Source organism: Tenacibaculum sp. 1B UA (assembly GCF_033978845.1).
Lineage (GTDB): Bacteria > Bacteroidota > Bacteroidia > Flavobacteriales > Flavobacteriaceae > Polaribacter.
Window position 1 is genome coordinate 1 of the sequence record NZ_JAKVUA010000022.1, and the last position, 48,750, is coordinate 48,750.

The 48,750-nt window shown below is 31.4% G+C and carries 44 protein-coding genes and 2 tRNA genes; 25 read left to right on the plus strand and 21 right to left on the minus strand.

The window, feature by feature from the left end; all coding sequences use genetic code 11:
• The 5 genes from MK851_RS13795 to MK851_RS13815 form a co-directional block, all read left to right on the plus strand.
• Positions 1-455 (plus strand): DDE-type integrase/transposase/recombinase (locus MK851_RS13795; RefSeq protein WP_320244409.1); only part of this gene is annotated, 455 nt, incomplete at its 5' end.
• 87 nt (positions 456-542) lie between these two features.
• Positions 543-758 carry an integrase core domain-containing protein gene (locus tag MK851_RS13800; RefSeq protein ID WP_320244453.1) on the plus strand — a complete coding sequence of 72 codons (216 nt, stop codon included), beginning with the start codon at positions 543-545 and terminating at the stop codon, positions 756-758.
• Positions 759-950: 192 nt separating this feature from the next.
• On the plus strand, positions 951-1,361 hold the full coding sequence (locus tag MK851_RS13805; RefSeq protein WP_026811287.1) for a Fur family transcriptional regulator: 411 nt from the start codon (positions 951-953) through the stop codon (positions 1,359-1,361).
• A 67-nt stretch (positions 1,362-1,428) separates the two neighbouring features.
• On the plus strand, positions 1,429-3,612 hold the full coding sequence (locus MK851_RS13810; protein ID WP_320244410.1) for a TonB-dependent receptor: 2,184 nt from the start codon (positions 1,429-1,431) through the stop codon (positions 3,610-3,612).
• Position 3,613: 1 nt separating this feature from the next.
• The gene (locus MK851_RS13815) at positions 3,614-4,408 is read left to right on the plus strand and encodes a cation transporter (protein ID WP_047788692.1); all 795 of its coding nucleotides are present in this window, start codon (positions 3,614-3,616) and stop codon (positions 4,406-4,408) included.
• Positions 4,409-4,603: 195 nt separating this feature from the next.
• Here MK851_RS13815 and MK851_RS13820 read toward each other — a convergent pair whose 3' ends face one another.
• A complete protein-coding gene (locus MK851_RS13820) occupies positions 4,604-5,569 on the minus strand; it encodes an IS110 family transposase (RefSeq protein ID WP_320244411.1) in 966 nt (321 codons plus the stop codon).
• Between the two features lie 365 nt (positions 5,570-5,934).
• Here MK851_RS13820 and MK851_RS13825 point away from each other — a divergent pair, with 365 nt between their 5' ends.
• The 6 genes from MK851_RS13825 (at position 5,935) to MK851_RS13850 (ending at position 9,586) form a co-directional block, all read left to right on the plus strand.
• Positions 5,935-6,501 carry a hypothetical protein gene (locus MK851_RS13825; protein WP_320244412.1) on the plus strand — a complete coding sequence of 189 codons (567 nt, stop codon included), beginning with the start codon at positions 5,935-5,937 and terminating at the stop codon, positions 6,499-6,501.
• A gap of 81 nt (positions 6,502-6,582) precedes the next feature.
• Complete coding sequence (locus MK851_RS13830) at positions 6,583-6,813, plus strand: hypothetical protein (protein WP_320244413.1); 231 nt, start codon at positions 6,583-6,585, stop codon at positions 6,811-6,813.
• Positions 6,806-8,029: a hypothetical protein gene (locus tag MK851_RS13835; protein WP_320244414.1), complete on the plus strand. Its 1,224-nt coding sequence runs from the start codon at positions 6,806-6,808 to the stop codon at positions 8,027-8,029. Before MK851_RS13830 ends, MK851_RS13835 begins: the two co-directional genes overlap by 8 nt.
• Positions 8,010-8,543 (plus strand): condensin complex protein MksE, encoded by a 534-nt coding sequence (locus MK851_RS13840; protein WP_320244415.1) that lies wholly within the window; start codon positions 8,010-8,012, stop codon positions 8,541-8,543. The genes MK851_RS13835 and MK851_RS13840 overlap by 20 nt, the downstream gene beginning before the upstream one ends.
• A 253-nt stretch (positions 8,544-8,796) precedes the next feature.
• The gene (locus MK851_RS13845) at positions 8,797-9,096 is read left to right on the plus strand and encodes a hypothetical protein (protein ID WP_320244416.1); all 300 of its coding nucleotides are present in this window, start codon (positions 8,797-8,799) and stop codon (positions 9,094-9,096) included.
• 16 nt (positions 9,097-9,112) lie between these two features.
• Positions 9,113-9,586, plus strand: a complete 474-nt coding sequence (locus MK851_RS13850; protein ID WP_320244417.1) for a hypothetical protein — start codon at positions 9,113-9,115, stop codon at positions 9,584-9,586.
• 129 nt (positions 9,587-9,715) lie between these two features.
• Here the strand turns inward: MK851_RS13850 and MK851_RS13855 are convergent, their stop codons facing one another.
• The 11 genes from MK851_RS13855 to MK851_RS13905 form a co-directional block, all read right to left on the minus strand.
• Entirely contained in the window at positions 9,716-10,357 is a 642-nt protein-coding gene (locus MK851_RS13855) for a hypothetical protein (RefSeq protein ID WP_320244418.1), read from the minus strand.
• Between the two features lie 96 nt (positions 10,358-10,453).
• Positions 10,454-11,011, minus strand: a complete 558-nt coding sequence (locus MK851_RS13860) for a hypothetical protein (protein WP_320244419.1) — start codon at positions 11,009-11,011, stop codon at positions 10,454-10,456.
• A gap of 71 nt (positions 11,012-11,082) precedes the next feature.
• Complete coding sequence (locus tag MK851_RS13865; protein WP_239178191.1) at positions 11,083-11,244, minus strand: hypothetical protein; 162 nt, start codon at positions 11,242-11,244, stop codon at positions 11,083-11,085.
• Between the two features lie 60 nt (positions 11,245-11,304).
• Positions 11,305-11,868: a hypothetical protein gene (locus MK851_RS13870; protein WP_239178192.1), complete on the minus strand. Its 564-nt coding sequence runs from the start codon at positions 11,866-11,868 to the stop codon at positions 11,305-11,307.
• A gap of 72 nt (positions 11,869-11,940) precedes the next feature.
• Positions 11,941-14,052, minus strand: a complete 2,112-nt coding sequence (tssD, locus tag MK851_RS13875; RefSeq protein WP_320244420.1) for a type VI secretion system tube protein TssD — start codon at positions 14,050-14,052, stop codon at positions 11,941-11,943.
• Positions 14,053-14,371: 319 nt separating this feature from the next.
• Positions 14,372-14,995, minus strand: coding sequence for a JAB domain-containing protein (locus tag MK851_RS13880; protein WP_073181498.1), 624 nt, complete (start codon positions 14,993-14,995; stop codon positions 14,372-14,374).
• A 244-nt stretch (positions 14,996-15,239) separates the two neighbouring features.
• A complete protein-coding gene (locus tag MK851_RS13885; protein WP_320244421.1) occupies positions 15,240-15,677 on the minus strand; it encodes a hypothetical protein in 438 nt (145 codons plus the stop codon).
• A gap of 107 nt (positions 15,678-15,784) precedes the next feature.
• The gene (locus MK851_RS13890) at positions 15,785-15,970 is read right to left on the minus strand and encodes a hypothetical protein (protein ID WP_115900030.1); all 186 of its coding nucleotides are present in this window, start codon (positions 15,968-15,970) and stop codon (positions 15,785-15,787) included.
• Between the two features lie 144 nt (positions 15,971-16,114).
• Positions 16,115-17,398 carry a site-specific integrase gene (locus MK851_RS13895; protein WP_320244422.1) on the minus strand — a complete coding sequence of 428 codons (1,284 nt, stop codon included), beginning with the start codon at positions 17,396-17,398 and terminating at the stop codon, positions 16,115-16,117.
• A 109-nt stretch (positions 17,399-17,507) separates the two neighbouring features.
• Positions 17,508-17,580, minus strand: a tRNA-Met gene (locus tag MK851_RS13900).
• A 510-nt stretch (positions 17,581-18,090) separates the two neighbouring features.
• Positions 18,091-18,163 (minus strand) — tRNA-Met (locus MK851_RS13905).
• Positions 18,164-18,302: 139 nt separating this feature from the next.
• Between MK851_RS13905 and era the strand changes: the two genes are divergently transcribed.
• Positions 18,303-19,184 (plus strand): GTPase Era, encoded by an 882-nt coding sequence (gene era, locus MK851_RS13910; RefSeq protein WP_320244423.1) that lies wholly within the window; start codon positions 18,303-18,305, stop codon positions 19,182-19,184.
• Here era and MK851_RS13915 read toward each other — a convergent pair.
• Positions 19,181-19,693 (minus strand): GTP-binding protein, encoded by a 513-nt coding sequence (locus tag MK851_RS13915; protein ID WP_320244424.1) that lies wholly within the window; start codon positions 19,691-19,693, stop codon positions 19,181-19,183. The two genes, era and MK851_RS13915, sit on opposite strands and share 4 nt — an antisense overlap.
• 106 nt (positions 19,694-19,799) lie before the next feature.
• On the opposite strand from MK851_RS13915, the gene der reads away from it, so the two are divergent.
• The 3 genes from der (at position 19,800) to MK851_RS13930 (ending at position 26,604) form a co-directional block, all read left to right on the plus strand.
• A complete protein-coding gene (gene der, locus MK851_RS13920; RefSeq protein ID WP_320244425.1) occupies positions 19,800-21,107 on the plus strand; it encodes a ribosome biogenesis GTPase Der in 1,308 nt (435 codons plus the stop codon).
• Positions 21,108-21,185: 78 nt separating this feature from the next.
• On the plus strand, positions 21,186-23,960 hold the full coding sequence (locus tag MK851_RS13925) for an outer membrane beta-barrel protein (protein ID WP_320244426.1): 2,775 nt from the start codon (positions 21,186-21,188) through the stop codon (positions 23,958-23,960).
• A gap of 259 nt (positions 23,961-24,219) precedes the next feature.
• Positions 24,220-26,604 (plus strand): GAF domain-containing protein, encoded by a 2,385-nt coding sequence (locus MK851_RS13930; RefSeq protein WP_320244427.1) that lies wholly within the window; start codon positions 24,220-24,222, stop codon positions 26,602-26,604.
• A gap of 7 nt (positions 26,605-26,611) precedes the next feature.
• On the opposite strand, the gene MK851_RS13935 is transcribed toward MK851_RS13930, so the two are convergent.
• Entirely contained in the window at positions 26,612-27,838 is a 1,227-nt protein-coding gene (locus MK851_RS13935) for a Pycsar system effector family protein (protein WP_320244428.1), read from the minus strand.
• Positions 27,839-27,935: 97 nt separating this feature from the next.
• On the opposite strand from MK851_RS13935, the gene MK851_RS13940 reads away from it, so the two are divergent.
• The 4 genes from MK851_RS13940 (at position 27,936) to MK851_RS13955 (ending at position 33,645) form a co-directional block, all read left to right on the plus strand.
• A complete protein-coding gene (locus MK851_RS13940; RefSeq protein WP_320244429.1) occupies positions 27,936-28,955 on the plus strand; it encodes an XdhC/CoxI family protein in 1,020 nt (339 codons plus the stop codon).
• 4 nt (positions 28,956-28,959) lie between these two features.
• On the plus strand, positions 28,960-29,544 hold the full coding sequence (locus tag MK851_RS13945) for a nucleotidyltransferase family protein (RefSeq protein WP_303507846.1): 585 nt from the start codon (positions 28,960-28,962) through the stop codon (positions 29,542-29,544).
• Positions 29,545-29,610: 66 nt separating this feature from the next.
• Positions 29,611-33,249, plus strand: coding sequence for a ShlB/FhaC/HecB family hemolysin secretion/activation protein (locus tag MK851_RS13950; RefSeq protein ID WP_320244430.1), 3,639 nt, complete (start codon positions 29,611-29,613; stop codon positions 33,247-33,249).
• Between the two features lie 12 nt (positions 33,250-33,261).
• Positions 33,262-33,645 carry a DUF423 domain-containing protein gene (locus MK851_RS13955; protein ID WP_303507848.1) on the plus strand — a complete coding sequence of 128 codons (384 nt, stop codon included), beginning with the start codon at positions 33,262-33,264 and terminating at the stop codon, positions 33,643-33,645.
• 42 nt (positions 33,646-33,687) lie between these two features.
• Here the strand turns inward: MK851_RS13955 and MK851_RS13960 are convergent, their stop codons facing one another.
• The 6 genes from MK851_RS13960 to MK851_RS13985 form a co-directional block, all read right to left on the minus strand.
• Complete coding sequence (locus MK851_RS13960; protein WP_303507849.1) at positions 33,688-35,178, minus strand: M48 family metallopeptidase; 1,491 nt, start codon at positions 35,176-35,178, stop codon at positions 33,688-33,690.
• 11 nt (positions 35,179-35,189) lie between these two features.
• Complete coding sequence (locus MK851_RS13965; protein ID WP_303507850.1) at positions 35,190-36,350, minus strand: DUF6882 domain-containing protein; 1,161 nt, start codon at positions 36,348-36,350, stop codon at positions 35,190-35,192.
• 19 nt (positions 36,351-36,369) lie between these two features.
• Positions 36,370-37,011 carry a hypothetical protein gene (locus MK851_RS13970; RefSeq protein ID WP_320244433.1) on the minus strand — a complete coding sequence of 214 codons (642 nt, stop codon included), beginning with the start codon at positions 37,009-37,011 and terminating at the stop codon, positions 36,370-36,372.
• A gap of 28 nt (positions 37,012-37,039) precedes the next feature.
• Entirely contained in the window at positions 37,040-37,450 is a 411-nt protein-coding gene (locus tag MK851_RS13975; protein WP_303507852.1) for a hypothetical protein, read from the minus strand.
• A gap of 91 nt (positions 37,451-37,541) precedes the next feature.
• Positions 37,542-38,291 (minus strand): LytTR family DNA-binding domain-containing protein, encoded by a 750-nt coding sequence (locus MK851_RS13980; RefSeq protein ID WP_320244435.1) that lies wholly within the window; start codon positions 38,289-38,291, stop codon positions 37,542-37,544.
• A gap of 1 nt (position 38,292) precedes the next feature.
• Positions 38,293-40,149, minus strand: a complete 1,857-nt coding sequence (locus MK851_RS13985; protein WP_320244437.1) for a histidine kinase — start codon at positions 40,147-40,149, stop codon at positions 38,293-38,295.
• 141 nt (positions 40,150-40,290) lie between these two features.
• Here MK851_RS13985 and MK851_RS13990 point away from each other — a divergent pair, with 141 nt between their 5' ends.
• The gene (locus tag MK851_RS13990) at positions 40,291-40,743 is read left to right on the plus strand and encodes a hypothetical protein (RefSeq protein ID WP_320244439.1); all 453 of its coding nucleotides are present in this window, start codon (positions 40,291-40,293) and stop codon (positions 40,741-40,743) included.
• Positions 40,744-40,816: 73 nt separating this feature from the next.
• Here MK851_RS13990 and MK851_RS13995 read toward each other — a convergent pair whose 3' ends face one another.
• Complete coding sequence (locus MK851_RS13995) at positions 40,817-41,671, minus strand: hypothetical protein (RefSeq protein ID WP_320244441.1); 855 nt, start codon at positions 41,669-41,671, stop codon at positions 40,817-40,819.
• Between the two features lie 325 nt (positions 41,672-41,996).
• Between MK851_RS13995 and MK851_RS14000 the strand changes: the two genes are divergently transcribed.
• From MK851_RS14000 to MK851_RS14020, 5 genes are all read left to right on the plus strand, one after another.
• Positions 41,997-45,404 carry a toxin VasX gene (locus MK851_RS14000; protein ID WP_320244442.1) on the plus strand — a complete coding sequence of 1,136 codons (3,408 nt, stop codon included), beginning with the start codon at positions 41,997-41,999 and terminating at the stop codon, positions 45,402-45,404.
• A 9-nt stretch (positions 45,405-45,413) separates the two neighbouring features.
• Positions 45,414-46,136, plus strand: a complete 723-nt coding sequence (locus tag MK851_RS14005) for a hypothetical protein (RefSeq protein WP_320244443.1) — start codon at positions 45,414-45,416, stop codon at positions 46,134-46,136.
• A 76-nt stretch (positions 46,137-46,212) separates the two neighbouring features.
• On the plus strand, positions 46,213-46,944 hold the full coding sequence (locus MK851_RS14010; protein ID WP_320244445.1) for a hypothetical protein: 732 nt from the start codon (positions 46,213-46,215) through the stop codon (positions 46,942-46,944).
• A gap of 76 nt (positions 46,945-47,020) precedes the next feature.
• Complete coding sequence (locus MK851_RS14015; protein WP_320244447.1) at positions 47,021-47,752, plus strand: hypothetical protein; 732 nt, start codon at positions 47,021-47,023, stop codon at positions 47,750-47,752.
• Between the two features lie 76 nt (positions 47,753-47,828).
• A complete protein-coding gene (locus tag MK851_RS14020; protein ID WP_320244450.1) occupies positions 47,829-48,560 on the plus strand; it encodes a hypothetical protein in 732 nt (243 codons plus the stop codon).
• Positions 48,561-48,750: the final 190 nt, after the last annotated feature.

Below are 48,750 nucleotides of genomic sequence, written 5' to 3' on the forward strand. Positions count from 1 at the left end.
CTAGAGCTGATAAGCGTTTAAAAACAGAACAACAGATTATTCAAATTGTTAGAAAAAGACGCAAATCCCTTCCTAGAGAAGGTGTGCGAAAACTTACTAAATCTTTAAATGTAGATTTTACTAAAGCCAATATTAAAGTTGGTAGAGATACTTTGTTTAGAGTACTTAGAAAACACCAAATGCTGACACATAGAAAGAAAACCAGTGCTAGAACAACCAATTCTTATCATCGCTTTTATAAATATAATAACATCATAAAGGACTTAGAAATCAATAGAGCAAACCAAGTATGGGTAAGTGACATAACTTATATTAGAACCATAAAAGGCTTTTGTTACTTGGCTTTAATAACAGATATGCACTCTCGTAAAATTGTTGGTTACGACCTTAGTGATAGCTTGGAATTAAAAGGTTGTGTAAGAGCATTAAATAAAGCTATTTATCAAGCTAAATAAATTAAACAACTTATTCATCATTCGGATAGAGGAATACAATATTGTAGCAATGTTTACACACAAATACTCAAAAGAAAAAAGATAAATATTAGTATGACCGAAGAAAATCATTGTTACGAAAATGCCATGGCAGAACGTGTAAATGGCATCTTAAAAGATGAGTTTTATCTCGATCAAACCTTTGATAACATGGCTCACGCAAAACGAGCTGCAAAAAATGCAATTAATTTATACAACGAAGTAAGATTACACTTATCTTTAGATTATAAAACACCAAATATGGTATATAAATTATCAGCGTAAATTCAATTTTAACCTGTAGCCATATTTCAGGACGAGACATGCAAAAAATCGTTCTAAAATTCAACATTTGAACTAAAAAAGCCAACCGCACAAACAGCACATTTATTTTTTTTGCCAACGCGAAATACCAACGCTAAAAAAATAAAAGAGCTGTTTTTCGCCAACGCTCGAAAAAAATGATACATTAGGAAAATGCAAACCGAAGAAGAAATCCTAAAAATAAAAAAAGTGAAAAACACCGCAGTCAGAACTGTGGTTTTACGTCATCTTTTGAGCCAAGAAAAAGCACAATCGTTGAAAGATATTGAAAACGCATTGGCATATACGGACAGAAGTTCGATTTTCAGAACGCTGAAAAAATTTGAGGAAAACAAAGTTATCCACAGCATTGAAGATGGTTCTGGAATGACCAAATATGCGGTTTGTGCCAAAGGTTGTAACTGCGACCCAAAGGATTTGCACTATCATTTTTATTGCACAAACTGCGATAAAACATTCTGCCTTTTTGATGTTCCTATTCCCAAAATTCAACTTCCCGAAAACTTCAAACTACAACAAGCAAATATGGTCGTAAAAGGTCTATGCGATAACTGTAACAAGTAATCTTTGCAATCGAGTTGCAGTAAATCCTAAATACATTTGCATTATTCTTTTAAACCAGAATAAGCAGATGAAAAACATATTTTTAAACACATTATTTTTATTCGTATCAATTATATCTTTCGCACAGACGAGTGATATTTCCATTTCTGTTAGAGATGCAGAAACTAACGAACCACTATTGGGAGCGACCGTCTATTTTGAAGAATTAGAGAAAGGAGCAGTAACCGATTTTGACGGAATTGCAAGGTTCACAGAAATCCCAAACGGAAACCCTATTATAAAAATTTCTTACATAGGCTTTGAAACCATAGAAACTACTATTGATGTTGGAACAAAAACAGCGTTCGATTTCAAGCTCGAATCGGGAGGAAATGAACTTGACGAAGTAGTCATACAATCTTCAAGAAGTACAAGAACTGTTAGAAAAATACCGACGAGAATAGAATTTATCGGAGCGGAGGAATTAAGCGAAAAAGCAGTAATGAACCCAACGAATATTTCAATGGTACTTCGGGAAAGTACAGGCATACAGATGCAACAAACTTCGTTAAGTAGCGGAAATACCAACATTAGAATTCAAGGTCTCGATGGACGCTATACACAACTTTTGAGAGATGGATTTCCACTTTATGGCGGTTTTTCCAGCGGTTTGAGTATTTTACAAATTCCGCCATTAGACTTAAAACAATTTGAAATAATAAAAGGAAGTTCATCAACGCTTTATGGTGGTGGTGCAATTGCAGGTTTGATAAATATGGTTTCCAAAACACCAGACGAAGAACCTGCTTTGGATATTATGTTGACACAAACCCAAGCTCTGGGAAGTACAGCAAATGTGTTTTACAGCAAACGGAATGAAAAATTTGGTGTTTCACTTTATGGTTCAGGTCATTATCAAAAAGCGTATGACCCAGAAGATGATGACTTTAGTAACTTGCCAAAAACAACTTCGATTTCATTCAACCCAAAGTTCTTTTATTATCCATCGGAAAAAACAACATTTTGGTTTGGCTTAAACGGAACGTATGACGACAGAATTGGTGGCGACATCACAAAAATTGAAAGTGGCGAAAATGGCGTCCATCAATATACCGAAGAAAACGTATCGAAAAGATTGAGCAGTCAAGCGGTTTACGAAACTCAAATAGATTCCGTCAGTTCATTAACTATCAAAAATAGTATCTCGTTCTTCGACAGAGAACTGACCATTCCCGATTTTACATTTGACGGTAAACAAACCAATACATTTACGGAAATAAACTATCAAAAGTCAGCCAATAAAACTGATTGGATTTTTGGTGCAAACCTATATACTTCTGATTTTGATGAAAATGATAATGCAACTTTGCAACGCGACCAAACGGATATAACTTATGGAGCATTTGTAAATAACATTTATGACATTTCGGATAATTGGATTTTGGAAACAGGATTCAGAACAGATTACAATACCGATTTTGGCTTTTTCCCGCTTCCACGAGTTTCATTGCTATACAAAAACGATAGCGGATTTTCCAGCAGAATTGGTGGTGGTTTAGGTTACAAAATTCCAGATATTTTTACAGAAGAGGCGGAATTTATCAATTTTGAAAATGTACTTGGTATTGATAAATCTTCACTAAATGCGGAACGTTCTTACGGTGTAAATCTTGACTTCAACTATCAAACACGTTTATTTGAAACCATTGGTTTTTCTATTAATCAACTGTTTTATGTAACTGCGATTAATGATGCATTACTGTTAAATTCAACTGATAATGGATTTTTCCAATTTGAGAATGCAACAGATGAAATTTTGAGCAAAGGTGCTGAAACAAACATCAAGTTTACCTATAAAGATTTTCGTTGGTTCTTGAATTATGCACTCATTGACACAAAATTGAATTATTTGGCTGGAAATCCACAAAAACCGCTAACTGCAAAACACAACGCAGGAAGTGTTTTGATGTACGAATCTGAAAAATGGCGAATCGGTTACGAAACGTTTTACACAGGAAAACAATTTTTGTCTAATGGAACAGAAACAACCGACTTCATAACAATGGGTTTTGTGGCAATGCGAAATTTTAAATGGGGAACAACGTTTGTGAATTTTGAAAACTTTACGGACAGAAGACAAAGCAGGTTTTCGCCATTGGTTTTGCCACCACACGACAATCCAGAATTTTCCGAAATTTATGCACCAACAGACGGTTTTATATTTAGCGTTGGAGTAATAATCAAACCTTTTGGAAACGAAGATGACGACTAAAATGAACAAAACGATATTTGAAATCAGTAAGATGGATTGTCCTTCCGAGGAAAATCTTATACGAATGAAATTGGATGGAATCCAAGAAATCAAAAATCTCGATTTTGACATTCCCAACCGAAAATTGACCATTTTTCACGATGGTCATAACGACCAAATTGAAAAGTCAATTATCGAATTAAAATTAGGCGGAAAGAAAATCTCGACCGAAGAAACCAACAAAAAAGATTTTGTAGAAAACACCAACCAAAAAAAGCTACTTTGGATTGTACTGGCGATAAATTTTGTCTTCTTCATTATCGAAATGACCACAGGGCTCATCTCGAAATCAATGGGATTGGTTGCCGATAGTTTGGATATGCTTGCCGACAGTTTTGTTTACGGAATTAGCTTGTTTGCGGTTGGCGGAACGTTGATTAAGAAAAAACGGATTGCAAAAATTGCAGGCTATTTTCAGATAACACTTGCGATTATCGGATTTGTGGAAGTGTTGAGAAGATTTTTTGGAGCCGAGAAACTTCCCGATTTTTCAACGATGATTATCGTTTCGATTTTAGCACTTATCGCAAACGGAATTTGTCTTTACATTTTGCAAAAGTCAAAGAGCAAAGAAGAGGCACATATGAAAGCGAGTATGATTTTTACTTCCAATGACGTGATTATCAATTTGGGAGTAATAATCGCAGGAATTTTAGTGAATTGGCTAAATTCCAACAAACCTGATTTGATTATCGGAACAATCGTTTTTATAGTGGTAATACAAGGTGCATTTCGGATTTTGAAATTAAGTAAGTAATCGGAATTGCCAACGCTGAAAGCCATACACATTTACAGTCGCTCAAGCCATCGCACCACCAAAACTGTAAAAGAATATGTCTTGCCAACGCTCAATTTAGAACTAAATAACAAACATCGGAAAACCAAGCAAAACGTGAAAAGCACTATGCACAACAAAGAACTGAGGTAAAAAACAAGTTAACTTTATACTTTTTTAAACCAACGTACTTTTATAATTTGCGTCATAAGGCAAACCACTTTTTACAATAGCAAAAGCTTGTTTTAGTAGCTTATTACATACCGCTATTAAAACTAGTTTTTTACTCTTACCTTTAGCAACTATTCGGTCATAAAGTTCTCTACATGCTTTGTTGTATTTACAAGCATTAAAGCTACACATAAATAATAAATTTCTAAGCTTTGGATTCCCCATTTTACTTATTCGAGGGCGTCCTTTTATACTACTTCCTGATTCTCTAATAGTGGGAGTAATACCTGCGTAACTGCACAGCTCTTTTGCTGAAGTAAAACGATTAAACCCATCGGTAAAAACTAATAACATCAGTGCTGTCTTGCTTCCTATTCCGGGTATAGACTTTAGTAATGTCACTTCATTTTGGTAGCTCTTTTTTACCTTCTCTGACAACAACTCCTCTAATTTAAACATCTCTTTTTGTATGTTTTTTAGCTGTCTTTTTAATGAATTAACTACAGCTTTTGATGGATTTCCTAAGACAGATTCGCCATGAAGCTTATTCTTTAATTGAGTAGATTGTTTCGTGTAAACTCCCAATAAACGTACTATTTGTAAACATTCTTGTTGTTCCTTACTCTCTCCTTTCCATAAAGATGGGGATTGACTTACGCCATAATTATATAACTGCTTTGCATCACTCTTATCTGTCTTTACTTTTGATAAATTCATTTGAATAAATCGTTTTACCTTCAACGGGTTTTCTACCGATACCAAAATTCCTTTTTCTAATAAAAAATAGGCTAATCGTACATGATAATATCCTGTAGCTTCCATTATACAATGAGTTAAATCATTTGTGATTAACAACAGCTCTTTAAAGCCTGATGCATCATTTTCAAACTGATACCAATTACCTTGATAATCATATACATCTAAAACATCTTTACTTACATCGATTCCTAAAAATTGTTTATTTTTACTCATAAGAAAAAAGGATTGGAAAGAAAACACTACCAACAATTCAACAACTTGAAAACGAGATCTTGGTCTCATAGAACTGAACGAATTCGAAGTAGTAAAAGCGTAGGGATTATCAATGTTGACGAAATCTAGGTTTCAACGTATATCATAACCTTACTCTACGCTTTTTTCTTTCTGATTTATATTTCTAAATTTAATGAATTGCTAACTTAAGACGTATATAAAAAATAGCGGTTTGAGTGCAAACTCGAACCGCTATTTTGTGTTAATTTAAGTATATTGCATATCGAAAAGTAAGTGAGTATAATCCGCCACTGCGCTTATACAAAACCGTTGGCAACAAGCTGAAATTACTCAACAGCAATCGAATGAAAAAATTTTTAATCTCAATACCAATCATAATTTTAATAATGGGATTTTCACTATTTAACAGACAATCGAAAGAAGAAAAATTTTGGAATTGGGTTTCTAAAAATAAAGTAGAACTTGAAAACTTCATAAACTCTGACCAAGAGGATTATACAATATATAATCAACTGACAAGAGAAATGAAAAAATACAATTCAGTTCTTTTCCCAGAAATGACCTTAACTGAAAAAGATGAAGTCGTTTTAATAATAACACCAGATGGAATGCCTGAAGGTGTTTTACCAACCGAAAAACTATATGACTCAAAACCTGAATTAAACAATTGGATAATCAAAAAATTCAGACAGGCAACAGACGAAATTGGACTGAATTATGACGGAATTGAATATCCGAGTTCTGATATTGAAATTATACCTGAATTGGACAAAGAAAGAGGAAAAATAAATATCAGAGTCTTCATAAGAAATATGAATTCGGACACAAAAAGACATCAAGCTCTGTCATTTCTTTATCTTGACCATATTCTTGGAGAGTATAATACAATTGTAGGCTTCCCCTTTTTGTAGGCTTCCCAAAAAATGTAGGCTTCCCAAAAAAACGTATTGATTTTCCCTGATTATGATTTTAAAGGTTTACAAAATTACTTAATGGTTAAAAAAGTGTTTCCTAATGCAAAACTGTTCGTTCCATCAAACTATGAAGAACTATTTAAAATGTACTCTAGAACTATTAGAACTAAACAAGGAAGAGAACAAAACCCAACTAAAAAAGTAAAAGAATCCGTTGATGAAAATGTTATAAAGATTAGAACAGATATTTATAAAACTAGACGCTTTTTAGAGCAACAAGCACTATTCGTAAAATTTCAAAATGATTAAATTATCAGGAAAATACATACTTAAGTTTTTGCAAAATCATTACGAGTTTGTGCAAGATGCATTTAATTATAGCAAACCTGACTTTATTATCGATATTGACATTTTAGAAAAGTTAATTGAAGAATACAACATTAGTAATGAACCAAAAATATCTTTATCTAAACTAATAGATGTCAAGTTTTGCAGACAGTTACCAACTAAAGATTTTAAAATAAGCAGAAGTTACGCAGATTTCTTGCAGTTTCTTTTTGATGATTTTACGCTTGATTTACCACAAACTTTAAAAGAAAGGTATAAAACTATTTTTGAATTATTTTCGGCTTTAAAGATAGAGACTAAAACAAGCAAGACAACTATTTTAATTCAAAACATTATAAACGTAATAGATGTTTTCTTAAACGATATTCATAGACAAACTCAAAGACTTTTAAGTGATACAGAATCTTTAAAAGTCAATGCAAATGAATATTCAGATTTATCAAAACGGTTAGAAAAAGCAGTTTTTTGGATTGATGAGTATATCGAGCCGTTAAATAAAATTCTAGAAAAAGGGCATCCAGAATCCTTCTATTCTGCTTTAGTTGAAATTCAAAAATACACAAGCGAAAAACAGTATATAGTAAGCAGTTTTAAACTTAAAAGAGAATATAAAAAACTATATGGAGCCGTTGTTTATGCTCGTGCTGAATTAGACCAGAACTTACAAAAACTAACAAGAGAATTAAGACCTTTGCTAGATAGAATCAAAAGTGATTCAATTATTTTAAGTGGATTTTATCATTTTGTAGAAAATGTAGATTACCCTGAAAGCTATGTTGTTCCTATTCCTAGTCCTATTAAAAAGACTAAAGGAAGTGCCCTTTTCAAAGAATTTCATAGCGAAGCAGAATTTTTTGTTGACCAATTTAATTACAAAACTTCTGATGTATATTATGAAGAACAAATTGAAGAGATAGAATGGCTTCCTGATTCTACATATTTTAAAGAACAGCTACTAAATGAAGATAAAGTTGACGATTTTTATTTGTGGTGCTTTAATGCTTTAAAAAAGCACACAGATGAAATCACTTTATCTAAATTTTTCTCTCTAACTAACCTTTTGTTAGAAGATGATTTAGTGGCAGAATACAAAACTGACGAGAGAAAAATAATTGATTTAAAAGATGCTTCAATTAAGATACCTAAAGTGAAAGTATATGAGAGAATACCCAAGTGAGCATAATAAAATAGTAAGTGAATTATTAGATGGTAAGTTCATTACTTCACCAAGTCCTTTGTTTTATAAAATTCAAGAGTTAGAAGATGACTATTCTGAATTTTTTATGAAATTGTTTAACTATATCCTGAACATAGAAGCGGAGTTTGCCTATTTATCTTCCGATGAAGTGAACGAAAAAAGAACTAGAGATTTTACGTTGTTTTTAGCAATTCTGTCAAGAGAACTTGATTATTCAGGAAAAAACTTTAGAGATAAAATTGAATTAGGATCATTTGACATAAACGAAACAGAGGAGCTATTAAGACAATCAAGTAAATGGGAAATATTGGAAAAAACTACTGTTTCCGAATTTGAAAAGTTTTTAAAAACTTGGCGTGGCAAAAATTTAATTGTTTTGGATGGCAACAAATTTAAGTTTACCAAAGCTGTAAAACTATTTTTCACTTTTGCAATGGAAATCGCAGAAGAGAAATTAAAAGAAAAAACAAATGAGGAAAATGTCAACGCTTAAAGTCATACACATTTGCAATTCGCTAAAGTCCACACAAGCCAAAAATTGCAAAAGAATATGTCTTTGCCAACGCTGAAAACAAAGCTGAACGAAAAAAGCCAGTGTACAACAAGACATATATAAAAATAGCGATTTAATCGCTTAATCGAAACAAAATAAATAGATTAGATATAAGCTGAAATTCAATTTTAACCTGTAGCCGTATTTCAGGACTAGACATTGTACTCACTGTTATGGAGAAAAAAGAAATTAAATGACACATCATATAAAAGCATATCATAATAAGAACCTTATAGCATCATTTTTTAGAGACTCAGCTGACATAAATTTAGATGTAATTTATCGTCTTTTAAGTTTAGAAAAGTTCTTCGACAACAAATTGGATTCTGAAAACAAAACCGAAGTTGGGGAAAGTGAGATTTATGAAGCACTTTCCTTATTAGAACATCATCAGCATCTAAAAGAAATTGATTTTTTAAAACCTTGCTTATATTATTTAAGAAAGCAGTCGAATAACGAAAAAATTGAATTGATTTTTAGTAAATCGGAATAATTAAAAACGGAACGAATTGAGCAACTCTAACGAATTAATCCCAATCCTTTCTCTAATAATTGCGGGAATAGCTGTTTTTTTTGGACCACTAATTTCAATTTATGTTACAAGAAAAACATTAGAAACAAATTCAAAAATTGCTACCAAAAATCTCATTTCGCCAATTAGACAAGAATGGATAAATGATTTGAGAAACACACTTATTGAGTTGACTTCAAAATCTGTTCATTATATGGTTGCAGGAACTGAAGGCAGGAAAGACTCGGAATACTACAGAATTACCGAATTGGAACACAAAATAAAACTATTAATAAATCCATTAGAAGATGACCACACAAAACTTGTCGAATCAATAAGCGAATTGACTACGAGTCTTTACAGAGGTGGTTTAGAGAATGAAATGCTCTTTTGGGAAAAACACAGGGAAATTATATCTATTAGTCAAAAGATTTTAAAACGAGAATGGGAACGAGTTAAGAATGAAATTTAAAAAACAACGAAATGGAACAATTTATAACGGTAATTACAGCGGATAAGACAATAGAACAACCAAAACACTAATAGACAAAGTTAATCAAAAAGGGAAAGTTATGTCGTATATAAAAAAAACAGGATTAAACTATAAATAATTTAACCCTCGATATTTTTTAACTTTACACACTTGGTAGGATACTACCAAAAATAAGCTGTTGAATCTTCCAAACTTTTTTCTTTTTTTATTATAACTATGTAAGATTAAAAAAACTTTTTCTTTTTCTGTAATGTAGTGTCGTTTAATATCTTTTGAGTCTTTTCCTATAAAATCATAATAATCTTCTTGTGTCAATTCGCTTATAGGCACATACAATACAATAGAACCTCTACAGATGCTCTGTTTGCTTGTTCCTATATTTTCATTAGCTAAATAATAAAGTGTCGTATCATTATTACTACCTTCCTGATAAAAGTATTCAAACATACTTACAGTATATGGATTTGGAACTGATATATTAAGATGTTTTGTAGTTTCTACAACTTCATTGATACCTTTATATAATTCTATCTCTAATTCATCATTAAAATGTATAATATTACCTACTTTGTTCTTTATACAATACGATGGGTTTAAAATATTCATAGAAATACTATTCCATATACAATTTCGCAAAGTATTTAGGATATGAAAGTCATATTTTGGTTTAGACTTATCCAACCCTTTTACATTTACCATTATCGTTGGCTCAAGTATTCTTTCTATAGTTTTATCTATATTCTTTTTCATAGAGACACATTATATTTTAGCTTAAAATCCTAATAAAGGATACATTAAAGTATTACATTTTATCTTCATTGCAATAATTTTTACTATTAATATTGCTTAATTACCTATAAACTCTAAATCTCTTCGTTTAATTTCTTTTCCTGTGTTTCCATCAAGTGTAACTTCTATATACTCATCTGTTTTAGGCTTGTAATAGCTTATTGTCCATACCTTTTTACCTTCTTCTTCATTCTTGTAAATTTCAGTTTTAATACCACCTCGTTTAGGATACCCCTTTTCTAATTGAATATCTTTTTTATGGCAATATTTTATAACATCTAACCAACCAAAATCGTAACCTTCATCTATATTTTCTTCTTCAGTTAAATTTCCTTTTTCATCGTAATGATACCATGTTCCATATTCTGAACCATTATTAAATCGAACCCCTTTAATTTCAATATTACCATTTAAGTAGTAATTATTCACCACACTAAATGCGCTTTTGTCATAATACACTGATTTACTATAACCATTTGAATAATCAAGAAGAATTATTAATTTATCATCTTCTTTTTTACGAACTTCTTCATTTAGTTTTTTGGTATTAAATTCTTTAATATCAAAAGTTTCAAACTCTTTAGTTATTTCTGGTATAATAATTTCTTGTTCCATTTTTAAGTTTTTTTGAGCTATACAGCTAGTGAAGCTTAGTATTATAAATATAAATACGAGTTTTTTCATTTTTAAATAGAATTATTAGCTTTAATCCATTGCCAATGAAATAGGCTACAACGATTATTGTTATTTCTTGGATTATGATGTGAATAGTCTAACAGATTATCTGTTTTACTATATTGATAGGTAAATTCTGCATTAGTAGAAATACTATTTGTAAAAGTATGCACTAAATTTAATGAATGTGAAAATTCAAAATAAGACTCAGTTGATAGCAGAAAACATATTACTTAATTGCCTATAAACTCTAAATCTCTTCGCTTAACTTCTTTTCCTGTTTTTCCATCAAGTGTAACTTCCATATACTCATCTGTTTTAGGTTTGTAATAGCTTATTATCCAAACCTTTTTACCTTCTTCTTCATTCTTGTAAATTTCGGTTTTAATACCACCTCGTTTAGGATAACCCTTTTCTAACTGAATATCGTTTTTATGGCAATATTTTATAATATCTAACCAACCAAAATCATAGCCTTCATCGGTATTAATTTCATTAATTAGTTTTCCTTTTTTGTTAAACTTATAAATAAAACCTATAGGGTAACCATTATTAAATGAAATCCCTTTTTGTTTAATATTTCCATTTTCAAAGTATTTTTTAGAAACCATAAAATAAGAGTTATTTAAATAAATTCTACGTATGTAACCATAACTTTGAGATTCTTCTTCTAAGTATTCTTTTTTAGTTACAATAATTCTTTTACCTGAAATACTATCTAATTCTCTATTAAAAAGATTTATATTGAAAGTTTCTGACTTTTTAGTTATTTCAGGTATGATAATTTCTTGTTCCATTTTAAAAGTTTTTTGAGCTATACAGCTAGTGAGGCTTAATATTGAAAATATAAATACGAGTTTTTTCATTTTTTAAATTGAATTATTGGCTTTTATCCATTGCCAATGAAATAGGCTACAACGATTATTGTTATTTCTTGGATTATGGTGTGAATAGTCTAACAGGTTATCTGTTTTACTATATTGATAGGTAAATTCTGCATTAGCAGAAGCTTCTATATTCGTGAAAGTATGCGCTAAATTTAATGAATGTAAAAACTCATGTGCTGCTGTTTGGTCGTTAGCCGATTTAAACACCACTACATAATCTGCATTTGGAGCAGAAAAACCACTTAAATTACCATTAGGGTGGTAACCATGCTCAGCAAAATAAAAAGCTTTAAAAAAGTCTGGACTGTCATATTTGGCATCTATACTTTTTAGTTTCTTTTTTAAATAACTAACAATACTTTCTCTAGGAATTGCAGGTTTAGCAGAAGTGGTAGCAGTTGCTGGTATTGCAGCTACAGGAGTACTTACTTTTTGAATTTTATTATTTTTAACAAATCTAGAAAAATCAGCATCAGTTGTTAAATCTAAACTAACAATTACTGAATCTGGGTGTAATTGTATATAGGCTTGTTCTAAATACTTATTAATTCTTGTTTTTTCCAATGATGCGTTACTTTTTCTTTCTCCCTTATTTATAACAACTTCTGGGGTTTTAATTTGTACAAATACTACTTTTTTCTGTTTGTGTTTAGACGCATCGTTCTCCCATACATTAATTTTACCTGCCACAACACCCTCTTGCTGGTTTTCTTTATACGCTTTTATAATTATTTCTTGGCTGGTTGTAAACTCCTTATCGCATTTTATGGTAACAATATCGCTTAGTTTTTTCTTTCCGCCTTTATTTTTAATATCTACTTTTTTAGGTGTAATGGTAAAATGTTCATTGTCTTCAAATAGCAAATAATCTCCTTTTTCGGTAACATCTATATGAATTTTAACCTTGGCTTCATTACCTTTTTTTAAACTCATCCATTCTGTATAGTGTGTATAGTCAACTTGCTTACCACTAGCATCAGTAACCTTCTTCCATGGTACTTTGACAGAACCATAATTTTTCTCTTTTAATTTTTTAAACTGATTGGGGTCTTTTTTAAAATATCCCTTGTATTGGTTTGGATTTTTCTCTAAAATAGTGTGTGCACTATCCTTATATTGTTTAGATATAATATCTTCAAATTTAGTATCTCTAAATAAACTAGTATCATTTTTTCTAATCCAATCAAATCCAAACTCTCCTTTCCAATTATCATTTGGTCTAAAGCTTACTAATATTTTAGGTTTTGGTTCTATCTTTAATTGTGTACTTTCTTTAGTACTATTAAAATAGGTTGCAGTAGCAACCAGTTCATCTATCTCTACATTTTTAAAATCTTCCCACTCTTTCTTTATTTTAAAGTCGGTTATAGTTACTTTATTACCAGTAACATGTTCTTCTAAAACTATTTCTTTAGTATTATTATCAAAATTGGTATTATCTTTTTTTGCAATACTAATTTTTACCTTTCCTCCATTAGGATTATTTAAATCTATTTCAAGACCCAAGTTTTCTTCGTAATGACTGTTATTTACAATTTCATTGCTCTTATTAATCCAGTTTACTTTTACAACACGAGGTGTTGTATCTTCTTTCGCTTTATAAGGTGTTTCTTCTATAGGTGGTATAAAACTCTCTTGCCATGGTTTTATATAACGAGTTCGACTTTTTCTACGCCAATCGGTACTATTGTTAAAAAAACGATAGTCTTGCATTGCAGGCGATATAGTTAAGGTAACCTGCATACCTTTTTGATTATCAAAAACCTCATGGTAGTTTATAAGCACACCATCTTGAAAGTTGTATTGGAATAGCTCTACACCATCAAAATCATCTTCATAAAAAACTACTTTCCCATCCCTTAATAAATAAAGATTAAAAGGATGACGTATTTTTTTATTGTCCTTTCTATCGGCTATAATCCATTCAATAAAGGTATCATCGTACATTTCTGGTTTAAAAGTAACGGTAAAAGCACCTCCCATTAGGGCTGATGTAGGTTTGCCGTTCCAGTCAGTAAGTCGAATGTAATTTAAACTGGTAGAGATTAATTCTCGCTCCTCTCCACATACAAAGAGCTTCGCTTTTATGTTCATAGATATATTTTTGAAGGGTTAACAATTTTTGACCCTAAATATATAAAAACATTTAGAAAAATAAGCAGATAGTTTTCTGACTTTTAAGCTATTTGCTATAAGACATTGTATTTTAAGGGCAACTAATCATATTTGTACGAAATTTGTGCGTACATAAATAATATTGTGTACTTAACAAGTTACTAAGTAGTACTTGTCTTTTTGCTTCTTTAATTCAATTTTTGAGTACTTGAGTAGTTCTATCAGGAAAAATAAGAGTATTAACGAATTAATTTTGTTGCCTTTTGATTAGAATTTGTTCGTTAAAATATGTATGCTTTTAAGACCTTTTTACACGCAACTTCTTCACTTCTTCTTCCGTTAAGCCTGTAGCATCTGCAATAGTAATTATATCAAGACCTTTTCTTTTTAAATTTTTAGCTATTTCTATTTTCTCACTACGTTTTGCTATTTCAGATGCCTCCTTTTTTAAACGCTGTTCTAACACATATTTAGGAACATATTTAGTGCTTTTTGCCAGCTCCTGCAAAAGACCATTATCAGCAAAACTCAAATAACTTTTATCAGAAATAATTAAATGGTCTATTACATGGGTATTTACTATAATACCAACTTGTATCAACCTATCTGTTAGGTTTTTGTCATTGTCTGACGGAGTTAATTCACCACTTGGATGGTTATGACATAATATTATTTTTACAGCTCTCTTTTGTAGCGCAAAGCTAAATACCTCCATAGGCTCTACCAAGGTTGCATTGACAGTTCCTAAACTTATTAGTTCAATAAAAAGAATACGGTTGTTATTTGCTAAACCAATAACCCAAAAATGCTCACGATTTTGGTCTATTTTATTATCTCTTAATAAAATGCGTTGCATAATTCCGTAAATATCATCGGAATTTAAGATTTTTATCTTTTCTTGTTCTGTCAATTTTATATCCATAAAAACAAAAATAAGATTTTATTTTGTTTCTTTTTACTGTAAACTATGTTCATTAATTATATATTAAATATTGTGTATAGTAGTGCCATTATTATCACAAGAATTAGTTATTGCTCTTTTTTTGCGTTTTTGTTGCGTCTCTTAAAACTATATAATTCAACACAATTGAATAGTTTTATTTCTGATAATCAAAAAAGAACTTTAAAAAAATATTCCTTATTATATTTAAAGAATATAAAGCTACTTAAAAATTAAATTTATCTTTAAACTTCATTTCAATTAATATCCTTTGCGTTTCTTGAATTTGTAATAACACTTTTTCTATATCCCCTTTCGTAGCAGGCAAAGAATTAGGGTTTAATATTTTTTTCAGACCGTAAACAGCAGTTTCTGAAATTAAATTACTCGCAACTGTATTTGTTATACTTTTTGTGTCAAATATTTTTTCCTCTTTTTGTATTTGGTTCTCGAGTTTTGAGTTTAGTTCGTTAGTTAAAAGCTGCTTTTCTGTTTTGGCTTTAATTGCTCCTAATTTATTGGTTGGCTTTTTATACCCTCCTGAAACATACTCATATTTATTTCTTTTGTAACAAGCCATAGTTTTACAACTTGAACTACAATACTTTTGATTTCTTCTTTTTCTTTTAAATACTTCACCACAATTTTCACAATTTATCTTCATTTTTAATCAATTTTAGCATCCTAAAACGTTAAATTTTATTGAATTTAACGTTTTCTGAAATGAGTAAAAAATAAAGACTTAATTTTTCAATAAGTCTTTATTTTAAATTACTTCTTGTTAAAAACATTCTTTAATAAATATTGAGTTGCTTCTTCTTTTGTTAAGACAGGGGTATTACGTTTCCTTGCCTTATGCATATTCAAACGAAATTCTTTTTGTAGCATTTCAAACAACAATTTTTGCTCTTCTTTCGGAAGAGCTTTTGCTACTTGATATACTACTTGTGCGTTCAATACTTTTATTGCTTTAACAGAGTTAAAGGCAATAATAACAACTCTACAAATAGGTGAAATCAGTTACGTTAGGTTACGCCACTTTACGCAAGGTTAAGTAAAGATAAACTACTTTTCGACACTTTTAAAATCGACTAGCATCAATTATTTTATTAAAGAAGAATAATCTTTCGGTAATTCAGCATCTATATCTCTTAAGTATTTTTCTAATGCACTAATTGTTGTATGACCTGTAATCAACATTAACTTACTTTTAGTTTCAAATGGAGAATTTGTCTTACGAAATTCTCTATATAGTTTTGTGATAAAAGTATGTCTAAAACTATACAAACCATACTCTTTACCTAGTTTAAAGTGATTTTTTATATTTTTAAACCTTTTGGTAAAATGATCTCTTTTATTTTCTTCTTCAATATCCCAGTCTCCTCCTATTGTGTTTTGAGTAAATAAAAAAGAGTTTGGTTTTTTATTTGATAAATCTGGTAATTGTTCTAGTAAAATTTCTGGTATAATCTTAATTTTAACAGGACTATTTTTGGCTTTTACATATAGTTTTTTATCTTCAATATCTATATCTTCTACTTTTAACCTACATACTTCAATTGGACGTAAAAAATTATACGATATAAATTGAATAAATAATAGTAAGTGTTTGTCATTTTCTTTTAAATAACTATAAATATCTTCCTGTAATTTTGGTGAATAGGTTTTATTTCTCGTAGGTGTAGATTTTAATACATTAATCTTTTTTACAAAGTTTTCTGTGATAAGTTCATTGTCTTCTAAAATTTGGAATAAAGAAGCTATATCCGTACGGGTATTATTCCTATTTCTTGCACTTGAACTTTGTAAAACTTCATTTAAATACTCGATAATAAGTTTCTTGTCAATAGTAAGTATTGATTGTTTTTCGTACCCTTTCTTTTTTAACCATTTCGAAAAACGTTTGATTCTACTTTTATATTTAGTATATGAATTTTTATTCATTAACTTTTCTTTCAACTTCAAACCTATTTCAAAAGCTTCTAATATTGATTTCTCTACTAATTCATTGGTATTAAAACTATTTTGCGTTTTTTGCGCTTGCGCAATATTTGAAGATTGCGTTTTACTAGCATCACCGAAAAGTTCAGCTTCTAGCCCTGAATTATCTATATATGGATTAAATCCTGCTTGTAATAACTCTAGCAACGCTTTTTGCATTGTTCGTAAAAATGCGATTCGTTCTTGCTTTGTCTTTAATTTATTAACTCCTGCCTTAATATGTGGCTGCCTTTGTAATTTTTGAGTTTTAGGGTTTCTGTAAGAATAATATACAAACCAATCCTTTTTTAATGCAGTTTCTTTTTCAGATTTTGTCAACTTCGACCACTCTGAAATTCGTACTCCACCTGTATATATTTTAGGCTCTGAAAAATTCAATTTCATATTAAAAACGTTTACGCTAGCGTTTACGGTACGTAAAAGTAAGAAAGATAAAGACATAAAAAAACGGATTGTGGTAAACAATCCGTTGATTTAACAAGCTTTAGCTTAGTAGCGGGAACTGGACTCGAACCAGTGACCTTCGGGTTATGAGCCCGACGAGCTACCTACTGCTCTATCCCGCGATTTGCGATTGCAAAGATAGGTTTTTTTCTTTGTTCTATCCAAATAAAAAGCTAATAATTCTTACTTTGATTCTATAGGTGGGATTCCTCCCTAACAAACTAAATAAAAAACAACATTAACCCGAAAACACAAGACATCAATCTAAGTGTAAAGGAACATAGCTCTAAAAAGCATCAAAAAACTATAATTCTGGAATAAAAATAGGTCTCTTTGAAATATGATAAAGGATATTTATGACTAAATTATACTCAAACCACAGAAGAAAAGTCAATGCTAGTACTAATACAATTATTCAACAGGAATGTAACCAAACGAGAACAAATACAGGTATATTTAAGCTTTCTAGTATTGAAATAAAATTCATAAGAAGTATGTTTAAGCACTAAAACATATCTACAATGAATTTCTAATTACAAAATATACATACAGTCTTTGTAATCAAAAACTATGATTCTATATCTATTACAAGAAAAGGCTTTCAATTAAATTGAAAGCCTTTTCTTTACTAGTAGCGGGAACTGGACTCGAACCAGTGACCTTCGGGTTATGAGCCCGACGAGCTACCTACTGCTCTATCCCGCGATTTGCGGTTGCAAATATACACTCTTTTTCTTGTTCTACCCAAATAAAAAGAATTTATTTTTCATATAAGTATATTTACCTAAATAACAAGTCTATAAAAAATAAATACTTCTTACATAAAACAACCTATCTTTGCATCATGACACATAAAGCAGGATTTGTAAATATTATTGGAAACCCAAACGTTGGAAAGTCTACCTTGATGAACGCCCTAGTTGGAGAAAAGCTATCAATCATTACTTCGAAAGCACAAACTACTAGGCACCGTATTTTAGGTATTGTTAATGAAGAGGATTATCAAATTGTTTTTTCTGATACTCCAGGGATTATAAAACCTGCTTATGAGTTACAAGAATCTATGATGGATTTTGTTAAATCTGCTTTTGAAGATGCCGATGTACTTATTTATATGGTAGAGGTGGGTGAAAAGGAATTAAAAAACGAAGCCTTCTTTAATAAAATTATTCATAGTAAAATTCCAGTAATTTTACTACTGAATAAAGTTGACAAATCCAACCAAGAAGAAGTTGAGGCTAAAATCGAGTATTGGAAAAAGAAAGTTCCTAACTCGTTCGTATATGTTATTTCTGCTTTAGAGAAATTCAATGTAGATACCGTTTTTTACAAAATCATTGAACTACTTCCTGATGCTCCTCCTTTTTATCCAAAAGATCAGTTAACAGATAAACCTGAACGTTTTTTTGTGAACGAAAAAATTCGCGAAAAAATCCTTCAGCATTATAAAAAAGAAATTCCTTATTCAGTAGAAGTAGAAACTGAAAGTTTTGTTGAAGAAGACAATATTATTAAAATTCGTTCTGTAATCATGGTAGAACGTGATACCCAAAAAGGAATTATTATTGGGCACAAAGGAAGTGCCATTAAACGTGTAGGAACAGAGGCTCGTAAAGACTTACAACAATTCTTTAATAAAAAAGTTTTTTTAGACTTATATGTAAAAATCAATAAAAACTGGCGTTCTAATGACCGTCAATTAAAACGATTCGGATACAAAGATTAATCTCTTTTAATTGTTTGCAGCAATTGTTTGGTATATTCTTTCAACTCATCCATTTGTTTTTTTCCTGCTGATTTACCTAAACTACCAACCAAATATAACGTAACCCAGACAATGGGTAAAACAACTAACATCACCACTGGCAGCATTGTTATTTTTTTTAACGACCAGTTGCTATATGCTATAATGGCAAAAATTACAAAAGCTGTACCTACCAAAAAGTGCAAAAACATAAAAAAAGTCCAAACTTGTGGTTTTGGACCAAACAATCCTTTAATCTTTGACGAAGTATCTGATACCTCTTCTATTTCTATATGTAATTGAGGTGACCATAAATGAGCTTCTTTTTCCGGAACATCAATCACTACATGATTATCTACAACCTTCATTTTATACTTGGAAACATCGTTTAAGTGCTTCTTTACCTCTTCTAATAAAACCTGAGAGCTTATTTCATATTCTAATTGAAAACGAGGTTTTAAAAAAATCTGATTGTACAATCTATCATCCATTAAAATAACATATTAAAAGCCAACAATATAGCAAAAACTATATACTATCTAAAATTCATCATAAATCACCTACTAATATTGTATCTTTGCACAAATTTTTTGCAAAATGAGTATTATTGCGATTGTAGGAAGACCAAATGTAGGTAAATCCACTTTATTTAACCGACTAGTAAAACGTCGTGAAGCCATTGTTGATTCTGTTAGCGGAGTTACAAGAGACCGCCATTATGGAAAATCGGAATGGAACGGGAAAGAATTTTCTGTAATTGATACAGGTGGTTATATTGTTGGTTCTGATGATATTTTTGAAGGAGAAATACGTAAACAAGTTCAGTTGGCTATTGACGAAGCTGATATTATTGTTTTTGTAGTTGATGTTGAGCAAGGTATTACACCTATGGATGCTGAAGTTGCTAAAATTTTACGTCAAGTTGAAAAACCGCTATTTATGGCAGTTAATAAGGTTGATAACGCAATGCGTGATGCCGATGCTGTAGAGTTTTACAACCTTGGTTTAGGAAATTATTATACTATCTCTTCTATCAACGGAAGTGGAACAGGAGAATTATTAGATGCCATAGCACTAGAAATCCCTAAACCTGATGAAGATGAAGATAAGGAAAATGAATTACCTCGTTTTGCTGTAGTTGGTCGACCTAATGCAGGAAAATCATCGTTTATCAATGCTCTAATTGGTGAAGACAGAAACATTGTTACTAATATTGCAGGAACTACTCGAGACTCTATCGACACAAAATATAACCGTTTTGGATTTGAATTCAATTTAGTTGATACAGCTGGTATTAGAAAAAAATCGAAAGTAAAAGAAGATTTAGAATTCTACTCAGTAATGAGAGCTGTTCGTGCAGTTGAACATTGTGATGTAGCTATATTAGTAATTGATGCTACTCGTGACTTTGAAGGACAAGACGAAAAAATATTTTGGTTAGCAGAGAAAAACCGAAAAGGAGTTATTATTTTAGTAAACAAATGGGATTTAGTTGAAAAAGAAACCAATACCATGCGTGATTTTGAAGCCAAGGTTCGTCAAGCAATTGCTCCTTTTACCGATGTTCCAATCGTATTTATTTCTGCATTAACTAAACAACGTATTTTTAAAGCTATTGAAACTGCTGTTGAAGTTTTTGAAAATAGAAAACGTCGTATTCAAACAAGTAAGTTAAACGAAACTATGTTAGAGATTATGGAACATAATCCGCCTCCAGCAACAAAGGGTAAATTCATAAAAATAAAATACTGTATGCAATTACCAACGCATACACCTCAGTTTGCTTTCTTTGCTAATTTACCTCAGTATATTAGAGACCCTTATAAGCGTTATATCGAAAATCAGTTGCGCGAACATTATAACTTTAACGGGGTTCCAATTAGTATTTATTTCAGACAAAAGTAAGTTTAACAATATTTAACTTTTAGAAAGTAGTTTTTTCTCTTTATTTGTAGCTCTTTGAAAATCATATTGCTATAAACAATGAAAAAACTACTTTTTATTTTTGCCCTATTATTTACCAGTTCAATTTTTGCTCAATCTTATCAGTTTAAAATAACTGGTACGATTAACTCTGAAAAAGATAAAACTGCCATAGATGCAGCAACAATTCATCTAGAAAAAGCTAAAGACAGTTCTATTGTTACCTATACTATTTCTAACGACAAAGGAAAATTTTCTCTAGAAGGAAAATCTTTCAGCAAAGATGTAAAACTCTTTATTTCTTATGTTGGAATGGATAGCTACTCCAAATCAATACAACTAAACAAAATTTCTAACCTTGATTTAGGTACAATTTTATTAAAAGAGGAAAGTAACTTACTTAGCGAAGTAGTTATTCAGTCACGAGCTCCAATCACTGTTAAAAAAGACACCTTAGAGTTTAATGTAAAATCTTTTAAAACTAAAAAAGATGCTAACGTTGAAGATCTTTTAAAAAAACTACCTGGTGTTGAAGTGGATGAAGATGGTAAAATTATGGTAAACGGAAAAGAAGTTAATAAAATTTTGGTTAATGGTAAACCTTTCTTCGGAAACGACCCAAGCATTACCACTAAAAACCTGACAAAAGATATTATTGAAAAAATTCAAATTACAGATACTAAATCTAAATCAGAAGCTTTTACTGGTGAAAAAGGAGACGCTAACAATAAAACCATCAACCTAACCATTAAAAAAGAAAATAATAAAGGTTGGTTTGGTAGAGTGTCTGGTGGTACAGGCACCGATAAACGCTTTGAAGGTGCCGCAATGGTTAACCGATTTGACAACAATCAACGATTTAGTGTATTAGCCAGTACTAACAATATCAATTCTCCAGGGTTTAGCTTTGGAGAAATTCAAAAAATGTTTGGAGGAGGCGGTAACATTTGGATAGGTGGAAACGGTGGTTTTAATATTAATGGAAGAAGTTTTGGAGGTGGTAGCGGTATTATAAAATCAAAAACTGCTGGAGCAACGTATGCTGATGAATTTGGTAAGGGATTAGATGTAAATGCCAACTATTTTTACTCTGGAAGTACTTCAAACAACGAATCAAAAAGTAACAGAGAATATACGCTTCCCGATAGAAAATATTTTTCTAATTCAACTACTATTTCAGATGATGAAAATCACAACCATAGCTTTGACACAGAGTTTGACATTGAAATAGATTCTACATTTTTAATCAACATTAAACCTAGTTTTGTATTTAATAAAAGAGAAGGAAGCAGTCGTAGACAAGAAGAGTCTTTAAATGAAGACAATACACTTACCAATAGTTACATGAGTTCTGCTTACTCTAAATCGGAAGCAAACAATTTTCAAAATAGATTAGATATTACTAAAAAATTAGGAGCTAAAGGTTCGTTTATTAAAGCCTCTGTAACCAATCGTATAGATAAAGCAGATACTGAAGAGATTAATAAATCTACTATTGAAACTTTTGGAAGCAACCCTAATATCGAAAATAGAGATCAAAAGAGTACTACTGAAAACAACTTAATGGGGCTCACCACACACTTAACCTATCGTTTTCCTTTAATTGCTAAAAAATTCTTTTTAGACACCAAATATCGTTACCAACGTGATGAACGAAAAAACAAAGAAAACACCTTTGATTTCAATTCAACAACACAGCAATATAGTAATTTTAACACTGATTTAAGTTCTGATTTCACATACAACGACATCACTAAGACTCCATCGTTAGAACTGATATATAGAACCAAAAAGTGGCGATTAAATTTTGGGACTGGTTTTGTAAATAGAACCATAGAAAACAATGACAAATTACGTCCTGAGTTAAGCTTAAAAAAAGAATATAACAATTTGGATTTAGATGCTAGTTTCAGATATAGATTTGACTCTAAAGCTTCTGTTTATTTTGACTATCGTTTAAATAACAATGCACCTAGTATTAACCAAATTCAACCTTTTTCTGATGTAACCAATCCTTCTAATATTGTTACTGGTAATCCAAATTTAAAACCAGCTCAAAATCACAGAGCATATATTAACTTTAACAAATTTAACTGGCAGGCTCGTACTGGATTTTGGTTTTATATAAGTGGTACTCTTTATGAAAATCAAGTAATAACAAATACCTCTATTGACGACGATTTAGTTAGAAAAACCTCTTACGAAAACAATGATGGTGGTTATGATTTATGGGGTGGTGGTAGTTATACAAAAAAAGTAAGGCTAGACTCTATTGCTAGTATTAAATTTAGAGCAGGCGGAAACATTAGTTCCAATAAAAACTTTAATATTTTAAATAACGTAAAGGAAGGAGCTAAAACAACCTCCTTAACCCCAAATTTTGGAATCACTTTAGAATGGGATAAACTGGCTTCTATAGAAACACAGTATCGTATTTCTTTTTCAAACACGAAGTATGATGTTAACCAAAATCAAAACCAAGACTTCACTAGACACTCTGTTAATATAAGAACTAAAACAAATATTCCTAAAAAGTTAGAATGGAGAAATGACATTCGTTATACATATAATCCCAATGTGATTGGGTTTAACAAAGCTGCTTGGTTTTGGAATGCTACTCTCGCCTACTCTATCTTAAAAGATCAAGGTACTATTAGCTTAAAAGCGTATGATTTACTGAATCAAAACACCAACGCTCAACGTAGAGCTACTTCAAACTATATAGAAGACTCTGAAAGTACTGTATTACAACAATACTTTATGCTTGGGTTTAGTTGGAAGTTTAATAGTTTAGGTAAAAAAGGAAAAGTTCGAGAGTACGGTTTAGCTTTCTAAAAACATCAGTAGTTATAAACATCTTTCTTATTTCTTTATCTTTAAAAATGCAAGGAACACCTAAAATAACCTCAATTATGGTATTAGGAAATCTTTATTTGCTTATTTGGCATTATAAAAACTATAAAACATTATTTATAAAGCCTATATAATTAGCTTTTAATATTCTAAGAACTACTATTTTTTGAAAGGGAGTAGTAATAAAAACGACTGATTACTTACAATTTTGTAAATTTGTATTGATTCATTTTTTTACTCTATGAACATAAGACGAACAAAAGACATTCAAAATCTAGAGCTTCCTTTTAAACTTAAAATAAGTTTTGAGAAGATTGTTGCTTTATTTCAAAAATATGCAGCTAAAGAGTATGAAAAACACCCCTACCATGAATCTTCTATTAACATAGTTAGAGAAGCAAAAAAAGCTCCTGAGTTAATTGATGGTTTTTCTGATGAATCTGTATTAGAAAAACACAGAAATACTATTGAATTGTTACTAGAGCCCTTATTTCCTGAATTATTGTTAGAAAATGAAATTAAAGCGGTAAGCATTCCTTTTACATTTACTTCTTTCAAGTTTACAACTCGATTTGAAAAAATTTTACAAAACGCTGGAGAAGACTACGAGTTAAAAGTTCGAAGTTTTGAAAACGACTTAATGTATAAATATGCTTGTAGTATCATATTAACCGATGTTTACAACTATTCTATTGATATAAAGCGTCCATTTTATTTTGATATTCCTGATAAAACAACTAACACTATAAAAAAATATCGTGCGGCTTTTAATGCTGATTTTATGGAGATTTATCCAACCGAAAATGCTCCTAAAATCACGGAAGAAGACATTAAGTTTTTACTCGATAATTTTGATGACATTGATGTTTGGAAAGAAAAATTCCCTCCTAAATCCTATATCTTTAAGGGATTTGGGATAATGAATTTATTTGATGTTACAACCGACGAAATTATTTCAGAAATAAGAACTAGCCTTATAAAAAAAGACGATAATTTAGTTCATACTTTAGAAGGCATCTTTCAAAGGTTTTTTGGAATTCCAGACTTATCTTTAGGATTTTCTATTTTTGAAACAGATTCTAATAACTTTTCTTCTTCACATATAAATAAAGAAGAAAGTTTAGTATTAAATTACGATAAAGATGCTTCTTGTGATTCTATTTTTTGTAACTACACTTTAGAAAAACTTTTTATAAACAATGAAACTCTTGCTATTTCTAATGTAGAAAAGTATGGAAATCAAGCTGAAAATAAAAACCTTTACCAACGTTTAAAAGACAAAAATATTGGCAGTATAATTTTGGTTCCTATACAAGCATCAACAAAAAACAGTATAGCTATTATTGAGTTTGCTTCTCCAAGACCTTTTGAACTAAACTCTATTAATCAAAATAAATTACAAGACTTAATTCCACTGTTTAAAATTGCGGTTGATCGTTTCTCTGAAGAACATAAAAATATCTTAGAGGCTACAATTCAAGAAAATTACACATCTATTCATCCTACTGTAAAATGGCGTTTTTATGAAGCCGCTGAAAGGTTTCATAGAGAATCGTATGAAATTAAGGAGAACGTTAAAATTGAGGATATTATTTTTTCTGATGTACACCCTTTGTATGGTCAATCTGATATTAAAGGTTCATCTATTGCCAGAAACACCGCTATTAAAGAAGACTTAACTACTCAACTCTCTTTAGCAATTTCTGTATTATTGGAAGCATGCAAAATAGAAACCCTTCCTATTTATAAAGAATTACGATTTAGGGTTGAAGAATATTTATTAGAAGTTAAAAAAGGATTAAAAGCTGGTGATGAAATAGCCATTTTAGATTTTTTAAAACGTGAAATTTATCCTGTTTTTAACCATATAAAACTGGTTAACAACAACTTAAACTCCTTAGTAGAATCATATATTAATCGTTTAGATCCTGATTTGCAGGTTGTGTATGAGAAAAGAAAATCTTACGAAGATAGTGTTACTTTATTAAACGATAAATTAGCTTCTTTTATAGATATTAGACAAGAAGAAGCACAAAAGATGTTTCCTCATTATTTTGAACGCTACAAAACAGATGGTGTTGAGTATAATATGTACATAGGACAATCTTTAACAAAAGAAAAAAAATATGACGACTTATATTTATACAACCTTAGGTTATGGCAACTACAGGTGATGTGTGAAATGGAAAATATAGCTTTAAAAGCTGCTGAAAAAATGGAGCATAAACTTAGAGTAGCTTCTTTAATTTTAGTTCATAGCAATCCTTTAGCTATAAAATTTAGAATGGATGAAAAACAGTTTGACGTTGATGGTTCTTATAATATTCGTTACGAAATTATTAAGAAACGTATTGATAAGGCTCATATAAAAGGAACTGAAGAACGATTAACAGTCCCTGGTAAAATAGCAATTGTATATTCTCAAGACAAAGATGCCGAAGAGTATTACAAGTACATTAAATACTTACAATCTAAAAAGTTACTAGGTAACGTAGAAAAGTTAGATATTGAAGATTTACAAGGTGTTTCTGGATTAAAAGCTTTGCGTGTAGAAGTCATTTACCACAAAAACTTTAATACCCAAAAAACAATGACCATTGATGAGCTTATCCAAGAATTTAAGTAAACTACTATTACAATACTGAAACTATATCTCCTACTTTAGATGCTTGTTCTTGCATATAAAATGCAATTGCAAAAGCTATTACACTTACTAAAATACCAATCATAAAAACGGTATAGGTAACTCGTAATAATTTGTATTTTCTATTTAAAACCAATCCTAAGAAATATAAATCTTTGGTAAGTGAACCATATAAATAATCACGATCTTGCATCATCTCACTCATTCCCCATTCAAAATCTGGCAACTTCATTTGATGAAAGTTTCCAAAGAACAATAGGTTTACTTTTTTATTAGCCACATCTTCTTTTGTAAACTTTCCTTCGGTAACGTTTGGTCTAGTTGCTAAAATCGATAGTACAATTGATATTACTGTAAAAAGCACAAAAATTATGGTCGGGGTTATTAAGTAATGATTTGATGGGTTATCCAACTTTGGAATTAATGTTGACAATGTCATCGAAATAATAATTGCGTTTACAGATAGCAGAATATTTGCCTTTGTATCTGCAATATCGCTTAACGTAATATGATTACGAAGTGCCACACGAAACATTGTTTCAATACCTCTCTCAGGTAATTCAATCTTGTTTTTTTTATATGCTAACTCTTCTTTTTTCTGTTTTAGTTTAGCGGTTTCTTGTACCTCTTTTTGTTTTCTCTTTAAAAGTTGAGCTATATTTTTACTTTTTTGTTTTTCCCAAAGCTTAGACGCTTTGCTTGTATAAAAACGATGCATTGTTAAAAACTCAAGATTAGCATCATCCCATTCAACAGTTTTAATTTTTTTATTACATACTAGTTCTCTTTCCTTACGTAATAATTCATTAAAATCTGCATAATTTTTACTTCCTACATGAGAACAATCAGCATCCTTCAAAACCTTTTCTAATTCTGTTTGAGGTTTTGCTCCCATTTTAGTTGAAGCTATTAACCTAGACACTTCATCAATAACACTTCCTGATGCTTCTTTAGTCTTTAAAAACTCTGTTGCTATTTTTATACTCTCCTCTTCATGATTTTCAAGATTAACTGTATATCCAACATCATGAAACCATGCTGCTAATGTTAAAATTTGTTGCTGCTCTTCTGAAAAACTCTCTCCTTCAATTAATTCAAGTGACTTCTCAACCACCCGTTGGGTGTGAGCGATATTATGATATACAAAGTTTTTATCTAAATTCTCATTTAATAAATCAATTACAAACTGCTCTGTTTCTTGTATCAAACTGTTCATGAAAAAGGTTTTTGCTAAAATAATAAATTATTAACCAGTATTAATTTTTAATAAAGTGATAAAAAAGCGTACTTTTAAAAGAGTATTTTTACACGAAATGACACACGAATTTAAAGAAATAATACAACAAGCCTCTATAAATCAACAACAAGGCATACAAAATGTGTTAGCAACAGTTGTAGATTTAGACGGCTCTTCTTACAGAAAACCAGGAGTTAGAATGTTATTCTCTTCTGATGGAAGAATAATCGGTGCTATTAGCGGTGGTTGTGTTGAAAAAGAAATACAACGTAGAGCACAATCTGTTTTTGAAAACAACAAACCAAAAATAGTGACCTACGATGGTCGTTACCGTTTAGGTTGTGAGGGAATATTATATGTTCTTTTAGAACCCTTTTATCTTTCAACTGAATTTATTGATGCTTTTTCTAAAAATAGCAAAAAAAGAAAACCGTATAACATCACATCTTTCTTTCTAAAAGAAGATGAAACACATGGAAATTTCGGTTCTATAATTCAGTTTAACAATCAACAAATATTTACTTTCAACAAAGAGTTTGATACTCAAAAAACAGATCAGTTAGCTACTTTTAAACAAACTTTACAGCCACTATTTCGCTTACTTATTATTGGCGGAGAACACGACGCTGTAAAACTATGTACGCAAGCCACTCAGTTAGGCTGGGAAGTTGATGTAATTACCTCTATAAAAGACCCAAAAGAATTAACTGACTTTCCTGGAGCTAAGTCGGTAGTAGCACAAACCCCTGAAGTAATTCAACTATCTCATGTAAACAACAACACTGCCGTTGTTATTATGAATCACAATTTCACATACGACTTACGTTGGTTGATTAAATTACAAGAACAAAACCCTGCTTACATAGGTATTTTAGGAGCTGCTAAACGACGAGAAAAACTATTTAACGAACTGTTTGAATTTTCACCCGATATTACTGATGAATTTTTAGATAAAATTCATACTCCTGCTGGATTAAATATTGGAGCAGAAACCCCAGAAGAAATTGCCTTATCAATCCTAGCAGAAATATTATCAGTTATTCGAAACAAGGAAGTGTTTTCTCTAAAAAAGATTACTGGACGAATCCATGACTAATACGATGCAAAAAACAGCAATTCTCATTTTAGCTGCAGGGAATGCTTCCCGAATGGGAAAAATAAAACAATTACTTTCTTACAAAAACACTACGTTACTAGAATGGACAATTGAGCAAGCCCAAAAATCAGTAATAAAAAATGTATTTTGTGTATTGGGAGCTAATAAAGAAACTATTGAAAAGGAGCTTACAACGAATGCTATTGAAATCATTTACAATCCAAATTATAAAAACGGATTAAGTACTAGTATAGTAATTGGAATTGATTTCTTACAAAAACATAACTTTGACAGTGCTTTAATAATGCTCGCAGATCAACCTCATATTACTTCTGAATATTTAAACTCCTTAATTGAAGTTTCAAAAAACAATCCTTCTAAAATAATTACTTCCAGTTACCAAGGCAGCCTTGGAGTTCCTACCGTATTTCCGAAAGGATATTTTAGTGATTTATTAAATTTAAAAGGAGATAAGGGTGCAAAGAATTTTCTATTAGAAAACAACAACAATATTATTAAAATAAATTCTTCTCAAAACTTACTAGACATTGATACTCCTGAAGATTATCAGTATTTATTAAAACAGTAGTTTTACTCTAAAAAGCCTTATTTTTACATAACTAAAAAATAAGACATGAACTTTACCAAGTTTTGCATGTATCTAACTATAATTATTGTAGTTAGTGCTTGTGCATCCTATAAAGCTAAGTACGCAGATAAGACTTCTCCAAAAACAATTCAAACAAATAAAGAATTGTTACACTCTTTTTATTTAATTGGAGACGCTGGTAATGCCGAAATGGGACAAACAACTCCTACCTTAACTTATTTTCAAAAAGAATTAACCAAAGCTCCTGAAAAATCAACTACCTTATTTTTAGGAGATAATATTTATCCTTACGGAATACCAAGTAAAGAACACAAAGATAGAGCCTTGGCAGAGCACCGTTTACAAACACAAATTGATGCTCTGAAAGACTTTAAAGGAAATACAATTTTTATTCCTGGAAATCACGACTGGTATAATGGTGTTGATGGCTTAAAAGAGCAGGAGCGATTGGTTGAAAAAGCTTTAGGTAAAAACTCTTTTTTACCTGAAGGTGGTTGTGGACTAGACAAAGTAAAAATTAACGATGACCTTACTTTAATTCTTATTGATAGTCGTTGGTTTATTATGAACTGGGATAAAGAGCCAAAAATGAACGATAACTGCGACATTAAAACTCGTGAACACTTTATTCAAGAGCTTTCTAGTTTATTTAAAAAGAATAGATCTAAAAATGTTGTAGTAGCTGTACACCATCCTTTATATAGTAATGGACCACATGGAGGAAGCTTTTCTGTAAAAGACCACATGAGTCCACTACCTGTTCTAGGCACTTTAAAAAATGCGTTACGTTCACATGTAGGTATACAAACCGATGTTTTTAATAAAAGCTATAGTGACTTTGTTACTCAAATACAAACAGTATCTAATGATTTCACAGACAATGTTGTATTCGTTTCTGGTCACGATCACAACTTACAATACATAGAACAAGACGGGTTTAAACAAGTAATTAGTGGTTCGGGTTCAAAGCAATCAGCTGCTTTAGTTAGTTATGGAGCTCAATTTACCTACGGTAATCATGGATATGCTAAATTAAATTACTACAAAGATGGTTCAGCAATTATTGAATATTATGCTGCCAATACCAAAGATGGTCACAAACTTTTATTCAGTAAAGAAATTGTAAAACCAAAACAAACAAAAAACTATACTAGCTTTCCTGAATACGAAGAACATAAGAAGTTTGTAGAAACCTCTATTTATCCTCCAGAATCCACAGAGGTTAGTGGTATTCATGAATTTATGTGGGGAGATTTAAACAGAGACAAGTACGGTAAAACCGTTAAAGTTCCTGTACTAGAATTAGAGAATATCTATGGAGGTTTAACTCCTATCAGAAGAGGTGGTGGTAACCAAACCAATTCGTTACGATTAGAAAATCCTAATGGTAAACAATACGTGTTACGCTCAATGGTAAAAGACGGAAGTCGAATTATGGGTGGTATTTTAAAAGGCACTTTTTTAGTTGATGTGGTTCAAGATATTTTTACCATGTCGCACCCATACGCAGCTTTTGTTCTTCCTGATATGGCAGAATCCGTAAATATTTACCATACCAACCCAAAACTTTATTACATGCCTAAGCAACCCGCTTTAGGTAAACATAACGACATTTTTGGCGGACAGTTATACTTGTTAGAAGAACGACCTGCTGGCGACCGAAGTGAACTAGACAACTTTGGAAATTCAGACGATATTATTAGCACATTTGATGTGTTAGAAAAAATTAGAAAAAACGGTAAGCACTCTATCGACCAAGAATGGGTAATTCGCTCTCGCTTATTTGATATGGTTATTGGTGACTGGGATAGACATGAAGATCAATGGCGATGGGCTTCTTTTAAAACCAAAGATGGTAAAAAGTATTATCGCCCAATTCCAAGAGATAGAGACCAACCTTTTTCTAAGTTTGATGGAGTTATGATTCCGCTTTTTCAACAGTTCGCACCCTTAGTAAGAAATATGCAAACTTTTGACAACGATATCAAAAACATGAAATGGTACAACAATTATGCTCGCTTTTTTGATGCTGCTTTTTTAAATGAATTAACACTCAATGAATGGTATCAACAAGCTGAGTACATTCAACAATATTTAACTGATGAAGTAATTGAAAAATCAATCCAACAATTACCAAAGGTTATTTATGATATTGATGGAAAAGAAACCATAGCTAAAATTAAAGCTCGAAGAGATAAATTAAAAGAAATTGCTAAACGTTATTACACCAAACTAAACAAAGTGGTACATGTAGTTGGTACAGATAAAGATGATAAATTTATCATTGAACGTTTAAATGATGAGGAAACTAGCGTTACCATTTTTAGAAAAGAAAACAAGATTTATAACCGTGTTTTCAAAACAAAAGAAACCAAAGAAATACAAATTTATGGTTTAAATGGGGATGATGAGTTTTTAATTTCTGGTAATGTGCACGATGGAATTTTACTTCGAATTATAGGGGGGCAAAATCACGATGTATATACTGATAAATCATCCGTTGCTGGCTGGGGTAAGAAAACAAAAATCTATGATTTTAAATCAAAGAAAAACACCATAAACCCTAGTTCTGAAACTGCGGATTTACGTTCAAATAGTTACTTTAAAAACACCTATGATGCGCATGACATTAACAACAATACTACTGTTGTTTATCCGAGCTTAGGTAGCAATCCAGATGACGGTTTCTTTTTTGGTGCTTCGGTTACACATACACAACAAGGCTTTAAAAAACAACCCTTCGCTAGCCAACACACATTAGCGGCAAACTACTATTCTTCAACTAGTGGCTACGATTTAGAATACAATGGTGAATTTACAGAGTTAATTGGCAATTGGAGCTTACACTTACGTGCCAAAGCTACTAGCGATAACTATTCCTTTAATTTCTTTGGATGGGGAAATGAAAGTATTTACGACCAAAGTTTCAATTTGGATCATTATCGTGTTAAAAAAGAAGAAATTAGCTTTTCCCCTTCTTTATTAAAGCGCTTACGAGGCGGAAGTATCTTTAAAATTTCAGGTCTTTTTGAAGCTATTGAAATTGAAGACACACCTGGTAGATTTATTAATAATTTTGACAATCAGCCTACGGCTATTTTTGACACTAATTATTTTTGGGGAGGTGAGTTAAACTTTAATCACAATCGAGTAGACAATAGTAGTTTCCCTACCAAAGGTATGAACTTCGATTTAGCTGTTGGGGCTAAAGCCAACTTAGACGATTTCGACAGACGCTTTGGTTATATTAAAAGTTCTTTAGCTATGTATCAAAACCTAGTGTTCAACCGTTCATTAGTTTTTGCTTCTGAAGTGGGAACTCAAATTAATGTAGGAAACCGCTTTGAAATTTACCAAGCAGCTACTTTAGGCGGTGACCGTAGTTTACGTGGTTTTAACAGAGAACGTTTTTCTGGAACCGAAAGTTTTTATCATAGTAACGATTTACGTTTGCGTTTTGGGCGTATTCGTACAGGAATTATTCCTATAAAAGTTGGTATTACTGGTGGGTTTGATTACGGTCGAGTATGGTCTCCGTATTCTCAAAATTCAAAGAAATGGCATACTAGTTATGGTGGTTCTTTTTGGCTAAGTGGAATCGACTTATTCACAGCTAATATTTCATACTTTAGGGGAACTTCTCAAGAAGACAGAGTAGCTTTTAGTATTGGTTTTTCTTTTTAATTCTTAAAAAACATGACACAACAAATTGTATTAATTACAGGAGCTTTATTTGGTATGCTTGCTGTAACATTTGGTGCTTTTGGAGCACATGCCTTACAAAAAATTTTAACTGAAGAACAATTAAAATCATTTGAAACGGGTGTAAAATATCAAATGTATCATGCACTCGTTTTATTATTCGTTGGAAGTTATTTTGACGCACCTAGTTCAGCAATATATTACGCTTTTGTAATTGGAGTTATACTGTTTTCCTTTAGCATTTATGGTTTAGTATTATCAGACGCTAAAGGTAAAAAAATGACCTTTTTAGGTCCTATTACTCCTTTAGGTGGTCTACTACTAATTGTTGGATGGGGTCTTTTAATATATAACATAAGCCAAACCATACACAGTTAAATATGTATAGTTTGGCTAGCATGGTAAACAAAAATTATGTTATTAATCAACGCCTTGTGCGTCACTGATAATTCTATCAATAAATTCAGTTTTTATATATAGTTGCTTTGCTAAGTTGTATAGTACCTCAACTTCTGAAGCATCAATACTTCCATCAGCATACGAAATAATAGATAAATCTCTTAGAATATTTAGTTTTTGCATCACAGAAATTACGATATCTAATTCTTTAGCCAAAGCTATAATTTCATCAATAATATCTTGCTCTGTTAACCCTTTAATCGTTAACATACACTGAGCAAAAACTGATGGAGACACCACACTACTCAACGCCTGTATTTCAGAATCATCCACAACCCCATCTGCCTTTGAAATCATATAACCACCTAAGAACATAAAACGTTGAATTTTTTCTGAATGTTCAGTTTCGTTTCCTAAGTCTTCTGGTTCCATTAACGACATAATTCGTTGTATTTCTAGCTCCATCGCTTCCTCTGTTATTTCTCCATTAACTTCAGGATTGAATAACTCATATGTTTTACTCTTATTGAATAACTCTAACGCTTTAATACGAAGCGGACTAAACGGGTGACTGCTATACCAATCTGACGGATCGTGTGTCTCGTCATTTAAAACTTCTTCTAAATCTGAAAACTGATTGATATACTCGTTTAGTTTAAAATCTAAAGAATCAGAAGTTACTCCCGATGATAGTTTAAAAAATGTTCTTGCTGCCGCCTCAAAACTCTTACAACATAATAAACCAGCTCTATCTGCACTAATTTCAGCATTACGATTCCATGCATATAACTTCATCGCATGAATCGGCGCTAAATCATTTGCACCTTCGTCTAAAATATGTTTTACTGGATAATTAAAGTGTTCAAACAATACATGCCCTATTTCATGACCAATGACAAAAGCTAACTCGTCTTTTGTAAAACGTTCTAAAATTCCAGAGGTTAAAATAATGTATAATTTATCTTCATCTGGCGGATAACATGACGCATTGAATTTATCGTTCTGATACACAAAAAACTCAATATCAGCTTTCAATTTTAAAACCTCTTTACAATGCTCTCCAATTTCGTGAAGCACTGGAGCTAACATTTTTGTTAATCGCAAACTTGATTTTAACAAATGTCTTCTCGATTTAAAAACTGGATTGTTTTCTTTTATTCTTTCTAAGGTTTTTTGAATTAACTCATCTTCTTGAAACTCTAAAACGTAATCTCGATCACCGTCATACACCAATGCATTTAAGTCAATATCTGCTCTAGAGTTATCATACACCTCTTGAATGTTTTCTGTTACATTTTTAAGGTTTAACTCGTTAATTTCCTCAATACGTTTAGTGTATTGTTCTGCTAATTCTTTAGCTACGTTTTGAAAATGAACACTTGCCTGATGAATTAAATCGTTATCGCCATTCTGTTGTGCAAGATTTAAATCTTCCATCATCTTATTTTGCGCCTGAGTTAATGCATCTTGATGTTCTTTTTCTAGTTCTGATAATGTGGTTGATTGGTACATAGTTTTCTTTTTTAAGCTCCTACTGAAACTTTTGAATTAGATAATTTTAGTAATCTTCCTTTTAGGTCAAAAATCCCTAAAATTTGATCTTCTCCTTTTTTAGCAACGATATTATTTCCTGATACCTCAACTTCATATCCTTTTTGAACTAAATAGCAAAACAATGCATGCTTGTGTTCAAAATCCATTCGAGTAATTGTTTTTGAGAAGTGTGAACAAATTAAAGCCGGAATGTTTATCTCTTTTTCATCAACCATATCCGTATATAATAAAACATACACAGTAAGTCCTTTAAAAGGTAATGGTGCGTAACAACTTGCCTGATTTACTCCTGTTGCTACGAAAGAAAAATAATGACCAGGGTCGTGTTCTGTTTCTATTTTTGAGGAAAGTAAATCTTCTATTCCATGACGTTCTCCTAAAGCTTTCATTTGTAATGAAGCTTCTAAAAATTGTTCTGGAATACCGCTTTGTTTATTTGCCCAAGCCCATAACCATGATTGTTCGTTGTGAGAATAGGTTCCTAATACCTGCATTTTAAAGGTTAAATCACCGTAGGTTACCGTTCCTTGAAGCATATCACAAGTCCAAGGTAAATCTTCAACAACATCTGCTAAATTATCTTGCTTTTCAAAAGCTAAAGCTACATATTGGTTGTGCAGTTGAGGTAAACTTAATTTTATAGTGTTATCTACCTTTCCTCCTACAATATTATTTGGGTTTTCTGTACTTTCAACACTAGCTTCACTTCCTGCAAATTCTTCTAAGTGATTTTCTAAAAGGTGTACAATTCTTTCTGTTTTTTCTTCCACCTTATCTGCATTCATAATTGGGCTGTGATTAATGGTTAACACCCCATCTACAAAAGTGATTGCTCTTTCTAAATTGTGCTCGTTATTTTCATTAACAATTTTTACTTCTTTTAATCCATTTTTTAGCAATTCTTCACCTATTTTATCAATGTTTACAGCTTTGATTGCTTCAATTAACGGCTGAAAATATATTTTTGGAAAGGTATCGTTGTAAAGGTGAGAAAACTTATCTTCTACCAACGTATCCCATGCTATGTTTAATGATACATTAAACCCTGCTTTATTGTTTATTTCCGCTTCTAATGTTGGAAATGATTCGTTTTTAAATGTTTGAACTGCTCTCTTTTCTTTAAGACCCATTTTTAATAATTTTAGTATTCTACAATATTTCTTCTATCTTTTCTATAAAAAGACTATCTAACTCTTTTGGCAGTGCTTTAGTAATTTCAATACCAATTTTTAATACATTTCCTTCTTTACTTACCTGCAATTTTTCTGTGTTAGAAATAGCAACAGTTTTTACTTCTTTCCATGCAGCTAATCCCATTTCATCCTCTATTATTAATTGTTTCACTTTTAACAAACTTGTAATAACATCTTTACAATTTAATCGAGCATTCGCTTCTTGTAATACTGATTTTTCGAATGATAAGTTGATTGTTGCTTCTAGCAACGATTCTTGCTCTACAATCCATCTTTTTAACTGTAAAGCACTTATGGGCTCCTCTCCTAACGGACGACTGATACTTCCTTTAGATAAGGAAACAGCTATTTTTTTAGGGTGTTTAATTCGTAAAACAGATACCTCTTGAAGATTGAAAAACAACACTTCTTGTTCTACGGTTTTCATACACACAAATGTTTGATATTCTTCTTTGGTAATGTCTACTATAAAGCCTTCTACATAAAGTCCGTTTTTTAGTGATAAAGCAATTTTTAATTGCTTTTTTTCACTAAACAGACCCTGAATTATAGCTGCTGGCGATTGTGCTTTAAATTGATTGATATAATCTGTTTCCATAGCAATTTTTTTGTTATAGATTACTAGACTACAAGTTATTCTCTAACAAATCAACAAGTACATCTGTTCTATTTTGAACTTGATCTGCGTTTAAAATCGGGCTATGGTTTACTTGTAAAACCCCTTCTTCAAAGGTGTAAGCACGTGAAGGATTATGATGATCGTCTTTATTGGTAATCACTACTTTCTTTAACGATTCTGCTAATGCTTCTTTACCCATATCATCTGCTGCAATGGCTGCAAAAGCATTGATAAGTGGTTGGAAGTAAATTTTAGGATAACTATCATCGTATAAGTGTAAAAACTTATCTTCAAACATGGTATCCCATTCTACATCTATTGTTACGTCAAAACCAGCTGCATTGTTTATTTGTTCTTTTAATGCAGGGTATTTTTCTTCTTGAAAAGTTTTCGTAAATCTTTTTTCTTTAAGTCCCATGTCGTTATATTTTTAAGGTTTTTTAAATTATTTACCTCAAAACTATAGGGAACTTATATACACTTTTAATAAGTTTTGTATGTGTTACTTTTTATTTTGTATTCGCATTAAAATTCTCTAAGAACTGTTTTAAATACGTTTTTTTTCTTGATGATAAGGGCACATTTTCTCCACTTGACAATCTAATTGTATTGGCACTTACCGAGGCTAAATATTTAATGTTTATTAAGTGAGATTGGTGTACTCTAGCAAAGGCATGTGTGCTTAAAATATTTTCGTAATACTTTAAATTTCGGGCACTCATTATTTTTTTATCAGTTGTATAAAAAACGGTATAACTTCCATCAGACTGGCAGCGTACAATATCATCTACATGCAAAAAGTATTGCTCTTCTGTAGTTTTTATAAGTAATGTTTTTTGTGCCTCTTTTTTATCTAATTCACTTATTTTATGTAGTGCTTGTGTATATTTTTCATCTTTTTCAAATTCGGTTCTAAAACGACCTACACAAGCATTTAACTCATCAGTATCTATAGGCTTTAATAAATAATCTACCGTATCAAACTTAATGGCTTTTATAGCAAACTCATCATAAGCTGTGGTAAAAATCATTTTAAAGTTTATGGTTTCTAAAGCCTCTAATATTTGAAAAGCATTTCCACCAATTAACTCAATATCTATAAACACCAAGTCTAAATTATTGTTACTTAAAAAACCTATAGCCTCATCTACATTATCAATTTTAGCTACAATTTCTATATCCTTTTGCGTGTATTGTAACAACTTTGTTAAGGTGTTTAACGCATTAAACTCATCTTCTATTATAGCCGCTCTTATCATTTTATAACTTTAATTTAAATACAACTTTTGTTCCTGACGAATTTCCCTCTTTATCGTGTAAATCTTCTATTGTAAAAGATTTTTCTTCCCCTTTATTTCTTATCTGTAATCTTTCAATAAAAATATCGGTAGCGTGTAGATCTTTTGCTATTTTTTCTTGACTCTTTTTTTGCTTTCTTCCCACTCCATTATCTTCAATTTCAAAAAATAATTCTTGGTTTCTTTTATAAATACTTAAGCTTAACGTTCCTCCTGATTTCTTTTCCTTTAACCCATATTCAATAGCATTCTCAACAAAAGGTTGCAATAGCATTGGAGGTACTTTTACTTGTTTTGTGTCACAGTTTTCAGAAATATGTATGTGATAACTAAAACTATTGTTGAAACGTAATTGCTGTGTATCTATATAGTTAGAAATCATAGCTAGTTCTTCTTCTAAACTAATTTCTTCTTTCCGAACATAATCAAAATTTTGTCTAATCAGTTTTGAAAACTTAGCTATATAATTTGATGATTTTACCGGGTTTCCTTCTAACGTTATGTTTTGTATCGCCGCTAAGGTGTTGAATATAAAATGCGGATTCATTTGAGCTCTAAGCAATCGCTGTTCTAATTTAGATGCTTTGTTGGCTGCTCTTAATTTATTATTATATCCAATAAACAATGCTATAATTAAAATAAGTACCAACGAAACAATTACACTAATTCCTAACCACCAATTTTGTTTATTTATTTCTTTTTGATGTGTTAACGCTATTTCTTTTTCTTTTATTTTATAGTTTACATTGGCAAAATGAAGTAGTTTTTTATTTTGTTTTTGATTCTTTACCACCTCTATACTATCTCGTATAATTTGATGGTTAAGTGCTACTTCATACTGTTTTTTAAGTATGGCTATTGATATTAATTTATCTCGTATTTCTAATTCTTCTAAAAGGTTATTTTTACTCTTGTAAATTGACATCGCTTTGTTGTAATTTACCGCTGCCGAATCTAGCTTATTGGTTACTAAAAAAAGAGTTCCTAAACCTTTGTATGGAGCTCCGTTAATTGTTTTAATTTTTTGATTAAGCTTTGCTGCTCCTCGTAAAAACTTCTCCGATTCTTCAAAACGTTTTGCTTCCAAATACGTGTATCCAATATTATTAAGAACACTTACAATAGTTTTTGGATCTTTTGCTGATTTTCCTAAAGCCAATGCTTCTGAAAATTGTTTTAAAGCTTTGTTGTATTGTTTTAATTTTAAATAAACACCTGCTATATTACTTTTTATAGCAATTATAGAATTTGGATCGTTCGAATCAGTAAATAGTTCTTCAGACCTTTTTATGTAAAACAATGCCTGTTCGTAGTCTTTTAATATAAAATGAAGATTAAATAGCTGATTATTTGCCTTGGCTTGTAATCTTGTATTTTTTATTTTCTCCCCTATTTCTATAGCTTCTAACGCATACTTCTGAGCCTCCTCTAGCTCATTTAATTTCATACAAGTAGCACTTAATGTTATTAAGCTTCTTCCTTTATTATAGTAGTCTTTTTGTTTTGTAAATAGTTTATAGGTTTCTAAGTGTATATTTTTAGCTTCAATTAACTTATCGTTCAGGTAAAATAATTCTCCTTTACTAAATAATAATAGCGCTTCGTTTTTAGAATTTTGTTTCTTTTCTAATAAACTATCAATTTTTCTTAACCCTTCATTGGGTTTTTGCTGAGAAATGCTATCAATAGTATATAAATATTCTTGTAAATTTTCATCTACTTTATTTTTTGTACATGCTGTAAAAATAAGACAGACACCTATAATATATAAAAAGTAAGCTCTTGTAAACAAAGGTATTTTCTGTAAAAATTTAGGCAACTAAAGTAATTATATATTTTTACTCTACCTCCATATCCTCCACTTTAACAAAACGTTTACAAAACAATTATACACGGTTATAAAACACCTAAAAGTAAAACACTAATTTCTAAGATATTTGACTAAAATAAAATGATAAAAATGAGTACAGTTGAAACTATAGAAAAAGTTATTAAAACAGGATCTTGTGATTTAACAAGTTTTGAAAAGATTGAAGAGATTTCTAAACCTAAAGTTAGTATTGATGGTGCCTACTTATTAATTTATAATTGGCCAGATGATCCTAGTGGTGCTAATACTACTATTCACGTTGACCTTACTTATTTGTTTATACATAACAACCAGGAATACAAAGCTATTACAAGAACTAAGTTTTATGATTTTGATGTTGCTAAATTTGAAAACCTATCTAAAAAATACTTTATAACCGAGTATCACAAATTGGTAGAGCAAGCTTTGACATTATCTAAACAAACAATAGAAGAGAAGCTTGAAGAACCTTTAAGCTCTGTTATTCCGTTTAGTTTTAGCAGAGAAGATTCTATATTATTGGCTATAAATGCAGGTTATTCTAGGCAAATAGATTACGTATAAACACTTAAAATACATACCTAATTCCCCTCCCTTTTTCAGTTATCATTGCACATAGCTTTGGTAACTGATTTTTTTAATCCTTTATTACAAACTCAAATAACTTGCTGTTTCCTCCTTTAGCAGCTTCGTCAGTTATGTAAAGCGTTGTATTATTTTTGAAAGTAACCCCTTCTTTTTGAGAAACATGGTTAAACAAATACTCTTTTACATCTCCGCTAAAAAAGTCATCTCCTTTAAAATTGGTGTATACTAATACGGATTGATGTGTTAACAAAACTACTTTTTGTTTATCTGGGGATATTGCTGCTGCTGTAATTGCGCAATGTATAGCATCGCAATTTGCGTACTCGGAGATATATTTGGCTATGTACTCTCCTTTTGTTGCTGGAACTTTATACAGCATTGTTTTTCCTTGTTTATTTTTAACCCTACTTTTGGTAAAAATGTACAGAAACCCATCTTTATAAATTAAAGATTCTGCATCAAAAAAACGGTCTTTCTTTTTGGGTGGAAACTTGGTTTGATTAGGGTACGAAAACTGTATTTTCTCCACCTCAACATTATCTCCATTTAACAAATTCTCTTGTTTAACTTTAAGAATTACCAAGTTCTTCCTTTTATTATTATTGTTACCAAAATCGGCGATGTATATGTTCCCATTGGTATCAGAAGTTATGTCTTCCCAATCGTGATTTTTTACCGCTAATGCTCTTTTTTGTAAAATTTTCCCTTGCATACTAACTTTAAATAATTCCGCTGCATTACCACTATCATTATGCATCCATAGTACATTTAAATCGTGGTTTTTCTCAACACCAGAAACTTCTTTTAAATCTTCCGATAAGTACGACACTAACTTTAGTTGTCCGTAATTGGTACAACTAGTAATTAATAAAGTGGTTAATAATAAGAGAACTAGCTTTTTCATATTATAAGTTTTGTGTCTGTAAAAATAAAAAGATTTATGTTAAGATTCCTTCTTCAATCAGAAACATCTCACCTCTTTATAACACATAAATTCCTTTAACAAAACAACGCTATTTAGAAAAAAATTAAACTTTTTTTGATTAATAAACTTTCTATCTATACATTTGAGACATCAAAAGAGTACTTATTTAAAAAATTGCTAACGTGCTTTTTTGAAAAATTGTAATCCAAAAAAAATATTCTCCCCCTGTGCTATGCTGTAGCTATTATTGCTATGGTTGTGTTTTTGCTATGCAAAAACATGAAAAAAAAGAAAATAATAAACCATGAAAGAAAACATTACATTAGAAAAATTTCAAGAAGACGCCTATAATGATAATATAGGTACTTATAAATTTGAAATAAAAGGTCCTGACGGAAAAACCAACATTAGTTCTGACTTACAAGCTAAGAAACAAGGAATTGAATTACACTTTTTAAGATACGGGGTTTTTAATCCATTTCCCTATCATATACAAGACAACAAGTTTGTTAGAGCTCCTGATATTGAAGTTGAAGTTGAGCCACACGATAAGAATGACAAAAAAACAATTGATTATAAACTTAGTGAAGTTGTTGTAACTGCTAAACGAGATAGTGCCAATCCTTCAAATTTAGCTCCAAAACTAACCCATAGTCGTTACGAAAGAACAGGTTTAAGACATGGATATTTATATATTTTGCATGACGAGGAACCTAAAAAATGGCTTGAATACGAAATAGATACAAGCGGTCTTTTAAATCCTATTTATTGGAAAGACAACAAAGAAAATGGAGAATATAACGATATCCGAGACGCCACAAACACCTCAAGTAGAGAAACTTATATTGTAGCGCCAGATTCTGTAATTTGGGTAGCCTATTCTCATGTGCAATGGTCTATGCAACAATTGGAACAAATTGCTTCTTCGCCAGAAGAAAACGAACGAATGATAAAAGTTGAGTGTAAAGGCTACGAAAAAGACAAAGAATTAAAAAAAGCAGAAGTTATACACGACCGTCCCTATCATTCTTTTATTGCTGTGTTTGATTACAAACACTTTCCAGAAGCTACCAGACTAGAAGAAAAGCTAAAAACCATTCATGCTATTGAAAATGCCGACGACCCTAATAATGAAAATACATTATTAGAAGACATGTTTATTACACTTCCAGACCCTGTTGGCTGTGCCTATGACCTCGTAGATATCATTTTTTATAAACTAGATTATTTACGCTCTATGGTAGAGTGTTTAGCTACCTCTGTACACCATATGGATTTATACAAGTACAAATTAGGGCTTATAGACTATGGAGAAGTACAAAGTGATGAAATTTCTAAAGAGGAGGCAGAAGAACTAAAATACATCTTCTCAATTGCCTTAACCACCTATAAATTTGTTTACAACAACCCTGAATTAAAAGAAGACTATACACGTAAAAGAGGAGAGTGGTATTTAAACCATGGTATATCGCACGATAAATTAGACCACATACTCGCTATTGAAGAACGCAAACGTATTCGTAAAGTAATAAACGGATTTAGAAACGATTTAGGAAACCTCTTAAAAAGCGAATACTACAAAACCGCTATTGATGTTTGTTATGAAAATAACCCTACCCCATTAGCTAGTATAGAGGGTAAAAATATAATTTCAGACCACTTATTGTGTTTGGCGCATTACCCCGAAATGATAGACAGGCAACTACTACCCGAAAACGAGTACAAACCGTATGAAGATACTTGGGTAAAAGAAATTATAAAAACCAGTAAAGGTGAAAGTTCTTTAAAACATATAAACGATGTACTCTTCTACCCAATTGAAGTTACCGATTTAGAAAAACAAGACACCAAAGACTGGAAATACATAGTTAAGTTTGAAAAAAAACTATTCAGTCATTTCAAAAAAGTAACTAAGGCTTACATTGGCTTTGGTAAAGCAATAAAAGTTGAATTACTGAGAAACCAATTTGATTTAATAACTCGTACTAACAACGGAGTTAAAGAAACCCACTTAGTTACAGCAGGTAAAAATTTAATTTATAAAGAGTTTTTAAACGATTTTGAAAAAGTTAAGAAAAACATAGCTTCTAAACACCCGCAACATAAACGTATTGATGCTATAAAACACGCCAAGGTACCCGTTACTTATTGGTTATTGGTAGAAGAACAATTTAAAGGAGAAATAGACGCTAAAATGGCAACCGCCAAAACTAACCCTGAAAAACTAACTATACATATTAGAAATGGTAAAAAACTCCCCTATGCCCACAAGTTAGAAAGTATTATACAAAGCCAACAATTTAGAAGTACCGTATTAGTTTTTGAAATGTTTTCGCTGACAAGTCATATAGATAGTATGTTGAAAAAAGAAGTTATTGGAACTGAAGATTATATAAAGTTAGCTGGTGTTACAACAAAAGTGATTTCAGCAGGGCTAAATGTAACTGAAAGTATTTCTAACGATATAACCAAACAAAAAATTAAAAGTTTTGTTACCACACAGCCAAGAGCTACTGCTATAGAAGTGAAAGATGTAATAGATAATATTAAAGAAAAGTCTTTTACTACAAGAGGTGCAAAAGCCATTAAGTTGTTTGGTGGTGCTGCCTCTGTATATACTCTATATGCTACCATTGAAGATGTAAATAAAAGTTTAGCAAAAGCTGACAACGATGCCGCCTTAGCCTATAGCGGTGCTGCAGTACTTTCAGCAGTGTCCTTACTAGAAACCTTCGGATTAATTTCGTTAACAGGGGTCCCTGGTTTAATTGTGGGTGGTTTAGGGTTAGCTTTTTACGGATTAGCGTATTATTTAACCGATGATGAGCTAGAAACTTTTTTTAAGTTTTTTCCGTTTAGTAGCAAAACCTATATGAAAGATCCAAGTTATTACAATCCTTATTACAATGCACGCTTAATGTACCGAGGCAAAGAAAAATTAATTAACCCTTATAAAAAAGAGTACTTATCCTCAAGCTTTGATGAAAGCTATAAAAGTGTGTATGTACGCTTACTAAATTTAATAGTTGGGAGTGCTATTACTATAAAGGCAAGTAGTAAACGGTATGCTTCTCCAAAAAGTACCACTCCAACTTTTCGTGCCGCTAACCAAGACTTGCATAAAAACTGGATTGATAACAGTGCTACCCTTTGGAGTAACCTAGCCATTGATATTTCGTTTGGGGCGTTTTTTAACAATCCAAACGGACTAACCTACGAGCTTTATTTGGTACAATACAATGATCCTTTATTAGGTAATAAAAGCTACAAGCTACCTAAACATTGTTACGACACCGTAGTTACGGCTCCCTCTACAGTTGATGACAAACCAGAGTTTAAAGAACAATCGTTACGCAACGGAAACATGGGTGCTTCTTTTAAACAATTTCACATTTGGGTACGAGTACCCAAATACTTACAAGTAAAACACCAACTGGCTGCCAATAATATCGTTAAGCAAAAATACGAAGGAAATAAAATATACCTAAACAAGTACTCGCATATTGCTGTATTATGTAAGTATACTGATGCACAAATACAATTACCTTTACACCCAAAAAATAAACAAGGCTATTTATGGAATATCATGCCTTTGATAAAAGACAGTAAAAAAGAAGAGGAATACATTACCTTTAGAAACGTTAAAGCAGGCAAAGCAACCATTATTGAAGATAAGTCATTATTCTTCCGTAGATTTCCCTTACAACATTAAAATAATACTATGAGTTTTTTAAAAGCCAAACCCCTACCACATGAAATAGTTGACTACCCTATTACCCAATTCAAATTTAATTTACAACCCAATAAAGCTGAAAAAATACAAGAAGCCAACGACGAGTACTTTGTCCTAAACATGGCAAAAGGCTTATTTTTATTTAGAATGTTTACTTTTTATTTTGGAGGAGGAATACTATTGTTATTTTTCTTAATTCAGTTTATAATAAAGAAACCTACGCCACTACACATTTATTTAATTCCTTTACCTTTTATTATACTAGGTTTATTTCATTTAGCGGTGTATTATTATAACCCACATAAAGAATTGGTGTTAGATAGAATGAATGGTACCATAAGTTACCCCCGTTTATTTTTTAGCAAAAAACAAGAAACTGTACCTTTTTGGTTAGTTACAGTATATAAGAACTTACAAACAGGTGGGGACTTTACACCTATGGGGTATAATTTAATATTACGTGACCGTAAACAAAATTTTTCTTGGACACTAGCACATAATAGATGTGAACGTTATTGGAGTTTTATGGTATGGTATATGGATAAAAACAGACCCCTACCTCTTGGAGATATTTTCGATTCATACAGGCAAGCTGATTTTGACCGTAGATTAAAAGAAGGCTTTCCAAAACCTTTATACCCAAGCTTTGTACCAACAGATGAACACACACCAGAACAACAGGCTATGCGTAGACGTATGGCGGGATGGTAGAACAAAATAAACATTCCTATTCCCTCCCTTTGGGAGGGTTAGGGTGGGATTTCCCTTACAACATTAAAATAATACTATGAGTTTTTTAAAAGCCAAACCCCTACCACATGAAATAGTTGAATATGGTTCAGTACAAATACAAAGTAAACTACAACCAGGTAAATCTGAAAAAGTACAAGAAGCCAACGATGAATACTTTGTGTTAAACATGTCAAGAGGTTTTAGTTTGTTTAAAATATATACATTTTTTGTTGGAGGTTTTGTAATGCTAATAATCCTTTTACTACAACTAATAGGAAAAAATGGGGGGGGGATTACTTGGATTGACTATGTTTTGTTTACAACTCCTTTTTTTACACTAGGATTATTTCATTTAGCGGTATATTATTACAACCCACATAAAGAATTGGTGTTAGACAGAATGAACGGTACCATAAGTTACCCCCGTTTATTTTTTAGTAGAAAGCAAGAAACCGTGCCCTTTTGGTTAGTTACAGTATATAAAAATTTACAAACAGGAGGAGATTTTGCTCCTACAGGCTATAGTTTAATATTACGTGACCGTAAACAAGATTTTACTTGGACTCTTGCGTACAACAACCCCGATCGTTTTTGGAGTTTTATGGTATGGTATATGGATAAAAACAGACCCTTACCTCTTGGAGAGGTTTTCGATCCATATAGGCAAGCCGATTTTGACCGTAGATTAAAAGAAGGCTTTCCTAAACCTTTATACCCAAGCTTTGTACCAACAGATGAACACACACCAGAACAACAGGCTATGCGTAGACGTATGGCGGGATGGTAGAACAAAATAAACATTCCTATTCCCTCCCTTTGGGAGGGTTAGGGTGGGATTTCCTTTACAACATTAAAATAATACTATGAGTTTTTTTAAAGCCAAACCCCTACCACATGAAATAGTTGAATATGGTTCAGTACAAATACAAAGTAAACTACAACCAGGTAAATCTGAAAAAGTACAAGAAGCCAACGATGAATACTTTGTGTTAAACATGTCAAGAGGTTTTAGTTTGTTTAAAATATATACATTCTTTGTTGGAGGTTTTGTAATGCTAATAATCCTTTTACTACAACTAATAGGAAAAAATGGGGGGGGGATTACTTGGGTTGACTATCTTTTGTTTACAACTCCTTTTTTTACACTAGGATTATTTCATTTAGCGGTATATTATTACAACCCACATAAAGAATTGGTGTTAGACAGAATAAACGGTACCATAAGTTACCCCCGTTTATTTTTTAGTAGAAAGCAAGAAACCGTGCCCTTTTGGTTAGTTACAGTATATAAAAATTTACAAACAGGAGGAGATTTTGCTCCTACAGGCTTTAGTTTGGTATTGCGTGACCGTAAACAAGATTTTGCTTGGACATTAGCTAATAGAGAAGTAGAAAATTATTGGAGCTTTATGGTATGGTATATGGATAAAAACAGACCCTTACCTGATGGTGATGTTTTCGACCCGTACAGACAAGCTGATTTTGATCGTAGATTAAAAGAAGGCTTTCCAAAACCTTTGTATCCAAGCTTTGTACCAACCGATGAACACACACCAGAACAACAGGCTATGCGTAGACGTATGGCGGGATGGTAGAACAAAATAAACATTCCTATTCCCTCCCTTTGGGAGGGTTAGGGTGGGATTTCCTTTACAACATTAAAATAATACTATGAGTTTTTTAAAAGCCAAACCCCTACCACATGAAATAGTTGACTACCCTATTACCCAATTTACAGAAGATTTACAACCTAATAAACCTGAAAAAATTCAAGAAGCCAACGATGAATATTTTGTCCTAAACATGGCAAGAGGTTTTAGTTTGTTTAAAATATATACATTCTTTGTTGGAGGTTTTGTAATGCTAATAATCCTTTTATTACAACTAATAGGAAAAAATGGGGGGGGGATTACTTGGGTTGACTATCTTTTGTTTACATCCCCTTTTATTATCATAGGATTATTTCATTTAGCGGTATATTATTACAACCCACATAAAGAATTGGTGTTAGACAGAATGAACGGCACCATAAGTTACCCCCGTTTATTTTTTAGCAGAAAACAAGAAACCGTGCCCTTTTGGTTAGTTACAGTATATAAAAATTTACAAACAGGAGGAGATTTTGCTCCTACAGGCTATAGTTTAATATTACGTGACCGTAAACAAGATTTTACTTGGACTCTTGCGTACAACAACCCCGATCGTTTTTGGAGTTTTATGGTATGGTATATGGATAAAAACAGACCCTTACCTCTTGGAGAGGTTTTCGATCCATATAGGCAAGCCGATTTTGACCGTAGATTAAAAGAAGGCTTTCCTAAACCTTTGTATCCAAGCTTTGTACCAACCGATGAACACACACCAGAACAACAAGCTATGCGTAGGCGTATGGCGGGATGGTAGTTTTTATATAAGAATATACTCTCTAAAAGGTTTATAGAAAACTAAAAATAAGTTGACACACTTTATTGAATACTCCCACACACTTTATTGAATACTCCCTGAATACTCCCCAACGAAGCTCGCTGAACATTCCTCAACACAACGAAACCATCAGCGTGATGCGCTGAACAATCCTCAACGCAACGGAACC

Excerpts from the sequence above, each read along its gene's own strand:
- MK851_RS13980 (WP_320244435.1), bottom strand. The coding sequence starts at position 38,291 with ATGATAAGAGCGGCTATAATAGAAGATGAGTTTAATGCGTTAAACACC.
- MK851_RS13855 (WP_320244418.1), bottom strand. The coding sequence starts at position 10,357 with ATGAAAAAGAATATAGATAAAACTATAGAAAGAATACTTGAGCCAACG.
- MK851_RS13845 (WP_320244416.1), top strand. The coding sequence starts at position 8,797 with ATGACACATCATATAAAAGCATATCATAATAAGAACCTTATAGCATCA.
- MK851_RS13930 (WP_320244427.1), top strand. The coding sequence starts at position 24,220 with ATGAACATAAGACGAACAAAAGACATTCAAAATCTAGAGCTTCCTTTT.
- der (WP_320244425.1), top strand. The coding sequence starts at position 19,800 with ATGAGTATTATTGCGATTGTAGGAAGACCAAATGTAGGTAAATCCACT.
- MK851_RS13805 (WP_026811287.1), top strand. The coding sequence starts at position 951 with ATGCAAACCGAAGAAGAAATCCTAAAAATAAAAAAAGTGAAAAACACC.
- MK851_RS13895 (WP_320244422.1), bottom strand. The coding sequence starts at position 17,398 with ATGAAATTGAATTTTTCAGAGCCTAAAATATATACAGGTGGAGTACGA.
- MK851_RS13810 (WP_320244410.1), top strand. The coding sequence starts at position 1,429 with ATGAAAAACATATTTTTAAACACATTATTTTTATTCGTATCAATTATA.
- MK851_RS14005 (WP_320244443.1), top strand. The coding sequence starts at position 45,414 with ATGAGTTTTTTAAAAGCCAAACCCCTACCACATGAAATAGTTGACTAC.
- MK851_RS13870 (WP_239178192.1), bottom strand. The coding sequence starts at position 11,868 with ATGGAACAAGAAATTATCATACCTGAAATAACTAAAAAGTCAGAAACT.
- MK851_RS13945 (WP_303507846.1), top strand. The coding sequence starts at position 28,960 with ATGCAAAAAACAGCAATTCTCATTTTAGCTGCAGGGAATGCTTCCCGA.
- MK851_RS13960 (WP_303507849.1), bottom strand. The coding sequence starts at position 35,178 with ATGTACCAATCAACCACATTATCAGAACTAGAAAAAGAACATCAAGAT.
- MK851_RS13885 (WP_320244421.1), bottom strand. The coding sequence starts at position 15,677 with ATGAAGATAAATTGTGAAAATTGTGGTGAAGTATTTAAAAGAAAAAGA.
- MK851_RS13940 (WP_320244429.1), top strand. The coding sequence starts at position 27,936 with ATGACACACGAATTTAAAGAAATAATACAACAAGCCTCTATAAATCAA.
- MK851_RS13915 (WP_320244424.1), bottom strand. The coding sequence starts at position 19,693 with ATGGATGATAGATTGTACAATCAGATTTTTTTAAAACCTCGTTTTCAA.
- MK851_RS13835 (WP_320244414.1), top strand. The coding sequence starts at position 6,806 with ATGATTAAATTATCAGGAAAATACATACTTAAGTTTTTGCAAAATCAT.
- tssD (WP_320244420.1), bottom strand. The coding sequence starts at position 14,052 with ATGAACATAAAAGCGAAGCTCTTTGTATGTGGAGAGGAGCGAGAATTA.
- MK851_RS14015 (WP_320244447.1), top strand. The coding sequence starts at position 47,021 with ATGAGTTTTTTTAAAGCCAAACCCCTACCACATGAAATAGTTGAATAT.
- MK851_RS14010 (WP_320244445.1), top strand. The coding sequence starts at position 46,213 with ATGAGTTTTTTAAAAGCCAAACCCCTACCACATGAAATAGTTGAATAT.
- era (WP_320244423.1), top strand. The coding sequence starts at position 18,303 with ATGACACATAAAGCAGGATTTGTAAATATTATTGGAAACCCAAACGTT.
- MK851_RS13990 (WP_320244439.1), top strand. The coding sequence starts at position 40,291 with ATGAGTACAGTTGAAACTATAGAAAAAGTTATTAAAACAGGATCTTGT.
- MK851_RS13815 (WP_047788692.1), top strand. The coding sequence starts at position 3,614 with ATGAACAAAACGATATTTGAAATCAGTAAGATGGATTGTCCTTCCGAG.
- MK851_RS13935 (WP_320244428.1), bottom strand. The coding sequence starts at position 27,838 with ATGAACAGTTTGATACAAGAAACAGAGCAGTTTGTAATTGATTTATTA.
- MK851_RS13880 (WP_073181498.1), bottom strand. The coding sequence starts at position 14,995 with ATGGATATAAAATTGACAGAACAAGAAAAGATAAAAATCTTAAATTCC.
- MK851_RS14000 (WP_320244442.1), top strand. The coding sequence starts at position 41,997 with ATGAAAGAAAACATTACATTAGAAAAATTTCAAGAAGACGCCTATAAT.
- MK851_RS13970 (WP_320244433.1), bottom strand. The coding sequence starts at position 37,011 with ATGGAAACAGATTATATCAATCAATTTAAAGCACAATCGCCAGCAGCT.
- MK851_RS13825 (WP_320244412.1), top strand. The coding sequence starts at position 5,935 with ATGAAAAAATTTTTAATCTCAATACCAATCATAATTTTAATAATGGGA.
- MK851_RS13925 (WP_320244426.1), top strand. The coding sequence starts at position 21,186 with ATGAAAAAACTACTTTTTATTTTTGCCCTATTATTTACCAGTTCAATT.
- MK851_RS13965 (WP_303507850.1), bottom strand. The coding sequence starts at position 36,350 with ATGGGTCTTAAAGAAAAGAGAGCAGTTCAAACATTTAAAAACGAATCA.
- MK851_RS14020 (WP_320244450.1), top strand. The coding sequence starts at position 47,829 with ATGAGTTTTTTAAAAGCCAAACCCCTACCACATGAAATAGTTGACTAC.
- MK851_RS13840 (WP_320244415.1), top strand. The coding sequence starts at position 8,010 with ATGAGAGAATACCCAAGTGAGCATAATAAAATAGTAAGTGAATTATTA.
- MK851_RS13820 (WP_320244411.1), bottom strand. The coding sequence starts at position 5,569 with ATGAGTAAAAATAAACAATTTTTAGGAATCGATGTAAGTAAAGATGTT.
- MK851_RS13955 (WP_303507848.1), top strand. The coding sequence starts at position 33,262 with ATGACACAACAAATTGTATTAATTACAGGAGCTTTATTTGGTATGCTT.
- MK851_RS13975 (WP_303507852.1), bottom strand. The coding sequence starts at position 37,450 with ATGGGACTTAAAGAAAAAAGATTTACGAAAACTTTTCAAGAAGAAAAA.
- MK851_RS13995 (WP_320244441.1), bottom strand. The coding sequence starts at position 41,671 with ATGAAAAAGCTAGTTCTCTTATTATTAACCACTTTATTAATTACTAGT.
- MK851_RS13830 (WP_320244413.1), top strand. The coding sequence starts at position 6,583 with ATGGTTAAAAAAGTGTTTCCTAATGCAAAACTGTTCGTTCCATCAAAC.
- MK851_RS13860 (WP_320244419.1), bottom strand. The coding sequence starts at position 11,011 with ATGGAACAAGAAATTATTATACCAGAAATAACTAAAGAGTTTGAAACT.
- MK851_RS13950 (WP_320244430.1), top strand. The coding sequence starts at position 29,611 with ATGTATCTAACTATAATTATTGTAGTTAGTGCTTGTGCATCCTATAAA.